Below are 54685 nucleotides of genomic sequence, written 5' to 3'. Positions count from 1 at the left end.
ACTTATTAAACAACGAGCAAGAACAGAGCTTTACTCAAGTTTTTTTAAACAAGATTTATCTTGAATCGGTGTATTTCACATTGATTGAGCTAGATGCGGGTGAGTCGCTTGTGTTGTTTAAAGGGCGAGTGACGCAGCCTAAATTTAGTGATCGTGACAACACCATGACGCTAGTTTGCTCAACTTCTGAAAGTTTTATGCGTCGCAAGATTTTGACTCGAAAATATCAGCGTACGTGCATGAATAACATTTACGACAAGTTTTGCGGATTGGATTTTAACGAATGGTCGTTTGAAGTGACTGTAACTGCAATTGATGGGCTGAATGTTTCTTACACAGTGAACCCGACTCAAGTTATTGATGAAAGCGGCAATCCTGTTTTTGAACAGGTGCCAGTGTTAGATGAATTTGGGCAGCCTGTTTTGGATGGACAAGGCAATCCGACTTATGTAGATGGCGATCCAGTGATGGAAGTAAAAACATATCCTGCGGGATGGCTTAATCGAGGTGTGCTGCAAAAAGATGGCGTCTACACATTCATCATTAACAGTGGAAGCAATAGCTCTCGATTGTATCGCCAACATATCGGCTTGAAAGTCGGTGATGTGGTACGAGTTGCGCCTGGTTGTGACCAATCGCACAAAACCTGTCACGAGAAATTTAATAATCATTTGCGTTATGGCGGGCATCCGAATATGCCGACTGAGAATCCATTAGAAACGCAAGTTATTAAGTGAGTCAGCAATGAATATAGAAGTTATTTTAGCGAATTATGATTTTTCGCAAGTTGAAACCACGAAATCAATCGTTTGGATGGCTGTCGCTGCGGTTGTTGCTCTTGTGTTTAGTGTTTACAGCTATATTCAAATGCGCAAAATGCAGAAGAAAAACCGCCCAAAGGCAAGCCAAATTGACGGCACAATAGCAGATGAAGGGGTGTCTTTTTGTGACATCGCAGGAAGCCCACACATCCACCCAAATATCACGGATTTGTGGAATAAAAAAAGCGAAGCAATTAAGCAAAAATCAGGTGGTTTTTTAGGGATTGGCAAGTCATCACAAGTCACTGGATACCGCTATTACACAAGCTTTGCAGCATTTATCGGGAATCGCATTGAGAAGTTTATTGCGATTAATTTTGATAATCGCGGTTGGATTATTCATGACCCAGAAAAACACCCTTCTAATATGCTGCCAGTAAACAAGCCGAGCTTATTTGGGCAAGATGCAGGCGGTGTGGTTGGGAATATTGACATTGAATTTGGCTATCCACAGCCACAGCAAAATTTAGCGTACAAACAGCATTTTGACTTGGTTTCTGCGTACCCGTATCAGTCTTATTTGGTATTTCGTGGCAATACGATTGATCAACCATTTTATTTCGGCAACTCAAATTACATGAAAGAGATGTTGCTATGGGTGAAGCGAACGCGCGTTAGAAATGATGGGCGTGAGCAGTGGTACGCATCAACAGAGGCGAGACCGTGGGTTTGTGAGATTGGCCGCACATATGTGGTAAATAGTCAAGATGTTAAAACTAAAGTTACAATAGGATCGACTGTGCTATTTAGGCACGGTGTTGCAACAAACGGATCTCAAATTTCAGAAAAAGATTCATCTGCAATAACATCTTCAGGAGAGGATTTTCTATCTAGCAGCCTTATAACTGGATTAACTGGAGCGCAAACAGGTGTTGGTACTGAGCGAGTCGCGGAGTTGTCATTATATAAGTCCAGTGTTATTAGCGGGTACTTTATAGTTGAAATGCTTTTTACTTACAATGGATTACAAACAAGTCAATTGTACGAACAACCAATACTGGTCTACTCAGACACAACATACAAGGATGGCGACGGTCGGCATTATAGAAAAATTGTAGGGTTGTTTAATGATGGAATGGATATATTTATGCGGCAGTCGTCGAAAAATCCAGAGCTAATAACTGGGCAAACATATTCGATTATTGCTGGGGTATCCGTAAAATTTACAAAATATAATAATAGTTGGGTATTCTCATCAACAGGGCATGATATAAATCCAATTCACAAAATCCGTGAAATTTTGACAGATGATACGGCAATGGCAAAACCTGAAGTTGATGTAAATGATATTAATTTCATGAAAGCGGCCAATAGAATTTGGGATGAGGGTCTGGGTATCTCATGGGCAATTGATGAGAAATCTTGCATTGATGCAATTGAGGAGCTTTGCTATCACATTGAAGCTGGAATCCGCGTAAATCGTCAAACTGGCTTGTATGAAATGGTTTTATTCCGTGATGACTGGTTTGGTGAGGATGATATTCATGCTATTGCTGAAAACAAGATCAAGGATTTGTCACTCGAAGTCATGAATAGTGATGACATTGTAAATCAACTCAACGTCACATATTACGACCGTCAGCGCATCAAAAATTCAACTTTCTCAGTTTATGAAAACGGCTCAATTTTAACAATGGGCAAGGCAAATGCTGAATCCATTGATTTTCCATATTTTATGAATATGCGAAATGCTGAAATTGTGGCGAATTGGAAGTTGAAGCAATACTCCACACCCGCGTGGAAAGGCACATTTACAACTGGATGGCGCGAAGCTCGAAAATGGAATCGCTATGACTTGGTAGAAATTACTTGGTCTAAAAAATGGCAAGGCACAATTTTAGCTCGAATCATGAAAATTGATTTAGGCAACGGCTTAAATAATGAGGTGATGATTGATTTTGAAGAAGTTGTGCCATATTCGGGAGAGATGAACACAAGTATTGTGGTTGATGATTCAACTGAAGAAAAAGCCGAACCTGCCAAGCCCGCAATTGGTGAAACTTTTGAAGCACCTTACTACATTGCAATCCAAAATATCGGGCAGCGCAAAATTGATGAGGAGCTTGCGCATAATCCAGATGTAGGTTTTACATTCTCAACATATCGCAGACCGCAGTGGAATGCTCTATATGCTGAAATCACAACCGCAAACGTGGATAAACCAGAAGATGGCTGGATTATTGATGGCAACGCTGAGTTTGTTACAAGCGGTCAATTTGATCAATTAGTATCAAGAACAGCAACACAGATTACTGTCAAAAATTTACAGATTGAAGATTACTTGAATCCGAATGACTTGATTGTTGTTGGTACTTGGTTATCAGGTGAATTTGGCTCTTATGAGTTCATGATTGTTGAATCGCTTGATATTGAAACAAGCATCTTAACCGTTAAACGCGGTGCATTGGATACCATTCCAAGGGGTTGGGATAATGGCATGTATTTTTTTCGATCCAATCCTGATGATGGATTATTCTCACTAACTGAATATTCGGCAGATCAGAATGTAAGGGAATCTGCATTAACGGTTACACCAAGCTCCAAACTAGAGCATCTTGGCAGTGCGCCTGTTTATATGCGCTCTCGTGCAATTCGACCTTACCCACCAGCAAATGTGAAGATTAATAATGTCTATTATCCTGAAACCATTATCACGACAAACAATATTGTATTAACTTGGCTTGGTCGAAATCGTTTAACCAATCAAGTTATTGATTTTTATGATGCTTCTGACGATGCTGAATTAAACACAACATATTCTTATGAATTAAGTTCTGAAAATGTTGTTTTAGATAGTGCAAGTGGAATAGTCGGCAATACAGCAACCATTCTGTCTAGCGTGTTAATTCCAAATAAGCCACATACATTGAAATTATGGTCTGTGCGAGATGGGTATGACTCATATCAAGTATTTGAACATTCATTCTTTGCTGAGTCAGCTAGCTTGATTTTGACTGCAACAACTGACGGCAGCAGCGTTACAGGTAACACAGTACCAGTTGCAGATATTACAGTTAATGTTGATGAAGCTTTACGTGCAAACATGCAGTTTGATGGTTCATCAATTAGTGGAAAGTCAGTTGCGGGCGCAACAATTACAATTGAAATTCAGGAGTAAGAATGGCTATTTATACAGGTGTAGCGGACGCAAATGGGGACTTTACAGTCCCTTTTTCATCTAATTATACTGGCGGACAAAAAGTTACAGTGACTGCTGAAAAAGATGCAGCAACAAAGACTATTGAGATTTTTGCGCCAAGCCAAGTGCAAAGTGCAATGATCGCATTCTCAGGGGATTCTCAAAACTTCCCTAGCAATATCGGAGATGTGACAATCAATATCAATGGAGCAATAGGTTCAGATGCTATGAGGTCACACTCAAGCAACAGCTCGATATGGAGGCGGGTCACAGGATTGACTATATCGGAAGGGGTTACATCAATCGGTAGTTACGCGTTTGTAGATTGGGCTCAGTCTAAATTCTTATTACTACCGCAATCGCTAACATCACTTGGAAATAATGCGTTTCAAGGCTGGGGCAATGCGTTAAGTTTAGTAATCCCAGAAGGTATTTCTAACATCCCCGCGGTGTGTTTCTCGGGTTGGTCATCAGCGTCATCTCTCGATTTGCCATCATCAATACAAACAATTGCTGGAAACGCATTCCAATTATGGTCATCTTGTTTAGAGATAATTGTTAGAGCAACAACTCCACCATCAATTGTTTCAACATCATTTCAATCATTAAATGCTGCATGTATTTTCAAAGTTCCCGCAGGGTCTGTCGCAGCATATCAATCCGCCCCAAACTGGTCCGCTTATGCTGCTAGAATTCAGGCGATTTAATGAGATGTAGTTCAGATCGAAGTGTGAAAATTTAAATTGAAGCAAGCGTTCACGAAATCAGGCATTGCTTTGAGGGAAATTAGCACAAAGGAAGAGAAACAACTCAAAACTGTTAAATAGGCACCCATTAAAGGTGCTTTTTTATTACCAAAATTTAGGGGGCGCAATGCCAAATGACTACTCGACAGACCCACCTGTAGCAACAGCAGGGCAGCTTCTTGCCATCTCAGACAAGATCAACGACATATCTAAAAATATGGACAAGCTCGCTGAGATGCCACAAAAACTTGATCGCATGAATATGCAGTTGGAGCAGCTCAATAAAGAGCATCAGCAGACCCGCAATGACTTAACTCAAACGCGTGACAATCTGCAAGATGACTTGGATCGAGCTAAGTCAAACTTTAAAAGTGAGATCAAGCAGCTAAAGAATGAAGTGGAGCCAAGATTTAAGGAGGTGGATTCACAGATCAGAGTGTTGCATGAAAGTAAAACCAAGATCGACAGCATTACTAATCTTGTGCGCTTTGGTGGCATTTTTTTGGCTGGTTTGTTTGTAGTCGCGTGGAATACTCAAACGAGTAAGACAGACACGGTAAACGCTCAGGCAATGACAAACAGCCAGTCCATCCAAGTTCTTGAAAAACAGTCTGATCAGCTTTTAAGAACGGTTGAAGAAATCCGCAACAAACTTTATGAACGAAATATGAGAGAGGAAAAATGAAATTGATTGACGACTGGAAGCAGTCATATAAATACTTAACTGTAAAAGTTGGCGCTATTTTAAGCGCTTTTTTTACGCTTCTAATTTTGTTTTCTGAGCAGCTTGTTGTTTTATGGAATCATATTCCACAACAGATTAAAGATCAAATTCCCGATACTTGGGGTGTTTGGATTGGGGGGATTGTTGCTATTGCAATGACGCTAGCGCGGCTAAAAAAAGAGCCAAAGTTGCATCCAGAAGGAAGTCTTGTACAGCCGCTGGTGTTTGTGAGTGCAAGCTCAGCAGATACAATCGCGCTCAGCAAAGCAGGCTTCGATCATGTGCGAGACAAATTGTTTAAGGGAAAACTTAAACAGACGCATGTGAATAATATCAATGCAATTCTGCTTGCCGTGAACAAGTACAAAGTAACGGACTTGCAGCAAGTCGCGTACATCCTTGCGACTGCATATCATGAAACAAACGCAACAATGGAGCCAGTACGTGAAGCGTATTGGCTGAGCGAGGCTTGGCGTAAAAAGAATTTGCGTTATTGGCCTTGGTATGGACGCGGGCACGTGCAGCTAACGTGGCAAGTCAATTATGAGCGTGCAGATCAAAAGCTTAGACTTGGTGGCAAGCTGATTAAGAATCCAGACTTAGCGATGCAATCAACCATTTCAGCCGAAATATTAGTGCTCGGCTCTAAAGAAGGTTGGTTCACAAACAAAAAACTGGATGACTTCATCAATCTGCAGAAAACAGACTACGAGGGTGCACGTCGTATCATTAACGGTACTGACAAAGCAAAACTTGTTGCTGGATATGCTGCAATTTTTGAAGATGCGCTCGAGAAGTGAATAAAACCCTGGTCTACGGATCAGGGTTCTTTTTTTTTGTTTAAAATGCGCTATAGTATTTTTATTCTGCGACAGAATTGCGTCTGTTAGAATTTAATATAATGATTTTAATGTTAATACTTTGGCTTTGACATCGTAGAGGTCTCCAGTTCGAGTCTGGATATGCCTACCAATACATTAAAATTATATGTTGTTACATAACTTCATATAAGTAATAAAGCTCTGAATTATAACGATTTAGGGCTTTTTTATTGCTTTTCTTAAAGATACATAAATTCGCTTATAGTTTAAAAATATGTACACAGTGGTGTACACATGTAAGTTTTCGGCTTATTTTGCACTAGAGCTTTGAAGCCTCTTTCCACATTTCATTTGTGCACTGATTCGTGAGCGAGAACATGGCACCATTAAGCATTTAACGGTTATGCTAGTCACGGTTTTTGAAATTATGCTGGCAAAGGTTTTATCGATGAGCCTTGTGGTGCTTTTAGCAGCTTTTTTAGGCTTAAAAGTAGTGGTGCAGGGGGCATTACAGGTACCCATAGAAGGAAGTTTGCTGTTATTTTTCTTTGGAGCCTTGTTGACCTTATTTGCAACAACCTCAATGGGTATATATATGGCAACCGTGTCTAAATCGATGCCGCAATTCGGTTTGCTGATGATGCTTATTCTGATTCCCTTGCAAATGTTGTCTGGGGCAAGTACACCACGAGAAAGCATGCCAGAAATTATTCAAAATATCATGTTGATTGCAACGACAATGCATTTTGTAACATTGGCGCAAGCAATTTTATACCGAAATGCAGGATTGGATGTGGTCTGGCCTTCCTTTCTATGGTTAATCGCAATTGCAACAACATTTTTCTATGTATCTTGGAAACGTTTTAAAAATACCATTCATACAATGGCTTAATGTAATAGATTGAGTTTGATCGCTGAAGCACAAATTTTGACTGGGGCGTATTAAGAGTTACACCGAGCATAATTTTTGCTAATATGTATGAAAATTGTTCAATAAAAGTAAATGACATGAAACACATTCTTGTGCCAGTTTTGGTGGTGTTGGTCGTTTTATTAGGTTATCTCGTTTACTTGGAAGAGGAAACGCGAAAGCAGGCAGAACTGAACCGAGTTTTGACTGAATCTGCAAATTTATCGCTAGAAAAAACAGAAGCGGCTACACCACAGATTTTGCAAGTCACAGAATAAGCGTAGAAATTTCTAACATAATGTGTGGTAATTGCTTTATTCATCACACTTTTGTGTGCTTCACTTTATCGTAAAATTTTATCTTTAATTCAAAAAACTAGAATTTTTAAAAAATCCCTATGGTATAATTTGCCAATTGAAACTGCTTCATCACAACTCAAAGGCATTACTTTTGAGAGTGACTGAAGTAAAAAAAAGATGAACAAAGCTGCATAAAATTTATGCGGCTTTTTTATTTAGCATTCCGAATTTTTGATTTTGATAAAATCAAATGCTTGATTGTGAATTAAGTTTATCTCTTTTGTGTAATTTCACATGCTTATTGGGCAAATCTATTGTTGCAACTAACACAGGCTTTTAAGTGCTGACTTAAAATTCAGTCATACTGCAAATTCAGTTTATTTACAGGGGCTAGGTCATGACGACTCCTAATCCATCCTCAGCGGGAATGCTTGAGCGCTTATTCAAATTAAGCGAAAACAAGACCACATTCCGTACCGAGATTTTGGCGGGTGTAACCACCTTCTTAACCATGTGTTACATCATTATTGTCAATCCAATGATTTTATCTGAAACAGGAATGGATCATGGAGCTGTCTTTGTCGCCACCTGCTTAGCCGCAGCAATTGGCTGCCTAGTGATGGGGATTGTTGCTAACTACCCAATCGCACTGGCACCGGGCATGGGGCTAAATGCTTATTTCACTTACTCGGTGTGTTTAGGCATGGGTGTGCCTTGGCAAACGGCTTTGGCTGCAGTTTTTGTATCAGGGATTATTTTCATTGCCATTAGCATGTTTAAAATCCGTGAAGCCATTGTTAATGCCATTCCCATGTCATTAAAACTAGCCATTGGCGGTGGTATTGGTTTATTCCTAGCTTTAATCGCCCTAAAAAATGCAGGTGTTATTGTTGATAATCCTGCGACTTTGGTGGGCTTGGGTGACTTAAAACAACCATCAGTACTGTTAGCGCTACTTGGCTTTTTAATGGTTGTAGTAATGCATCACTTTAAAGTACGTGGTGCAATTATCATCAGTATTTTGGTGCTGACTGCTATTTCAACAGCTTTAGGTTTAAGCGAATTTAAAGGTGTGGTTGGTGAAATTCCATCTATTGCACCTACTTTTATGCAAATGGACTTTGAAGGTCTATTTACAGCAAGTTTAATTGGCGTAATTTTCGTATTTTTCTTAGTCGATTTATTCGACTCTACAGGTACTTTAGTGGGTGTTTCACACCGTGCAGGCTTGTTGCAAGATGGTAAATTACCCCGTTTGAAAAAAGCACTTTTTGCCGATTCTTCTGCAATTGTTGCAGGTGCGGCATTGGGTACATCTTCAACAACGCCGTATATTGAATCATCTGCAGGTGTTGCAGCGGGTGGTCGTACAGGCTTAACCGCAGTGATTGTTGGCTTGTTGTTTATTGCCTGTTTGTTCTTGGCACCACTTGCGCAATCGGTACCAGGTTTTGCGACTGCACCTGCCTTGTTATTTGTGGGTGTGTTGATGATTCAAGGCATTGTGCATATTGATTGGGATGACATCACCGAAGCCGTGCCTGCATTCTTAACAGTCGTGTTCATGCCATTTACTTATTCTATTGCCGATGGCATCGCTATGGGCTTTATTAGCTATGCGCTGATTAAACTACTCACTGGCAAAGCCAAGTCTGTACCTTATATGGTGTGGATTATTGCTGCACTTTGGGCATTAAAATTTGCCATGTTTGGCGGTTAATATTCTTAAACTGAAAAGGGGTGTAAACTCAGTTTGCACCCTTTTTTATTTTGATCAATTTTTTAATATTCTCCCATAAAATAGCAAAAAGGACAGAACATGAATCAACTTGAGCTAATCTGTGCATTACCTAAAGCAGAATTGCATGTGCATATTGAAGGTACTTTTGAACCTGAATTGATGTTTGCCATTGCGCAGCGCAACCAAATAGACATCCCTTATCAGTCCGTAGAAGAAGTCAAACAAGCATATAACTTTCATAACTTGCAGTCTTTTTTAGATATTTATTATGCAGGCGCACAAGTGTTGGTGCATGAGCAAGATTTTTACGATTTGGCTTGGGCATATTTTGAAAAATGTGTTGAAGACCGTGTGGTACATACCGAAATGTTTTTTGATCCGCAAACCCATACCGAGCGTGGTGTGGCATTTGCAACCGTGATTAATGGCTTACAACGTGCTTGTGATGATGCGCAAACAAAATTAGGCATCAGTTCAAATTTAATTATGTGTTTCTTGCGTCATTTAAGCGAAGATGCAGCATTTGCCACACTTGAACAGGCTTTGCCTTATAAAGATCAAATTATCGCAGTGGGTTTGGACTCAAGCGAAGTTGGACATCCACCTTCAAAGTTTGAACGTGTCTTTGCCAAAGCACGTGAAGCAGGCTTTTTAGTCGTGGCACATGCAGGCGAAGAAGGGCCAGCCGAATATGTTTGGGAAGCATTAGATTTACTGAAAGTAAACCGTATTGATCATGGTGTGCGTTCTGAAGAAGATCCTGTATTAATGCAACGTCTAATTGCAGAGAAAATGCCGCTCACGGTCTGTCCATTGAGTAATTTAAAGCTATGCGTAGTGGATGATATGGCACAGCACAACATCCGCCGTTTATTGCAGCAGGGTGTTAAAGTGACAGTTAATTCAGATGATCCATCTTATTTTGGTGGTTATATGAATGATAACTTTGTTGCTATTAGCCAAGCTTTAGATTTAAGCAATGCTGAATTAAAACAATTGGCGGTTAATTCTTTTGAAGCTTCATTTATTTCGGCTGAAGAAAAGCAAAAATGGATTGAGCAAATTCAAGCATTGGGATGAGTTAAACTGAATTTAGATTAGCTTAGACTACAAAAAAGCAGCTTAATTTAAGCTGCTTTTTTGTGGGAGAACGATTTGAATCGCTTTAAACTCAAGCTTTAAAAATTATTTACCTTGTTGCGTCATACTACGCAATACATCGTCTTTATCTATAAAGTGATGTTTAAGTGCTGCAAGCATATGCCCAACCACCATTGCCCCTGCAAACCATGACAAATAAGTATGCACAGGTTTAACAATTGCTAATAGTTCGGGGTTCTTATCCACCAAGGCTGGAATTTCAAATAAATACAACACAGGCACAGGTTTACCCACGCTCCAGCTAAACAAACAGTCCGTGATTGGAATCGCAATCAGCATAAAATACAGACCTAGATGTCCTAAATGCGCTAGTGTTTTCATCAACGGTGACATGCTGTCAGGCAGTTGTGGCGCAGGGTGGGTGTAACGCCAAAATAAGCGAATCACCAATAAAAATAATCGCCATGAGCCAATGTAAAACTTGTGCGGTACGGGTGTAATATGAATGAGAACTGTTCATGTTGTGTTTCAGGCGAATAGTGTGCTTGCATGCTAAACAACAGCATGTAGCGAAAAAAGTATCCACCTGCAACGGAGTGTTGAAAATCTGCAACGCTGCAAAAAAAATAGCGTTCTTGAGGGGGCTGTTGATATTTCATAAATAGTTTGCGCTGTAGGCTAAAACTGAGCAGATCAGGCATGAAACGCAGGGAATAGCGAGACTATTGCCAAGTTTCATAACGCAATCTGAGAAAGTTTTAGCCACAGCCTTTCAGGACAAGCATATTTTTTGCTGCTATTGCGTTATGAGTCAGTCATTTAGAATGACTAAATTTCCTACCTCATGCCTTATATCAGCTAAAAAATATGCGTTGTCGCAAACATAGAAAAATTGTCAACAGCCCCTAGCCTTAAGCCTAAGCACATGAATGTAGAAATTGCAAAAAGCTATTCCTTCGTCAAACAAGTTTAGGCACAATAGCGGCATTGTTTCACTCAAATGACTTGAATATTAAATACAGGAAATATCCATGAAAAAACTACTCGCTGTATTGGCACCTATCGCTTTGGTTTTATCTGCATGTACCACCACTACAGGTACTACTACAGGAACGACAACTGCACCGACAGCAACTCAACAATTGGGTATGGCGGCGATTAAAATTGCAATTAATGCCAAGTGTGTGACTGAATTAAACAACATTCCTGCATGGCACACTGCGACACGTGTTATGACACCAACGCAAAAGCAAAATGTTCAAGCGGAAATTTGTGGTTGTGTTAGTGAAAAAGCACCACAAAATGTGACTGCAGTAGATTTAGCCACTGCAGCAATTGACCCTGCTGCACGTGCAACCATTGTGAGCAATGCAGTATCTCGAACCATTAATGCATGTGTGGCAGAAGCAGTAAGATAAGTTTTACCGATTCTGTAAAATTAAAAATGGTGCGTTGTGACTCGCATCGTAAGATAGGCTGAAGATTTCAGCCTATTTTTTCTGGAAAAAGATGATGAAAATTGCAGGTGTAGATGAAGCAGGGCGTGGGCCTTTAGTGGGTTCTGTTGTCGCTGCGGCAGTTATTTTAGATCCGAATAACCCGATTGAAGGTTTAAATGATTCTAAAAAACTGACAGAAAAAAAGCGTGAAAAGTTATTTGTTGAAATTCAGGAAAAGGCTTTGGCTTGGGCAATTGCAGAAGCATCTGCAGCCGAAATTGATGAACTGAATATTTTGCAAGCGTCGTTATTGGCGATGCGTCGTGCGGTGGAAGCCTTATCTATTCAACCTGAGCATGTCTTGGTCGATGGCAATAAAATTCCGCAGGGTTTAGCAATGTCTTGTGACGCAGTTGTTGGGGGAGATGCATTGCATGCAGAAATTTCAGCAGCTAGTATTTTAGCTAAAGTGGCGCGTGACCGTGAAATGGTATTGCTTGATCAAGCATTTCCACAATTTGGTTTTGCTCAACACAAAGGTTATCCAACCAAAGCACATTTTGAAGCCATTGCACAGCATGGTGTAATTGCGGCACATCGACGTAGTTTTGCACCTGTGCGTAAGGCTTTAGAGTTAATGGAAAACTCACAGTAATTTTCATGCAAAACTTGTGCTGAGTTGCCTGTAAAATAGTCTTTACATGCTTCGAATCAGCGAGCAACTCTGAAATGATGCGAGTTTTTAAAAAGCATTCAGCAGAAAAATTTAAAGCGGCAAATGAGCCGCTTTATATTCAATTACCTTAATCGTTTAACGATTAAAGTCATTTTGCGAGTAGTTATCTTCTTCAAATGAAGGTTGATAATCTTGATCTAAATGTTGCAAATGCTCATGCATGGCACGCTCGTGTTGAATACGTTGATAGATTTCTTCACGATGAACCGATACTTCTTTCGGGGCATTTACACCAATACGAACTTGGTTACCTTTGACACCAAGCACAGTCACGCTGACTTGGTCCCCAATCATTAATGTTTCTCCGACACGTCGGGTCAGAATCAGCATGTTTATCTCCTTGCAAAATGCTAAACCTGCATTGATTTTTAAAGCAATTTAAAAGTCACAACCAAATAAAAACCAGTAAATTTTAACGGAACGTATCATTATTTATTTTATAAGATACAGCGCTGCCAAAATTTATGAAAGCATGTTGCTCAATATAACAGAGCCACTATAAAAAAAACTATAGTGGCTCTATTTTTTTGTACTTTTTCGCAAAATTTGTCAGACAATTACATTTTCTGACAGGGGCGTATTAAGCGCGTGCGCTAGACTCACCGCTTTCACGATCTAGACCAAATACAGTGTGTAAAGTACGTACTGCAAGCTCTAAATAGTTTTCTTCAATAATGACTGAAATTTTAATTTCAGAAGTAGAAATCATTAGAATGTTAATGCCTTCATCTGCAAGTGCAGTAAACATTTTGCTTGCAACACCTGCGTGTGAACGCATACCTACACCTACGATAGATACTTTCACGATGTCACCACGTGTAGCGACTTCACGTGCACCAATTTCTTTGGCGGTTGCTTCAAGAATTGATTTTGCTTTGGCAAGTTCGCCACGGTTTACAGTAAAAGTAAAGTCGGTAGTACCATCTTCTTCTACGTTTTGGATGATCATGTCAACTTCAACATTGGCAGCGCCAATAGGTGACAAGATTTTAGATGCAATACCTGGCTCATCAGGCACACCTAAAATAGTTAATTTTGCTTCGTCACGGTTAAACGCGATACCTGAGATGATAGGTTGTTCCATGTTGTCTTCCAATTCAGTAGTAATGAGTGTGCCGACATTTTGTTTAAAATCTTCGTCGAATGCGCCATCATTGTCATTATCAAAACTTGATAATACACGTAAAGGTACTTGGTATTTACCTGCAAATTCAACCGCACGAATTTGCAATACTTTAGAACCTAAAGAAGCCATTTCTAGCATTTCTTCAAAAGAAATACGATCTACTTTTTTGGCTTTTGGTGCAACGCGTGGGTCTGTGGTGTAAACGCCATCTACGTCAGTGTAAATTTGACATTCATCGGCTTTCAATGCAGCAGCAAGTGCAACGCCAGAAGTATCAGAACCGCCACGACCTAAAGTCGTGGTGTTACCTTCAGCATCAAACCCTTGGAAACCAGCAACCACGATCACACGGCCCGCGTCTAGGTTTTCAGTTAACACGTCCGTATTAATCGCTTCAATACGTGCTTTGGTAAATGCGCTGTCAGTTTGAATACCAACTTGGCGACCAGTTAGTGATTTTGCCGCAACGCCAATAGAATTCAGCGCCATCGCTAACATCGAAATCGTCACCTGTTCGCCTGTAGACACCATTTGGTCTAATTCACGCGGATCAGGGGTTTCGGTAATGGCTTTCGCGAGAGCGAGTAGGCGATTGGTTTCGCCACTCATGGCAGAAACGACAACCACTACTTTGTGGCCATGATCATGCCAGCGCTTCACACGACGAGCAACATTTAAAATGCGCTCGGGAGTACCCATTGAGGTACCGCCATATTTTTGAACGATTAGTGCCATAGTTGTTCCATATAAGCCATGACCCCGAATTTACCTGCTCAGGGTCAGTTACACAAAAAGTGAGATTATTTTGCCGCAAGCCAAGCAGTTAAACCTGCCATCACCGTTGCAAAGTTCTCGTTAAGTGGCGCGCCACCTTGTGCCAAATCAGGTTTACCACCACCTTTACCACCTAGTTCTGTAGCCAAGTGTTTGATGATGTCTCCTGCTTTAATCGTAGCAGTAAAGTCTGGTGCAACAGAAGCGATTAAGCTGACTTTATCGCCTTCTACACCTGCAAGTACAATCACTGCTTGGTCGAGTTTGGATTTTACACCGTCGTGCAAATTACGCAGTGATTTTGCATCCATATTTTGTACAGTGGTAATGAGCGTGGTACGTCCAGCAAGTTCTTGTACTTGACTTAAAAGTTCAGCTGCTTGGAAGTGCGCTAATTTTTGATTGAGCTGTTCAATCTGCTTTTGAAGGCTAGATGCTGTATCGACCAATGTATTCACTTTTTCTAAAGTTTGGTCTTTTTGTGCTTTCAACAAAGCATTGATGCTGTTGATATCGCGTTCAGTTTTTTGAACGGCTTCAACGGCTTTGCTGCCTGTAATTGCTTCAATACGACGTACACCAGCTGCAACACCACCTTCAGAGATGATTTTGAACAGACCAATATCACCTGTACGTTTCACGTGAATACCGCCACAAAGTTCAATGGAGAAGTTTTTATCTTCAATGATTGAACCCATAGAAAGTACGCGAACTTCATCGCCATACTTTTCACCAAATAGCATCATTGCGCCTTTGGCTTTGGCTGCTTCAATATCCAGTAATTCAGTAGAAACTGCGGTATTGGCAATGACTTCTGCATTTACCAAACGCTCAATTTCTTGCAATTGTTCAAATGACACAGGTTGGTCATTGGCAAAGTCAAAACGTAAAATATCAGAAGCAACCAACGAACCTTTTTGCTGTACGTGTGCACCTAAAACTTGACGTAGGGCAGCGTGCAATAAGTGTGTTGCAGAGTGGTTGCGTGCAGTAGCTTCGCGGATGTCTGCTTTTACAATCGCTTCCACCGCTTGCGCAGCTTTTAAACTGCCCATGGTAACAATACCTTGATGAACAAAAGCACCGCCAGATTTTTTGGTGTCTTGAACTTCAAAAATACCTGTTTCGTTTTTGAATAGACCTGTATCACCAATCTGACCACCGCTTTCTGCATAGAACGGGGTTTGATTGAGTACGATTAAAGCTTCATCGCCTTCAACTACTTCATCGACTTGTTCGCCATCTTTATAAATAGCCACAATTTGACCCTGACCAGTCGTTGCGTCATAGCCATCAAATTGAGTTTCACCTTCAACTTTTACAATTGAGTTGTAGTCAACTGCAAATTTACCTGCATCGCGTGCACGTTGACGTTGCGCTGCCATTTCAACTTCAAAGCCTGCTTCGTCAATGGTCAAGTCGCGTTCACGTGCAATATCTGCCGTTAAATCTGTTGGGAAGCCGTAAGTGTCATATAGTTTAAATACCACTTCACCAGGAATGACCGAGCCTTTAAGCTGTGCCAATTCACCCTCAAGCAATTTCAAACCTTGCTCAAGCGTTTTGGCAAATTGTTCTTCTTCTTTTAGAAGTTGCGCTTCAATACGCGCTTGATTTGCTGCAAGTTCAGGATAAGCTTGACCCATTACTTCAATTAAAGGCTGAAGCATTTTGTGGAAGAATGAACCTGTTGCGCCAAGCTTGTTGCCGTGACGTACTGCACGACGAATAATACGACGCAATACATAACCACGACCTTCATTCGATGGATTCACGCCATCGGCAATTAGGAAGCAGCAAGAACGAGCGTGGTCAGCAACTACTTTGAGTGAAGCAGGGTAGTCTACAGGCTTGCCAGTTTGCTGTGCAGTTACTTCAAGAGCAGTCGTGTCTAAACCAATAATCTGTGCTGCATTTTTGAGTAAGTGCTGGAACAGATCAATTTCGTAGTTAGAGTTGACGTGTTGCAATACTGCAGAAATACGCTCCAAGCCCATGCCTGTATCTACAGACGGTGCTGGAAGTGGGTGCAATACGCCATCTGCAGTACGGTTAAACTGCATGAATACGTTGTTCCAGATTTCAATGAAACGGTCGCCATCTTCTTCTAGTGTGCCTGGTAAACCGCCCCAAATATGATCGCCATGATCATAGAAAATTTCAGAACACGGACCGCAAGGACCTGTATCACCCATTGCCCAGAAGTTGTCTGAAGCATATTGGCCGCCTTTGTTATCGCCAATACGGATAATACGAGAAGCATCTAAACCAATTTCTTTGTTCCAGATGTCAAATGCTTCATTATCGGTGTGGTAAACCGTGGCATATAAACGGTCTTTTGGTAGCGCTAACCATTGTTCACTGGTTAAAAATTCCCAAGCAAATTTAATTGCATCACGTTTGAAATAATCACCAAACGAGAAGTTACCTAACATTTCAAAGAAAGTATGGTGACGTGCGGTATAACCCACATTGTCTAAATCGTTATGTTTACCGCCTGCACGCACACATTTTTGTGACGATACAGCACGTACATAATCACGTTTTTCTAACCCAAGGAAACAGTCTTTAAACTGGTTCATACCTGCATTGGTAAATAACAGGGTTGGGTCATTGGCGGGTACTAGAGAACTCGATGCGACACGTGTATGCCCTTGCGATTCAAAGTAACGCAAAAATGCTTCACGAATTTCAGCTGATGTCATAAAACGAGTACTCACAACCAAGTCACTCCATAATTTCCGATTGGGCTAAACGCAAGACAGTCTGACAAAAATAATTCTTTTGCTGTCATGCAGGCTTAAAATTTTAAAAACGCCAAATTATAACGGAAAAAGCCATTATCACCAATCATTTTAGCGTGAATTGATGACAATTCTGAATCAATCTCTGTTGCTGTGCGCAGAATAAATCTTTTGAATAGAGGATGATGGAAAATTGCTGACGAAAGTGGGGCATGATGAGCTGTTGTTGAATGTTTGTGCGTAGGCGAGAGTGTCAAACTAATCAACCACAAGCTGAAATTGTTAGATGGGTATTTTGAGTTTGCCGAATTAATCAGCAAATTAAGTGAAAAATCCCAGAATTGATCTGATTTTTTTCAGTAAGGCCTCAAAATCTATTAACATAGTCTGTGCTTAAATTTTGATTTCATTATGAAAGGATCAGTCATGCAACGAGTGGCAATCAATGGCTTTGGTAGAATCGGGCGCAATGTGCTGCGGGCTTGGTTTGAAAATCCCAAAGACTTTCATTTTGAAATCGTCGCCATAAATGACATTGCCGATGTAGAAACCTTGGTTCATTTATTTAAATATGACAGTACCCATGGTCGTTTTAAAGGACAGGTGGAAATTAGCCTCGAAAATGAACAGATTTTTTTGAATATTTCTGCAGGTTTGGCGCAATTAAAAGTTCAGGTGTTGAATCAGGCTCAACCTGCGCAATTACCGTGGCAAGCCTTAAATGTTGATGTGGTATTGGAATGTACAGGGTTGTTCCGTTCCCGCGAGGCGGCAACGCAGCATATTACTGCGGGCGCCAAACGTGTAATTATTGGTGCTGCACCATTCGATACTGTAGATGCTGCGATTGTTTATGGTGTGAATCATCATGAAGTCAAAAGTACCGACCAAATTATTTCCAGCGTATCTTGTACCACGCAGGCTTTAGTACCATTAGTTAAAATCATTGATGATGCTTTCGGAATTGATACCGCATTAATGACTGAAATTCATGCAGTCACAGCCGATCAAACTGTATTGGATCAAGCACACCGTGATTTACGTCGTGCGCGTGCATCAGGGCAAAATATTATTCCTACAACTTCATCTGCCTTGGGTGCATTAAAACAAGTCATGCCAAAAATGGCAGATCGGATTGATGGTTACTCGATTCGTGTACCGACCATTAATGTTGCAGCTATTGATTTAACTTTTATTTCTCAGTCACCAATTACGGTGCACAAATTGAATCAGGTGTTGTGTGCTTCGGCAGCGCATGATTATGCCGAAATTATGCAAGTGACCGATGAGCCTTTGGTATCGAGCGACTTTAACCATTCACCTTATTCTTTAATTGTCGATTTAAGTCAAACCATGGTCGTGGGTCATCAAGCCAAAGTTTTTGCGTGGTATGACAACGAGTGGGGTTATGCCAACCGTTTACTAGATTTGTGTGAATCTTTTAGTCAGCGGGCGGTGTAAGCGGCTACTTTTTAAGACATATACAAAGTGTGAAAAGCGTGTAATAGTGATGACAGATTTTACACTTCGTATTCACGGTTAATTCACTGATTGATATAACAAAGTTTGCATAGAAAATTTGAATAGAGTAGTGACATGATGATTATTTTATTGTGGGGATTTATTTTTTTGCTGGCACTTGCTGTCATTTTTCTGATTTGGTTGCAATTTAAAAATCAGGCAGACAGCAGCAGTGATGTGCAGCATCAACAGCAAGTCGAGCAAAAAGTATTACATTTAGAAGAGCATCTAAAAAAGACGTTGGAGATTATGCAAGATTTGGCCAAAAAGATGCAGGTTCAGCAAGATGCACTCGATAAAACCGTGCAAAAAACCGCACAGCTTGAAATGCAAAATGCTGAGTTGGTCAGTTTATTGGCAAAGGCGGTGAAATCAAATCAGGACTTTTAAATGATGGCTTTGAAAGATGTGGTGTATTCATATTTTTTTACCGCATATTTCAGAAAAAGTCAGGTGCATGAGCAAAAGTATCATGCTAAACTAGGAGAAATCGGGTGTGCTCCCGATTTTTTTATGCGGATTCGTTCCGCGCAAACAAGAATTTAGGTTTACAACATGCCCATTTCAGAGACATGGTTATTACCTGATGGTGTAGCTGATGTATTACCAGAACAAGCGCAAGTGATTGAAAGCTTGCGTCGTAAGTCACTGGATTTCCTCGCATCTCGAGGTTATCAGTTGGTGTACACGCCATTCATAGAATACATTGAATCTCTATCTTCTCTTTCAGAATCGAATCAAGATTTAGACCTTGCCACATTTAAAGTGATCGACCAACTTTCAGGTCGTTTGCTGGGTGTTCGTGCCGATATGACACCACAAGTGGCGCGTATTGATGCGCATGTACATCCTGTAGATGGCATTGCACGTTACTGCTATGCAGGTACGGTTTTACATACCAAACCACAAGGTTTTAATACCACACGTGCACCATTGCAATTGGGTGCAGAGTTATTTGGTTCAGACAGCATTGATGCCGATGTAGAAATGGTTGATCTGATGCTCAGCTTGCTAAAAGAAGCAGGTTTGGCAGAAGGTGTGCATTTAGACTTGGGTCATGTCGGCTTGTTCCGTAGCTTGGTTAAACAAGCAGAATTAAGCAAAGCCACTGAACGTCAATTGTCAGATTTATATCAGCGTAAAGCATTGCCTGAATTGGCAGAATTTACCCAAGATTTAAATTTCGGTTCAGATTTTTATGCTTTAGGTCGCTATGCCAGTGATTTAACTGCTTTGCAGGCTCATTTAAGTGCTGATGTGTTGGAAAATACCGAATTTAAGCAAGCGTTTGAAGCCGTGAAAGCAACACAAGCTGAAATTCAGGCACGTTGGCCAAACTTGCATATTGGTATTGATGTGGTTGAGCTGCGTTCTTATCACTATCACACAGGTTTAATGTATGCAGTGTATGCGCCAAATCGTGCTGCACCATTGGCACAAGGCGGTCGTTATGATGGCATTGGTCAGCATTTCGGACGTGCGCGCCCTGCAACAGGTTTCTCTTGTGACTTGTTTGTATTAAGTGCAGGTCGTTTTGAATCATCGTCTGTTGTTGTTGCGCCTAAAGGCTCACAACCTGATTTAATTGCTGCTATTCAAAACACACGTGCGCAAGGCTTTAGTGTAATTCAATTGTTGGGTAATGATGATTTAAACTCGGTTCCATACGCAACGCACCAATTGGTTCTTGCAAATGGTGAGTGGACAGTCGAAAAAATTTAATCGCCAAGGCATGTTTCATGTTACAGGTCTTGGTTTTCAATTTTAACAGCATGATGTAATGAGGCTATTATGGGCAAGAATGTTGTGGTACTTGGTACCCAATGGGGCGACGAAGGTAAAGGTAAGATCGTCGACCTGCTCACAGATCAGGCGGCGGCAGTCGTTCGTTATCAAGGCGGACACAACGCAGGCCATACTCTCGTGGTTGGTGGTAAGAAAACTGTATTACACCTCATTCCATCAGGTATTTTACGTGAAAACGTACTGTGCTTAATTGGTAATGGTGTAGTACTTTCTCCTGAAGCACTCATTAAAGAAATGGGTATTTTGGAACAAGAAGGCGTGCCAGTGAAAGAGCGTTTACGTATTTCACCAAACTGTCCGCTTATTTTGCCGAACCACATTGCACTTGACCAAGCACGTGAGAAAAAACGTGGTAATGCCAAAATTGGTACAACAGGTCGTGGTATTGGCCCAGCTTATGAAGACAAGGTTGCACGTCGTGCGATTCGTGTTGCTGACTTGGTTCGTGGCGGTGAAGCACTACGCGCTCAATTGACTGAATTATTGGACTATCACAACTTCCAATTGACACAATACTACGGTGTTGAAGCAGTTCAGTTAGATGAAGTTTTAGCGCTATGTGACCAATGGCGTGAAGTGATTGCACCATTAGTGGTTGATGTAACGACTGAAATTCATAATTACCGTAAAAACGGTGACAACATTATGTTTGAAGGTGCGCAAGGTTCATTACTTGATGTTGACCACGGTACTTATCCGTATGTGACTTCATCGAATACAACTGCGGGCGGTGTAAGCTCTGGTTCAGGCTTAGGTCCATTACATTTAGACTACGTTTTAGGGATTACCAAAGCTTATACCACACGTGTAGGTGCAGGCCCATTCCCAACTGAGTTGGTGTATGACGCAGCAAATGACGTAGGTGATGCGATTGGTAAACACTTAGGTACTGTGGGTCACGAGTTCGGTGCTTCTACAGGTCGTCAACGTCGTTGTGGTTGGTTTGATGCCGAAATTTTACGTCGTTCAGTCGATGTAAACTCACTGTCTGGTATCTGCTTGACCAAGTTAGACGTATTGGACGGTTTAGAAGAAATCAAAATCTGCGTAGGTTATGAAAATACCGATTCAGGTTGTGTAGGTTCTTCTGATGCGCTTGCATACGAAAACTTAAAGCCAATTTATGAAACAATGCCAGGTTGGTCTGAATCAACTGTGGGCGCGACCAGTGTAGAACAATTGCCTGAAAATGCAGTGAACTACATCAAACGTCTTGAGCAGTTAATTGAATGTCCAATCGACATTATTTCTACAGGTCCAGACCGCGCAGAAACTATCGTATTACGTCATCCATTTGATGCTTAAGTCGTTGTGCTTTAGCATAGCATTTAAGCTCTGATGATGTATTCAGCCCTGTCTAAATGATGGGGCTTTTTATTGCTGTTGTTTCAGTTTCAATAGCGACTCATTTTTGGAAACATTATAGATGATGCTGAGTGAGTTGTTTTTTCAAGACTAAAGTTGCAGATGACTGGCGCTGTGCAGAGCAGGGTGGCTTGTTACAATGGCTTTAGAAAATTAAATTTAATTAAGGTTATGCAGGATGCATAAAAATATTACCAGTACGATTTTTTATTCTTTATTGTTTGCGATGGGCGGTGCACCGACCATTGCCATGATGCTGATTTTATCGCAAAAGCATGATCCGAATATTATGTATCAGGCATTTATTGGTTTAAGCGTTATTTTTGCCTGTATTTTGGTGCCACTGATTCTGATTCAAAATGCTTACCTACTCTACAAACGCAAAAATCCAGAAATGGAAGAAAAAGTAGAAGTAGTGTCTAAAATTTACTTGGGTTTAAATGTTTTCTGTTTAGTATTTTGGTTGTGTTATCAATTTCTTTACTAGGGTAGTGATTGATCGCTCAGACATACAATCTGTACACAGCTTAGGCGTTGTTTACATAAATGATATGTTTATGAAGTGATTATAGATTTAAAGCCTTGAATTGATTTCATATAATTGATTGGTATGAAGATAGCTCGCAAGGCGGAGATTATTATAATGAACAAAAAACTGATGTTAAGTTTATGTGCCGCAGGCGCAATCACAGTTTCAGGGTGTACGACTGTTGCAGACATGGCGGGTGCAGATACTGCGACCTTAAATGCAACTGCTACCAAAAGCTATAATGAAATGGTGCAAGACGCACGCAATAAAAATCAGTTAGACACAAGCTCCACCACGTATAAACGTATCAATACTGTGTTTCAGCGTTTGATTCCACATGCCAATCAAATGAACCAAACAGGTCAGCCTTTCCAGTGGCAATTGGCGGTACTTAAGTCTGATCAAGTCAATGCTTTTGTCGCACCTGGTGGTAAAGTGGTGTTCTACACTGGTATTGTGAATAAACTGAATTTAACTGATGCTGAAATTGCCGCAATTATGGGGCATGAAATGGTGCATGCTTTAGAAGAACACGCGAAAAGTAAAATTGGTGCACAGGCTTTAACCAATATTGCCTTGAACGTAGGTTTAAGTGCGGCAGGCAATAACGTTGGTCAATTGGGTGCAGCAGCAGCGCAATTGGGTACCCAAATTGGGATTGGCTTGCCATATTCACGTAATTTGGAAAGTCGTGCCGATCAGGGTGGTTTAATGCTGATGGCGCGTGCAGGTTATAACCCACAAGCTGCAATTACCCTTTGGGAAAAAATGAACAAGCTTGAAGGTGGCGGCGGTGCGTCCTTCTTATCGACTCACCCATCGAACAGTCAGCGTATTGAAGCAATGCGTAAAAACTTGCCAGCAGCACAAGCGCTATATAACCAAAGTCGTCGTTAAGATGACCTCAGCCAGTTCAACTGGTTAAGATAAAACACAAAAAAGATGCGCATGGTTTTATGCGCATCTTTTTTTATGAAGACTTTTTGACTTTAAACAGCATAAAAATGATGAATTATTGCTGAGTTCATATTTTTAATTTCATTTTAAAGCAGTGCTTAAAATAAAATTAGGGCGCTGGATTGGGTTGTTGACGATGAATGGCTTCAATGCCTTGTAAAATTTCATCTGATAAGGTGATGTCAAAGGCATCAATATTTTCTTTGAGTTGCGCCATATTCGTCGCGCCAATAATGGTACTTGTCACAAAAAATTGCTGCTTGATAAATGCCAGCGCCAGTTGCGTCAAACTCAAGCCGTGTTGTTCTGCAAGTTGGGCGTATTGCTCGGTTGCCCATTCGCTTTGTGGATTACTGTAACGGCTAAAACGTGAATATAGCGTGACACGTGCATTGGCAGGGCGTGCGCCATGACGGAATTTACCAGTTAAATAACCAAAAGCCAAAGGTGAGTAGGCGAGTAGTCCAACACCTTCATAATGGGCGATTTCAGACATGCCAATTTCATAAGTACGATTCAGCAGGTTATATGGATTTTGTACGCTGACAAATTTACTTAATCCTAATTGTTCTGCCAAGTGTAAAAACTTCATGGTGCCCCAAGGGGTTTCATTCGACAGACCTATATAGCGAATCCGTCCTTTTTGAATTTCTTGTTGCAACGCGGTTAAGGTTTCAGCAAGGTCGGTTACTTCTTGCGTATTTTGTGCTTCTTGGTTGCCATAACCAAGTTTGCCAAAAAAGTTGGTTGGGCGTTGTGGCCAGTGCAGTTGGTATAAGTCGATATAGTCGGTTTGTAGGCGTTTTAAATTGCCATCCAGTGCAGAATGAATATCCTCTGCGTTAAAGCGGGTTTTGCCGTCTCGAATATGACTGCCGCCTTGCGAAGGGCCTGCAATTTTAGAGGCTAAAAATAATTTGTCACGTCCGCCACGTTGCTGTAACCAATTGCCAATGATGGTTTCGGTTGCACCTTGAGTTTCTACTTTTGGTGGTACGGGATACATTTCTGCGGTATCCCAAAAATATAAGCCTCGTTCTAGCGCATAATCGAGTTGTTGAAAGGCTTCTTGCTGGGTATTTTGTTCACCAAATGTCATGGTGCCTAAACAGATTTCTGGAACTAGAATGCCTGTTTTTGCCAATGGTTTAAATTGCATATTGTCTCTCGCTCAAGATTATATGTATATATTGATGTTACAAGAGCTGAAACCATTTTGCGCCACTTGTGGCTGCGAAAATTGCTACTTCATTGTAGTGACAGCAATAATGGTATTTTGATAATTGAAAATGGTAAAAAGTTAACAGCTGGTAATAAAAAAGCAAATCCGAAGATTTGCTTTTTTAATGAGCATATAGATGGTTTACTCGTCATCAAAGTTGCCATCAGTGGATTCATTTTGCTCCAAAGAAGCATCAAAAATCAGAATGGCTTTACCATCAGTTTCAATCATGCCTTGTTCTTCAAGTGTTTTTAGAACACGCCCGACCATTTCACGTGAACAGCCGACAATACGACCAATTTCTTGGCGTGTAATACGAATTTGACGACCGTTTGGCAAAATCATGGCTTCTGGTTGCGCAGAAAGATCAATCAAGCAACGTGCAATACGACCAGACACATCTATAAAGGCAAGGTCAGTTACCTTACGTGTAGTATTTTTTAAACGACGTACCAGCTGTGCAAAAACGGCATAGCTTAAGTCAGGATATTGTTTGCTGAGTTCGTGGAAGTTTTCATAAGTAATTTCTGCAATTTCACAGACATCACGAGTACGAACTTCTGCAGTACGTTGTGGATTCGATTCAAACAGACCCATTTCCCCAAAAAAGTCGCCTGGATTCAAATATGCCACAACAATTTCGCGATCATCATCTTCGCGAAGAATAATTGATACTGAACCTTTTAAAATCAAATATAACGATTTAGATTCAGTCCCCGCATCAACAATAGTTGTCCGTTTTGGATAACGGTTGATGTATGCACGTTTTAATAATGCTTTGACTGAGTCAGGCAGTTGTCCAGGGGACAATGCATCAGTGCTCAGCTGTGAAAAGTTTGAAGTCATGCTAACGGTTCCGAAAATGGATAAATAATAGATCGCACAAGACCTAGTCTGAACTTGTCACACAGTAGAGATGAAATTCCTTATCAACTCAAGTTATGTTAGTGTACAAATACCCGTGTCAATTTATAGTTTTTTTTAGGTAGTTGCAATGCAAACAAGTGTTCAGTGGTTAGAGAACGTTGCTTTTGAAGCCAAATCAGAAAGTGGTCATTCTGTAGTGATGGATGGATCCGCAGAATATGGTGGTGAAAACCGTGGTCCACGTCCTATGGAGTTAATCTTAATGGGACTTGGTGGTTGTGCTTCATTCGATATTGTGACTATTTTAAAAAAATCACGCCAAGAAGTGACGCATGTTGAATGTCAGTTAACAGCAGAACGTGCCGATAGCATCCCTGCAGTGTTCACCAAAATTCATTTGCATTTTGTGGTCAAAGGCAAGGCTGTTAAGGAAAAGCAGGTCGCGAAGGCGGTTGAACTTTCAGCAGAAAAATACTGTTCTGCCAGTAAAATGCTATCTGATGGTGGTGTTGGAATTAGCCATGATTTTGAAATTATTGAACAAGATTAAGCGTTGACTGATAGGTCATACAATGGTTGGTATATTTGCCAATCATTGTAACTAAATATTTCTATTTGCATGAATAATAATCAGAAGCCTTTAATTTGTTGATATACAAGTGTATGTCAATAATTCAACTCACTATAAAAAAATTACCAGATTAAACTTGAAATTTACTTTAATCAGTCCAATATTATAATTGAAATCTAACCGTTAATTTTAATTAAGATTTTGAAAAATATATAAAAATTTAATTGAAATTTACGCCTGCGTTCCCATATATCCATCAAGTACACAATTTGTTGTGAGGAATAACAAGAATGCGTTTTGAAAAGTTTACCAACCGCCTACAGCAAGCTTTATCCGATGCCCAATCTCTCGCGATAGGGAAAGATCATACTGCCATTGAAGGCATTCACTTATTGGCGACTTTGCTCGAAGAAGCCTCCAATGTCAGTTTATTACAACAAGCAGGCGCAAACCTACGTGATTTGCAAAGCAAATTACAGCAAGCGATTGCTGATGCACCGACTTTGACCAATCCAACAGGCGATATCAACTTAAGTCCAGATGCGGTTAAAGCCTTGAATTTGGCTGACAGTTTTGCCCAAAAAGCAGGTGATGAGTTCTTGTCAACCGATTGGTTGATGCTGGGTTTGACCGAAGTGGGCGCGACCAAAACACTACTGAACAGTGTAGGCGTGACCTCAGATAGTTTGCGTAGCGTGATTGACAAAATTAGAGGGGATGAAAAAGTCATGAGCAATAATCACGAAGATCAACGTGACTCACTCAATAAATATACCATCGATTTAACCGAACGTGCGTTGGCGGGCAAGCTAGACCCTGTAATTGGTCGTGATGATGAAATTCGCCGTACCGTTCAGGTGTTGTCACGCCGTACCAAAAACAACCCAGTACTCATTGGTGAACCTGGTGTGGGTAAAACTGCGATTGTTGAAGGTTTGGCTCAGCGTATTGTGAATGGTGAAGTGCCAGAAAGCTTAAAAGGTAAACGTGTTTTATCTTTAGATTTGGGCTCATTGTTGGCAGGTGCGAAATATCGCGGTGAGTTTGAAGAACGCCTAAAAGCGGTCTTAAAAGACTTGGCGAAACAAGAAGGTGAAGTCATCTTATTTATTGATGAATTACACACACTTGTGGGTGCAGGTAAAGGCGATGGTGCCATGGATGCAGGCAATATGTTGAAACCTGCATTGGCGCGTGGCGAATTGCGCTGCGTCGGTGCCACTACTTTAGATGAGTATCGTCAATATATTGAAAAAGATGCGGCTTTAGAGCGTCGTTTCCAAAAAGTATTGGTCGATGAGCCAAGTGTAGAAGACACCATTGCAATTTTACGAGGTCTGAAAGAGCGCTACGAAGTGCACCACGGGGTTAAAATTTTAGATTCGGCGATTATTGCCGCCGCTAAAATGTCGCACCGTTATATCACTGACCGTCAACTTCCCGACAAGGCAATTGATTTGGTGGATGAGGCAGCGTCACGGATTAAAATGGAGCTAGATTCTAAGCCTGAAGCCTTAGATAAATTAGAGCGCCGTTTAATTCAATTAAAACTGCAACTTGAAGCCGTGAAGAAAGATGAAGATGCAGGCAGCCGTGCTGAAGTTGCACATCTGGAAAAACAAATTATTGAAGTTCAAAATGAATACAATGATTTGGAAGAAGTTTGGAAAGCGGAAAAAACCTTGGTTGAAGGCACTAAGCAAATTCAGACTCAGCTTGATCAGGCACGTATGGCATTGCAAAAAGCGCAGCGTGAAAATGACTTGGCGGAAATGTCACGTTTACAATACGGTGTGATTCCTGAGTTGGAAAAACAACTGGCACAAGATGAGTTGGTTGAAGAGAAAGAAGAACCAAAATTATTGCGTAACAAAGTTACGGACAATGAAATTGCTGAAGTCGTGAGTGCTGCAACGGGCATTCCTGTATCGAAAATGCTGCAGGGTGAACGTGAAAAATTGCTACACATGGAAGATTTCTTGCATAACCGTGTGGTGGGGCAAGATGAAGCTGTGGTGGCGGTGTCGAATGCGGTACGTCGTTCACGCGCAGGTTTGTCTGATCCTAACCGTCCAAGTGGTTCGTTCCTGTTCCTTGGCCCAACAGGGGTAGGTAAAACAGAATTGACCAAAGCGTTAGCGAACTTCTTGTTTGACAGCGATGACGCCATGATTCGGATTGATATGTCTGAATTTATGGAAAAACACTCGGTCAGCCGTTTGGTCGGTGCGCCTCCAGGCTATGTCGGTTATGAAGAAGGTGGTGTATTAACCGAAGCAGTACGTCGTAAACCGTACAGTGTGGTGCTGTTTGATGAGGTGGAAAAAGCCCATCCAGACGTATTTAACATCTTGTTGCAGGTGTTGGATGATGGACGCCTAACCGACTCGCAAGGTCGCGTGGTGGACTTTAAGAACACTGTAATTGTGATGACTTCTAACTTGGGTTCACACGAAGTACGTGAATTGGGTGACAATCCAACACGTGAAGAAGTGCGTACCGTGGTCATGGCCGCAGTTTCACAACATTTCCGCCCTGAGTTTATTAACCGTATTGATGAGTTGGTGGTGTTCCATTCACTGGAAAAAGCACAAATTCGTGGCATTGCCGATATTCAATTGGATCGTTTACGTGCGCGTTTAAGCGAACGCGACTTGAGCTTGTCGATAGACGATACTGCATTTGATCAATTGATTGAAGCAGGTTTTGACCCAGTCTACGGTGCGCGTCCATTGAAACGTGCAATTCAGCAACAAGTGGAAAACACATTGGCGCAAAAAATCCTCGCAGGTGACTTTGTTGCAGGTGATACGATTTTAATTAAAGCTGAAAATGGTCATTTGCTGTTTGAAAAAATGAAACTCAGCTAATTGGCTATGTGTAAGCAACTTTTAAGAAACCCAGCTTCGGCTGGGTTTTTTATGACTGACAATTTAGGTCACATAAGTAAAATTTTTGGTAAAAAATGACAGCTATTTTTAATATTTTGTGATGAATATTGTATTTAAGTGATTTATTTGCAAAACAATTATCTTTTTTAAAGAAGATTAATTATAATTTATTGTTCAATAAGAATAGATAAATTCTGAGCAGAATCTATGTCAAAAATAGTATGGGGTGGAATGGGGGTTGCAGTGTTGGCAGGAGCTGTCACTGCAGGAAATTTATATGCAGATAAGAGCCTGCGTGAGTATTATCAACAAAATTTAAATCCTGTACCCAATGTGAGCGTCCAATATACGGACTACGACATGGGGACTTTAACAGGTACTGCCAAATGGAAAATGACCATTATTGCAGACCCATGTAATGCTAAAGAAAAACTGGTGTTTCACGGACAAGATCAAATTCAGCGGACATGGAAAGGTTACCAAATTGATTCTAAAATGAATCTGGAACAAGGGCAGGGACAATTTTCCGAGTTCTTTCAGCAGCCTCTAAATGTGACAACGCAAGTGAATTGGTTGGGTGTATCGACCACGAAATTGAGCATACCTGCTATAGAGAAAAAAGAAGCAGGACTTGAAGCTAAATTTTCTCCTATGCAGATTGAGTTTCAGGCGAAACAAAGTCAGGGGCAGCAGAAAATTGTAAATATGAGTTTTGATGTGCCTCAATTGACGGTGCTGGATCAATTTGGACATCTTCAAGTAAAAGGCATGCAGTTTAAAACCAATCAGGCTTTGAATGTGCAGTCTTTAGAGCCAGGCTATTTCCAATTCAGTATTGCAGAAATGCAGCGTCAAGACCCAAAAGCAGTGGGTTCAGGCAAAATGAAAGACTTCAGTTGGCGTATGGATACTCAACTGCATGAGCGCACGGTAGATATTCAATCGAAATTTAAAATTGCCGAGTTAGGTTTAAATAATGTGCCTGCCATGCAAGACCTGCAAGTGAATTGGGATGTTAAAAACTTGCAGCGCAGTAAAATGCAGACGTTTCTTGATATTGTGCAAAAACAAAACAACTCATGCCTAGAAGCGGAAAACTTTGAGAAAGAAGTTCAACAAGCCTTGTTGGCTGTGATTAATGAGGGCTTTCAGTTCGAATCCAAGAAGAATCAGTTGAAATTAGGCACAGGCAGTATTCGGGCAGATTTGGTTGGTAAAGTGATGCCAGGGCATCAAACCACTGTAGAAGGCTTAGCGAAAATGTTCCCAAGTTTATTGGAAATGCAAACCGATGTGAGTTTTAACAAGCAAGTGGTCAAAACCATTATGAATAATTATATGAATGCTGCAGGTAAAAGCATGTCTGATCAAGAGTTGGAACAGATACTCAGTGCGATGCAAAGCAATCAGCAAATTCAACGTGATGGTGATGAATTTAAACTGTCGATGCATTATCAATATGGTGAAAAGAAGTTTTTAACTGGTCAATAATCTAGATACTGATCTACGATAAAACAAAGCCTGTTCAAATGAACAGGCTTTGTTGTATTGCCATATCGTTTATTTAAACAGGCGGGTGCTGAATTTTCCAAGCACGGTGGATTTTGGTGTTGCGTTTGAAATCTTGCCCAATGGTTTCATGGCTAATTTCCTGCACATCAAACATGGCTTCAATTTCTTCATCCATTTCAAAACCACGGTAGTTGTTGGAGAAGTACAGCGTTCCGCCTGTGGTTAAGCGGTTCATGGCACGCTTAATTAAAGAAACGTGGTCGCGTTGTACGTCAAATGTTCCGTAGAACTTTTTAGAGTTTGAGAAAGTTGGTGGGTCAATAAAGATCAGATCATATTGTTCATGACCTTCTTTGAGCCATTCAAAACAATCACTGGCAAAGAATTGATGTTGTTCATCGGCATGGTCTACCGTTAAACCATTCAATACAAAGTTTTCTTTAGACCAATTCAAATAAGTATTGGATAAATCGACGCTGGTGGTACTTGCTGCACCGCCAAGCGCGGCATGTAAACTTGCAGTTGAGGTATAACTGTATAAATTCAGGAAGTGCTTGCCACGTGCTTCTTTGGCAATACGTAAACGCATTTGACGATGGTCAAGGAACAAGCCTGTATCTAGGTAGTCGGTGAGGTTGACCAAAATTTTAGCCTGACCTTCTTGCACAATAAAACGCTTCGAGGCGGTACTTTGTTTGGTGTACTGGTTTTTACCTTCCTGACGGGCACGGGTTTTAATAAATACCGCATCGCGCCCTAAACCTGTGACAGCGCGAATGGCTTGTAAGGCAAGGTTAAAACGCTTTTTGGCTTTTTCAGGATCAATTTTTTTCGGCGGCGCATATTCCTGCACGTGCAAACGGTCGCCGTATAAATCGACTGCGACATTAAAGTCAGGTAAGTCTGCATCGTATAAACGCAGGCAATGCACATTTTCTTTCACCGCCCATTTTTTCAGGCTCTGCATGTTTTTTTGCAAACGGTTGGTGAAATCTTCTGCGCCTTCAATGGGTTCAAACTGTTGCGGTTGCCAATCTGCTAAGAATGGGCGTGCGAATGTTGCAGGTTTGATCGTACCAAAACGGACATAAATTGGCAGTTTACCGTTCATCAAACGTAAAATTTGTGGGTCATTGAAAGCCAACACATCGGCTTGTTCAACTTGGGCTGCAATGACGGCTGCTTTTTGATTTGGGAAATGCTTTTGCAAGAGGGCAGACAGACCCAAATATAAGGCACGGTTCGAGGCTTTATCGCCCAAACGCTCACCATAAGGTGGGTTGGTTACAATAAAGGCCTTTTTACCTTCGGCTTGAAAGTCGGGCCAGTCAGCCAAAGTACGTTCTTCAATTTGAATCTGATCGAGCAGACTTTCAAAACCTGCTGCAATAATATTTTGCTTGGTGGCTTTGACTGCTTCCCAGTCGGCATCGAAAGCATAAAATTTTGGCAATGGTTGTTGTAATGCAGTTTGATGGCGTTCAGCCGCTTCTGCTTTAATGCTCATCCATAATTCATGGTCGTGACCTTGCCAACCGTTAAAACCGAAACGACGTACCAAACCCGGTGCACGGTCAGTCAGCATCATCAATGCTTCAATAATAAACGTACCCGAACCACACATTGGGTCTAAAATAATGTCGGGTTGAATTTGTTGTAATTGACCTTTTTGCAGAATCGCTGCGGCAAGGTTTTCTTTAATTGGGGCATCGGTCATAAAACGACGATAGCCGCGTTTATGCAGTGAATCGCCAGATAAATCTAGGCAGTATGTATGTTCTTTTTTACCTGCCAACACGTATAAGGTAATTTCAGGCTGTTTGATGTCAATGCTTGGACGTTTGCCCACTGCATCCATAAATGAATCGACCACACCATCTTTAACGCGCAAGGTCGCAAATTGGCTGTTCACTTTAATGTCACGCTCTATATGCAAACGCACTGCAAAAGTACTTTGTGGTGCAAAAATCAGTGACCAGTCAAAGCTCAGCGCACCTTCATAAAGCTCTTCGGCTACATCGCGCGCGTCGTGACTAAATTCAATTTCGTGTGTGTGAATTGGTGTAAGGACACGTGAGGCTAAACGTGACCACATGCAGACACGATAGGCATTTTCGAGTGTGCCTTTGAAAATTAAACGACCCGGTAAACGTTCGATATTTTGAATACCTAAACCTTGCATTTCTTCTTGCAATAAGGTTTCAAGTCCATCTGCACAGGTGACCCAATATGTAGAAAGACGGGGTTTCGAATTCATGAAAATTTCCAAAAGCAATTCAGCAATCGGCTATTTTACCGTATTTTGTGCTAGAAAACTTAGTGATTTAGCGTGAATCGTGCAGAATTTTAAAGGTCTAGGTTTGAAGAGCTTCAGGGCATTTTTTACTGTTTTTTTCTAAAAAGGCAATGAGGATGTAATGACATCTCTAAAAAATTTTGAGTGATTGTATTGCGGAAAAATAAAAACCTGAATATTCACATGATTGGTATGTATTTTGCTCATACATTGTTGTGATGGTGAACATTTTGCAGATGAGCATCAAACACTGCAAAACAACAATGAAGCGATAAGGGGAATATTTAAATGACCACGGCTACTTTAAACACGGCACAGGCTTTAACAGCAAATAACGAGATTTTTTCAGTTGCCACTTTAATTTATACGCGATTAAGACGGGTCAGTGGACGTGTGATTGATGTCATGTATCTGGTTGAAAATTCAGACTATGCACGTGCTGTGCTGCAATTGGCGCTCGCTACACACGATGAGGAATTGTGCCGTTATGCGCTGCGCTTAAACAGTATATTGGCTAACTTAATGGATGCTGATGCAGAAATAACGTCGCCACAGACTGAAGCGCAGCAATTAGATGCAGTAGAAAATATAGAAAATATAGATGACTTGACTGAACCTACAGCTGAAGAAATTTATCGGGCGCAGGTGTCCCATCATTATATAGGGGCATTGCGTTAAACGGTGAATTGTACAGACTATGCCTACATAGCCTGAAGGTTGCGTAGGCAGTTGTAGGCGAAGATTGACCCACCAGATGTTCATCAAGCTCATATCAAGATGATTGGCTAGCAGAGCAGTTAAATATAAATGCCATCCTTTCACATCGCTTTGTAGAGTATTAAGCATGAAAGAAAGTGTAGATGAGTCTGCATGACTTAATTTTTAAAATCATAAGTTTCTTTTGACTAAATCATGCCAAGTTACACTGCTTTGCCAAATCAATTTCTGTATAATGCGTTAACTTAACGTATAAGGAATCTCTCATGCATTTGGCGGCATTGCATACTCCGAGCCAGATTCAATTGAATAAAGATGGGCATTTAAAACACTTTTTAACCATCGAAGGTCTTTCCAAAGAAACCCTCACCCAAATTCTGGACACAGCACAGTCCTTTTTCAATGAACAAAACCAACTGATCACCAATAATTTGCTCGAAGGGCGCACGGTGATGAATTTGTTCTTCGAAAACTCTACTCGTACCCGCACCACATTTGAAGCCGCAGCCAAGCGTCTTTCTGCCAATGTACTCAATATTGATATTGCCCGTTCAAGTACCTCTAAAGGTGAAACTTTGCGTGACACTTTGTGGAACTTAGAGGCGATGGCTGCTGACATTTTTGTGGTGCGTCATTCATCTTCAGGTGCAGCACATTTTATTGCTAAAACGGTTTGCCCAAAGGTTGCCATTATTAATGCGGGTGATGGCCGTCATGCACATCCAACGCAAGCGATGTTGGATATGCTGACCATTCGCCGTGAAACCCAACGACCTTATGAAGAATTAAGTGTTGCGATTATTGGTGATATCAAACATTCACGCGTGGCGCGTTCCGATGTGGCTGCCTTGCAAACACTGGGCTGTAAAGACATTCGCGTGATTGCACCGAACACCTTGTTGCCCTACGGTTTTGATGAATATGGCGCAGGCGTGCGTTTATTTAACAAAATGGAAGAAGGCATTAAAGATTGCGACGTGATTATCACCCTGCGTATTCAAAATGAACGTATTGATTCGCCAGCACTTGCCTCACAAGCCGAATTCTACAAAATGTACGGTTTAAACAAAGAGCGTTTGGCGCTTGCAAAACCAAACTGTATTGTGATGCATCCTGGTCCAATGAACCGTGGTGTCGAAATTGATTCAAGCATTGCCGATGGGCCTCAATCGGTGATTTTAAATCAAGTAACCAACGGTATTGCGGTACGTATGGCGGTATTGGCCTTGGCGATGCAAGGTCAATTGCAAGAACAAGGTTTGATTGACGCGATTGCGGTATAAGGAAAAAGTCATGGCGATTGTAAAAATTGAAAATGTACGTGTGCTTGACCCAATCCAGCAAATTGACCGCGTACAAACGGTATATCTTGAAAATGGCAAGTTGGTTGCAGAAAGTGCAGATATTAGCGAAAGCATAGATGCCCAAGGTCAATGGCTCATGCCAACTATGGTCGATTTATGCGCACGTTTACGTGAACCTGGTCAGCAACAACATGGCACGCTCAAATCTGAAGGCAAGGCCGCACGTGAAAACGGAATTCTGCACTTATTTACGCCACCCGATTCTAAACCAATCGTGCAAGACAACGGTGCACTCATTCATGGTTTGGTCGAAAAAGCCATGTTGGATGGTGGCATTTATTTAGAAGTGATTGGTGCACAAACTCAAGGTTTAAACGGCAAGCAGCCTGCCAATATGGCGGGACTGAAAAAAGGCGGCTGTAGTGCAGTGTCCAATGCCAATGCACCTTTTGAAGATGATGATGTCGTGATTCGCACACTGGAATATGCTGCAGGTTTGGACATGACCGTGGTGTTCTATGCCGAAGAACCGCAAATTGCTAAAGATGGCTGTGTGCATGAAGGTTTTATTGCATCGCGTCAGGGCTTGCCTATGATTCCAACTTTGGCAGAAACCGTAGCGATTGCCAAATATTTGCTGATGATTGAAGCCACAGGTGTACGTGCGCATTTTGGCTTATTGTCTTGTGGTGCATCAGTTGAATTGATTCAACAAGCTAAAGCCAAAGGTTTACCTGTCACTTGTGATGTGGCGATGCATCAACTGCATTTAACCGATCAAATTATTGATGGTTTTAACTCGTTAGCGCATGTACGTCCGCCACTGCGCTCAGAGCAAGACAAAGCATTACTGCGTCAAGGTGTAAAAGATGGTGTGATTGATGCGATTTGTACTCATCATGAGCCGTTAAATAGCTCTGCAAAAATGGCACCATTTGCAGATACTTTGTCAGGTTTTACTGCATTTGATACTTATATTCCATTTGGGATTCAACTGATTCAGGAAGGTCTGTTCAGTCCATTGGAATGGGTAGAAAAAGTGACACTTGCACCTGCGCGTGTGGCAAAAATGCAAAGTCGTTGGGAACAGGAAGCGGGTTGGGTCTTGGTTGATCCAGAAGTGGAATGGACACTGAACAAAGAAACGATTGTGTCACAAGGCAAAAATACGCCTTTGATTAATCAAGTTGTAAAAGGCAAAGCAGTACGCGTCTTTACTGCTTAATATGCTCTGATTGATATTTTATTTTCAAGTTTAAATAAGAGTCAGCTTCGGCTGGCTTTTTTATTGAATTTTAACAATCCCCAAATAGAAAATCGAAGAAGAGACCCTACATTCCGTTGACTCAAATTTCACAACAAAATCAAAACACCACAATTTATTACATTTGTTTAAATTTTAAGCATATACACTAAAAAACAACTTGAAAACAAAGACAAAAAAGAGGGCATATATATGCAAACAGATTTTATAGACTTGCTCAAACAAAGTGTGTCATCCATTGTATTGGAAGGGGAAACCCAGCATTTGCTTGAAAAAAATCAGGCATTAAATAGTTTTTATCCCATTTTATTGTCTATTTTAAATTCACGACCTGAACTGATTGACAATCTGCTGCGACAACTGAATCCACGTGTGGGCGATGTATTTGGTTCAAATCTATCTTTAAAACAGCAGTTTTTAGATTTGGTCAGCGGCACAGCACCGCAAACCGAAATTGAAAACACCCTGAATCGTTCAATTGCACCAAGTTTAAACTTTTTGGAAAATCAGGCAGGTTCATCTGACCCAGTTGCCATTCAGCATTTACTGCAAAACAATTTAGATTCAATTCAGGCGGCTTTACCGCAGTGGGCAACAGCATTATTGGCTGCTTTGGGGGTAAATAATGCTGCGGGCCAAACCGTACATCAAGCACCTGAAGTCATTGTGACTGAGCCCGTAGAAGAACGCCGTTCGTGGTTATTGCCAATTTTAGCTTTAATTATTTTAATTGGTTTATTGGCATTTTTATTCCGTGCATGTAGTGACCGCAACCAAGCGCCTGCAACCACACAGACCCAAGTGGCAGCGAATCAGGCTGCAATGTTGCAAGTCAGTACAGGCAGTGATGGTAATTTGGTGACCTGTCAAATTTTGCTGAATAATCCAAGCTATATGGAAATTCTGCAGAATGAAGTGAAGCAAATTTTCAATCATCCAACAGGTTGTGGTGCAGAAAATTTTGCCAACTATCATTTGGAATTTATTGATCAGGACGTGATTCCAAGCGTTTTAAAAATGCTGAAAGGTGTACCGAATGTCAATTTAAACTGGGTGGGTAATCAACTGTCTATTCAAGCCGCGAACCCTGCCGATGCAGAGCGTTTAGCCAGTCAAATTCGTCCATTGGCTAAAAACATGACTGTAGTGACTCAGCAACCTGCAGAAACTACAGTAACCGATGTGAATCAGGCTGTAACCAGCAGTATTAGCAATGCCGAGCAGGCTTTGGCTGCAATTAATCCTGACAATATTCAAGCTTTGGATATTGCGACGGCACTCAATATGCAAATCATTAATTTTGATTCTGCATCGACTGAAATTCCAGCAGCCAATAAGTCTATTTTAGATCAGGCTGCGGTATTGATGCAGCGCGCGCCACAAGTGCAATTAACCGTGAAAGGGCATACCGATGCCGTAGGTGATGCCAATGCCAACAAAACTTTGTCACAACAACGTGCGCAAGCAGTGGTCGATTATTTAGTATCACGTGGTGTAAATCCGGGTCAATTGCAAGCCATTGGTTTTGGTTCAGAGCAGCCGATTGCGGCAAATGCAACGCCAGAAGGTCAATTTAAAAACCGCCGTATTGAGTTTGAAGTCTTGAATGTAGATACAGGCACGGTGCGTAGTGTGGAAGATGCTGGCGTGGTAGAGCAAAAGGCGCCTCAATCTTAAAATAGGTCTATTTTCTTGTAAGCCTTCACTTTGCAAAGTGAAGGCTTTTTTATTGTGGATCAATCCCGAAGTATTGTGCAAATATCGAAATTGAAAGTAATTTTTGGATGCTCTTTGGTTTGAGGAATAGTTTTATAAATTAGTGATTTGTTGAGTAGATTGAATAAGTTGAGTGGGAAAGTATGAAAGTCAAAACAAACCCTCTCCCTTGTATTAAGTTTTAAAGCAGTGCATCAAAACTTGCAAAGGAGAGGGTTATTCACTCGAGATAAATTCATCAAGCTGCGACTTTTTGTAAGGCAACACCTGTGACTTTTTGAATTTCATCAAAACTGACATCGGGTGCAAGTTCAATCAACTTTACGCCTTGTGGAGTAATATCAAGCACGCCTAAGTCGGTAATGATACGATGCACCACCGCTTTACCTGTGAGTGGCAAACTGCACTGCGATACAATTTTAGGCGTACCATCTTTGGCACAATGTTCCATCAGCACTACAACTTTTTGTACGCCTGCAACCAAATCCATTGCACCGCCCATACCTTTAACTTTCTTGCCGGGAATCATCCAGTTGGCAAGATCGCCTTGTTCAGAAACTTCCATTGCCCCTAAAATAGCGATATTGACATGCCCGCCACGAATCATGGCAAAGGAATCTGCGCTAGAGAAAAAAGCCGCACCTTTACGCGCTGTCACAGTTTGTTTACCTGCATTGATCAGGTCGGCATCTACAGTTTCGGCAGTTGGGAACTCACCAATGCCAAGCAAGCCATTTTCGGACTGTAACCAGACATTGATATGTTCAGGAATATAATTGGCGACCAGTGTGGGTAAGCCAATGCCTAAATTGACATAAAAACCATCTTCTAATTCTTGTGCAGCGCGCTGCGCCATTTGATTACGCGTCCAAGCCATGTCTTAAGCCTCCGCCTTTAAAGTCATTTGTTCAATCCGTTTTTCTGGGCTTGCATTGAGGACAATGCGGTTCACATAAATACCAGCTAAGTGGATTTCGTCGGGGTCTAAATCGCCAATTTCAACGATTTGTTCAACTTCGGCAATGGTGATTTTGCCTGCCATAGCACAAACAGGATTAAAGTTTTGTGCTGTTTTACGGAAAATAAGATTACCCGCTTTATCTGCTTTGTAGGCTTTGACCAAAGCGACATCTGCAGTCAAAGATTCTTCTAAAATATAATCTTTGCCGTTAAATTCACGGACTTCTTTGCCTTCTGCAATGACAGTGCCTACACCTGTTGGGGTGAAAAATGCAGGAATACCCGCACCGCCTGCGCGTAATTTTTCTGCCAGTGTGCCTTGCGGGGTAAGTTCAACTTCCAGTTCACCGCTTAAAAACTGGCGTTCAAATTCTTTATTTTCGCCGACATAAGATGAAATCATTTTTTTAATTTGTTTGGTTTCAAGCAATAAGCCTAAACCAAAACCATCGACCCCTGCGTTGTTGGAAATACAAGTCAGCTGTTTCACACCTGTATCTTTTAACGCAGCAATCAAGGCTTCAGGAATACCGCATAAACCAAAACCACCCACCGCCAAGGTATGCCCATCTTGAACCACGCCATTTAATGCAGCTTGTGCGCTGTCATATACTTTATTGGACATTTGTCACCTCTTTATTCTCTGCACGGCATTCACTTGCCATGTTGTGTTGTTGCCATCCTTATTGCTTATGTTCCAATGCTATTGAGGATGAAATGGGTTTTAAGCACAAACCTTTTGCCAGTAGGCATTGGCATAGTGAGATGGATTATCACGCTGTAAGATATTGCTGATGTTGCGACTGGCTTGCATCAGCGGCTCTAACCGCACACCTGTTTCAAAACCCATCTTGGACAGTAAATAGTACAAGTCTTCGGTAGACACATTGCCCGATGCACCTTTGGCATACGGACAGCCACCCAAACCAGCAATGGATGAATCAAATACACGAATGCCTTGTAAGAGCGATTGATAAATATTGGCAATCGCCATGCCGTAAGTATTGTGAAAATGACCTGCTAAAACTTTGGCATCGACCTCTGCCAAACATGCATCCCAGACTTTTTGCACACGGTCAGGGGTTGCTGTACCAATGGTTTCACCCAAAGACACTTCATAGCAGCCCATGTCCAATAATTGCTGTGTGACTTTTGCGACTTGTTTCGGGTCAATTGCGCCTTCATAAGGACAGTCCACCATACAAGATACATAACCACGCACGCGAATGTTGTGCGCTTTGGCTTGACGCATGACATCGCTAAATTTTTCCAAACTTTCTTCAATTGAACAGTTGATATTTTTTCGGGTAAAGCTTTCAGAAGCGGCGGTAAACACGGCAACTTCTTTGCAACCCACCGCCAAAGCCGACTCAAAACCTTTTGAGTTTGGGGTCAGTAAACTGAATTGAATGTTTGGGTTTTGTGGCAGGCTGGCAAACAGCACATCGCTGTCTGCCATTTGCGGTACCCATTTGGCCGATACGCAAGAACCGACCTCAATGCTGCTTAAACCTGTTTGCATTAAATCCAAAATCAGGTTTTTACGGTCTGCCAAAGTGAGTGGCGTTTTCTCATTTTGCAGACCATCTCGTGGGCCAACCTCTACAATTTTGACAAATTCAGTCATGCAACTTCCTCCGTCAAGGCTTCAAATTCAACCAGTTCATCGCCTGCTTTGACCTGATCGCCCGCTTGAAAGTACGAACTTGCCACAATGCCATCGAAAGGCGCACGAATTGAATATTCAATTTTCATGGCTTCCAGTGTCATCAGTACATCATCTTTTTTCACACGGGCATTGGCTGCCACCAAAACTTGGGTGATTACACCCGGCATTGGTGCAGTCAGATTGTTGGCATTGTCTTGTTGATCATCGCTGTTAATGTTTGCTTGTACATAGCTAAACACATGACGCTGACCGTTTTGGAACAGGGTGATGCCTTGCGCATGTTGGTTAAATGCCAGTTTTTGCTGCTGACCATTGATACAAACCTGTAGACGATGTGCATCCAAAAGCTCGCCTTGAACGCTCAGCGTTTGCCCATTGTAGTGAGCCTCAAAACCAGAAGTGCATGGTTTTAACTGGATTTTGAGTGTTTGGTCATTGCACTGTAATTGCACTATGTGGGCGCTTTGCTGATTTAAGCGCCAGAAGTGGTCTTTTTGCCAAACCGCGTTGTTTGCCGCTTTGTTGTTTTGAATACGAGAAAGTACATCAATTAACGCAGCTGCAACGACAGTTTCTGTAGCGACTTCAGGTTTTGCGTTAAGTAAAAATGCTTCCTCACGTTGAATAAGCCCTGTATCCAAATTGGCATGTTTAAAGGAATCACACAGCACCAAACGATCCAAGAATGCAATGTTGTTGCCTAAACCATCGACGTGGAACTGACCTAAAGCATGGTGCATTTGCGTTAATGCTGCTTCACGGTTTTTACCCCAAACAATCAGTTTGGCAATCATTGGGTCGTAGTAGGTGCTGATTTCATCACCTTCGACAATCCCGCTATCGACACGTACGGCATCATTTTGCTCTGGATAATGCAGATAGCTGATTTGACCAATGGCAGGAATAAAGCCTTTTTCTGGTTCTTCGGCATACACACGCGCTTCAAGGGCATGACCATGAATTTGCAATTCATGTTGCTGTTTTGGCAATGGCTCACCAAAAGCAACTCGCAATTGCCACTCAACCAAGTCTTGCCCTGTAATCATTTCTGTGACGGGGTGTTCGACCTGCAAGCGGGTATTCATTTCCATGAAATAAGCAGTACCGTCTTGCTCGACAATAAACTCTACCGTACCTGCGCCCACGTAATTTACAGCACGTGCGGCATCAATTGCGGCTTGGCGCATAGTTTCGAGTTTATCTTCTGGCATTTTTGGTGCAGGTGCTTCTTCAAGCACTTTTTGGTGGCGACGTTGTACCGAGCAATCACGTTCAAACAAATGCACGTAGTTGCCGTGAGTATCGCCAAAAACCTGTACTTCAATATGACGTGGTTGAATCACATAGCGTTCAATCAGCACATCTTCATTACCAAAGCTAGAACGTGCTTCACTTTTACATGAAGCGAGTGAGCTGAGAAAGTCTTCACTGCGTTCTACTAAACGCATGCCTTTACCGCCACCGCCTGCACTGGCTTTAATGAGCACAGGATAACCAATGCTGTCGGCTTGTTGCTTTAAAAATGCCGCATCTTGATTGCTGCCGTGGTAGCCCGGAGTTAGTGGCACACCTGCTTTTTCCATCAAGGCTTTAGAGGTTGCTTTTAGACCCATCGCCAAAATGGCTTCAACTGGCGGGCCAATAAAAACAATATTGTTGTCTTTACAGGCAAGTGCGAATTGGTCATTTTCAGATAAGAAACCATAACCCGGGTGAATCGCTTGTGCACCTGTGCTTTTGGCTGCCTGAATAATACGTTCAACTTGCAAATAACTTTGTGCCGCAGGCGATTCACCAATATAAATGGCTTCGTCTGCCAGTTTAACGTGTTGTGATTGCGCATCGGCATCTGAATACACCGCGACAGTCGCAATCCCAAGTTTTTTTGCGGTACGAATTACACGGCAGGCAATTTCACCACGGTTGGCAATTAAAATCTTTTCAAACATCGTGCGATCCTTCTTTTATTCTGCCGTGGTCTTGATCCAAGCCGGGCTTTGTTTATTTAAAAAAGCATTTAAGCCATTTTTCGCCTCAGTTCCTTGGCGAACATGTGCAATATGCTGTGCAGTTTGTTGGAGTAAATCTTCGGTCAAAACTTGATGATTAACCATCTGAATCAGTTGTTTAGAAGCATGTTGCGCTTCTGGGCCACCAAGCAATAAGGCTTGCACAATTTCATCAATTTTGCTGTCTAAGTCTTCGGCTGAAGTGACTTCATGCGCTAAACCAATTTGCTGTGCCTGTTCTGCAGAAATACGCTCTGCCGTTAAAAAGTAACGTGATGCCTGACGTGCGCCAATCGCACGAATGACGTAAGGGCTAATGGTAGATGGTGCTAAACCTAAACGTACTTCAGAGGTCGCAAACTTGGCATCGGTGCTGGCAACGCAAATATCACAGGCAGCTGCCAAACCCATACCACCACCAAAGGCAATACCATGCACACGGGCAATAGTCGGTTGTTTTAACGTCGCTAAACTTTGCAGCATTTTTGCCAGTTTTAGGGCATCGGCTTGATTTTCTGCTGTAGAAGCTTGACCTGCCTGTTTCATCCAGTTCAAATCTGCACCTGCAGAAAAGCTTTTGCCGCGTCCTGCCAAAATCACCACTCGAATATCATCACGGCTATTCAGTGTCTGAAAGCAGGCGTGTAATTCTTCAATCACCTCTGTATTGAAAGCGTTATGCAATTCCGCACGATTAATCCAAACCGTAGCCACTTGGTTGTTCTGTTCGAGCTGTAAAAACTGATAATCCATTTTGTCACCTCTTACATGCGGAACACGCCAAATTTGGTCGGTTGGATGGGTGCATTGAGGGCAGCGGCTAAACTTAATGCCAAAACTTCACGCGACTGTGCTGGATCAATCACACCATCATCCCATAAGCGTGCAGACGCATAATATGGATGACCCTGACGCTCGTATTGCTCACGAATTGGCTGTTTGAACTGATCTTCTTCTTCTGCAGACCAGCTACCACCTTTGGCTTCAATCTGATCACGCTTTAAGGTAGACAATACGCTCGATGCTTGTTCGCCACCCATCACTGAAATACGTGAGTTTGGCCATGTCCACATAAAACGTGGTGAATAAGCACGACCACACATCCCGTAGTTACCTGCACCAAAAGAACCGCCAATCACCAAAGTCAGTTTAGGCACATTGGCTGTGGCAACCGCCATCACCAGTTTGGCACCATTTTTGGCAATGCCTTCATTTTCATATTGGCGTCCAACCATGAAGCCTGTGATATTTTGAATAAATAACAGGGGAATGTTGCGTTGGGTGCATAGTTCAATAAAGTGTGCGCCTTTTTGTGCCGACTCGGAAAATAAAATACCGTTGTTGGCAATAATCCCGACAGGCATACCATATAGTTTGGCAAAACCTGTAATTAATGTGGTGCCAAAGCGCGCTTTAAATTCATCAAAACGTGAACCATCGACAATACGGGCAATCACTTCACGTACATCAAACGGTTTACGCGCGTCAGTCGGAACAATGCCATACAGTTCAGAGGCATCGAATAATGGTGCTTCTATATGCTCAGGCTGCGGGTTTGGCTTTTTATTTAAATTGGCAACGATGTTGCGGGCAATTGCCAAGGCATGTTCATCATTTTCTGCCAAATGATCGGCTACACCTGAAAGGCGAGTGTGTACATCGCCACCACCCAAGTCTTCGCTGCTAACCACTTCACCTGTTGCGGCTTTAACCAGCGGTGGGCCGCCCAAGAAAATTGTCCCCTGATTACGCACAATGATGGTTTCATCTGACATGGCAGGGACATACGCACCGCCTGCGGTACAACTTCCCATCACAACGGCAATTTGGGCAATGCCCATGCTCGACATACGCGCTTGGTTATAGAAAATGCGTCCGAAATGATCACGGTCTGGAAAGACTTCATCTTGTAGCGGCAAATATGCACCGCCAGAATCGACCAAATAAATACAAGTCAGGTGATTCTGTTCGGCAATTTCCTGTGCGCGTAAATGCTTTTTCACAGTCAGTGGATAGTACGTTCCACCTTTTACTGTGGCATCGTTGGCAATGATCATGCAGGTCACGCCATTCACTTGACCGACACCCGCCACTACACCCGCAGCAGGGACATCATCCTGATAGACCTGATAAGCGGCCAACTGACCAATTTCAATAAATGCAGTACCCGGATCGATCAGGTGGTCAATCCGTTCACGTGGCAGTAATTTGCCACGGTCTAAATGTTTTTGGCGTGCAGTTTCGCCACCACCCAAAGCAATTTTTTGGACTTTTTCTCTGAGGTCATCGACTAGGCTTTGCATCGCAGCTTGGTTGTTTTTAAACTCGTCGCTGCGAATATTAATTTTGCTCTGTAATTGATTCATGCCAACATCCTTGTCTATTCTTGTGATTTATTTTTAGGCAGTTTCGTTAAACAATTCACGGCCAATCAACATACGGCGAATTTCTGAAGTACCCGCACCAATTTCATAGAGTTTGGCATCACGCCATAAACGTCCTGCAGAGAACTCATTGATATAGCCATTACCGCCCAAGGTTTGAATGGTTTCACCTGCCATCCATGTGGCTTTTTCGGCAGCGTATAAAATGGCACTGGCTGCATCTTTACGTAAACTACGGCTGTGTTCAGCTTTGTCACATTCTGCGCCAACGGCATAGACCAGTGCTTTACATGCCAACCAAGTCGAATACATATCGGCAATTTTGCCTTGCATAAGCTGGAATTCACCCAATGCCTGACCAAACTGTTTACGCTCATGAATATAAGGAATCACGGTATCCATGCAGGCATCCATAATGCCTAGCGGCCCTGCACTTAAAACTGCACGTTCATAGTCCAGTCCACTCATTAGTACTTTTGTACCATTGCCCACACCGCCCAAGACGTTTTCTTTTGGTACTTCAACATTGTCAAAGAACAATGGATAGGTATTTGAGCCGCGCATCCCGAGTTTGTCTAAATGGCTGCCGTGGCTAAAACCTGACATGGTTTTTTCAATTAAGAAAGCAGTCATACCTTTGGCGCCTGCCTGTAAGTCAGTTTTGGCATACACCACCAAAACATCGGCATCACCGCCATTGGTAATCCACATTTTTGAGCCGTTGAGCAAGTAATGATCGCCTTTATCTTCAGCTTTCAGTTTCATGCTAACCACGTCTGAGCCTGCATTTGGTTCAGACATTGCCAAAGCGCCGACGTAATCGCCTGAAATCAGTTTTGGTAAATAGCGTTGCTTCTGTTCTTCTGTCCCATTTCGCTTAATTTGGTTCACACATAGGTTAGAATGAGCACCGTAAGACAAACCAATGGATGCTGATGCACGAGAAATTTCTTGCATGGCAATGATGTGAGCTAAATAGCCTAAGTTAGTGCCGCCGTATTCTTCACTCACGGTTAAGCCAAGTAAGCCCATATCGCCAAATTTTTTCCAAAGCTGGGCAGGGAATTCGTTATCACGATCAACCTGTTGAGCAATGGGTGCAATTTCCTTTGCACAAAAAGCAGCGATTGAATCGCGCAGGGCGATTAAGGTTTCATCTAAGCCGAAGTCTAAGCTTTGTAAAATCATGTGTTCATCCATCCTGTGGTTATATTTGTTGTTCCTAAAACAAGCATTGTTGTTGTGCTTAGGTTCTAACATACATCGAAAATTTAAAAAAGTGAACTAAAATTCACAAAATGATTTACAATTCATTTTATCTGGTTGAGAATAAGATATGAGTTATAAAAGATCATCATTGATGCAGGAACGTATGGAACAAAATCGCATGGCGATTTTAGATTCTGCTCGTGAACTTATTGCTCATGGGGGCTTTAAAGAAGCGTCTATCCAAGCCATTGCAGAACGCGCAGGCGTATCTACAGGTTTGGTGTATCGCTACTTTGAAAATAAAAGTCAGATTTTGATTGAAGTTTTATCGGATGCGATTCGTCGTGAGGTCGAAATTTTGGACCACATTGCGAAGTCAGATTTAAGTGCAAAACAAAAATTGCAAAAATCTGTCACCACTTTTGTGAAGCGTGCGATGAACAGCCCTCAATTGGCGTATTCGTTAATGTTCGAGCCTGTAGACCCAGAAATGGAACATGAGCGTTTTCGCAGTAAACAACTGATCAAACAGAGCATCAAGGAAATTTTGGCTGAAGGAAAAGTCAATGGTGAGTTTGATTTTGAAGATTTGAACACTGCTGCTTTAGGTGTGGTTGGCTCCATGACCTTTGTAGTGATTGAACCTTTAAACCCGTCTCGCAATGTGATGTTTGATCAAAATTATAAAGATTACTTTGTCAAACAAATTGCCGACTTTTGTGTAAATGCAGTGCGAAAACAGCAGGGAGGGTAGTAAAAACAACGCACAAAACAGGCAAAAAGTAATCGTCGTCATAATGGAAAACAGAATTACAAAGAATCAAGGAGATCGATTCAATGACACAAGTACGGTTAAGTTATGCCTATGGCACCAGTAATCAGCCTTTGTTAGGCATGACCATTGGTGAAAAGTTTGATCAGGCTTGCCAGCAATATGCAGATCAGGATGCTTTGGTAAGCGTGCATCAAAATGTGCGTCTGACCTATAAGCAACTACAGCAACAGGTCAATGCCTTTGCCTGTAGTTTGTTAAAACTCGGTTTTAAAAAAGGTGACCGCCTTGCCATTTGGTCTCCGAATTGTGTGGAATGGACGATCACTCAATTCGCAGCCTTTAAGGCAGGGGTGATTTTGGTGAATTTAAACCCAGCCTATAAAAGCAATGAACTGGAATTTGTGCTCAACAAAGTTTCCTGTAAAGGTTTGGTAATTGCATCGCAGTTTAAAAGTACCAACTATCAGGACATCTTAACGAAAATTGCCCCAGAGCTGTGTCAGGCAGACAATAAAGTCCTCAACGCCAAGCGTTTACCGCATTTAAAGCATGTGATTAAAATTGATGATCAAGCACATACAGGAATGCATCGTTTTCAGGATTTATTGACAGCTCCAACCACACACATGCTGAAAAAACTGCAACACATTGCTAGTGAGTTGCAGTTCGATGAAACCATTAATATTCAATTTACCTCAGGCACGACGGGCAATCCGAAAGGCACTATGCTGACCCACAACAACATTTTAAATAATGGTTACTTTGTAGGAGAAGCAATTCATTTAAGTCCACAAGACCGTGTTTGTATTTCCGTGCCGCTGTTTCACTGCTTTGGTATGGTGATGGGCAATTTAGCTTGTATCACACATGGTTCAACCATGGTCTATCCATCGGCAGTGTTTAACCCGCTCGATACCTTAAAAGCCATTCAGCAAGAAAAATGTACAGCTGCTTACGGCGTACCGACCATGTTTATTGCCATTTTAGAGCATGAACAGTTTGATGAATTTGATTTATCTAGCTTGCGTACAGGCATCATGGCAGGCAGTCCGTGTCCGCAAGAAATTATGCAACGCGTCATCGACCGTATGCACATGGCGCAAATCACCATTTGTTATGGCATGACCGAAACAGCGCCTGTGAGCGCACAAAGTTCGACTGAAGATTCGGTGGAACGTCGAGTCAGTACGGTGGGGCGTGTACATCCACATCTGGAAGTAAAAATTGTCGATGAAGAAGGCAAAGTCGTGCCGCGCGGACAGTTAGGAGAATTGTGTGTGCGTGGTTATTCAGTCATGCTGGGTTACTGGGATGAACATGACAAAACCCAAGAAGTCATTGATGTTGCACGTTGGATGCACACAGGCGACATTGCAGAAATGGATGATGAAGGCTTTGTAAAAATCAAAGGTCGCATTAAAGATGTGGTGATTCGTGGCGGTGAAAACCTGTTCCCGAAAGAAATTGAAGATTTCTTATATACTCACGATGCGGTCTGCGATGTGCAAGTAATTGGCGTGCCAGATCATCGTTATGGTGAAGAACTATGTGCCTGTATTATTTTGCATGAACACCATGAATGTACCGAAGAGGCAATTCGCCAATACTGTGCAGAACACATTTCACACAATAAAGTCCCACGTTATGTGCGCTTCTTTAGTGAATTTCCAATGACCGCTTCAGGCAAGGCACAGAAATTTAAATTACGTGAATTTATGCGTGAAGAATTAAATTTAAAGGAAATTGCTTAAGGCATTATTTCAGCTATTTACTGCCGCAAGATCGACCTTTTAATTTTGTCAGCACACACCCTTTATTTCTCACGCAGAGATAAAGGGATACTCTATACAGGAATAATCACACTAAAAATATATCGCATGCTCGGCTTAATAAAAGATGGCACAAGTTTAAGCATGATGCGTGATAATCAAGGATGAAAATAATGACCGTACGCAATGATTGGACTCGAGAAGAAATTCAGCAGTTATATGAACAACCTTTTCTGGATTTAGTCTTTGAAGCACAGCGTGTGCATCGCCAACATTTTGCTGCCAATACCGTACAAGTCAGTACCTTATTGTCTATTAAAACAGGCAAATGCCCTGAGGACTGCAAATATTGCTCGCAATCTGCGCATTATGATTCACAGCTTGAAGCTGAAAAACGTATTGCAGTTGATAAAGTCATTCAGGAAGCCAAAGAAGCTTTAGCATCAGGTTCTTCACGTTTTTGTATGGGCGCTGCTTGGCGTAATCCGCATGAACGCGATATGCCCTATGTTCTGGAAATGGTGCGTGAAGTCAAAGCTCTGGGCTTAGAAACTTGCATGACTTTAGGGATGTTAAACCAATCGCAGGCAGAACGCTTAAAAGATGCAGGCTTAGATTATTACAACCATAACCTAGACACATCGCGTGAGTATTATCCTAATGTGATTAGTACCCGCTGTTTTGATGATCGCTTAAACACTTTGGATATTGTGCGTCAAACAGGTATGAAAGTATGTAGTGGCGGTATTGTCGGTTTAGGTGAAGATACCCAAGACCGTATTGGTTTATTACATGAATTAGCGACTTTACCGTTACATCCTGAATCTGTGCCGATCAATATGTTAGTACCGATTAAAGGCACACCACTGGCTGAAGTAGAAAAACTGGATGTGATTGAGTGGATTCGTACCATTGCAGTTGCACGTATTATCATGCCAAACAGCTATATTCGTTTATCTGCAGGGCGTGAATCGTTATCCGATTCAGATCAGGCGTTGGCATTTATGGCAGGTGCGAACTCGTTATTCTCAGGTGAAAAGCTTTTGACCACACCAAACGCAGGCGAAGGCAAAGACAAACAATTGTTCCAAAAATTAGGCTTAGTGCCTGAACGTGCCAAGCCAACCGTTTCGGAATTGTCGGTAGATGCAATGGCTGTGGCTTAAGCAGATCTTGAAAAAGACTCAGATATTTAATGTCAGTAAATTAAAGAAGAATCATGTGATATGGCAAAAGATTTTCACAGTGCAACTGTGGTTGCAGGCTATGACAGTCATATTCGGAAACTCATTCCCGGATATGAATTGGTACATCAACACATCAATGCAATTTTAAGTAGTCATTTGCCCGAAACAGCACAAGTTTTAGTGGTGGGGTGTGGCACAGGCTATGAGTTGCAGTATTTACTGCAGCAACATCCACAGTGGCAATTTACGGCCATCGACCCATCTTTAAGCATGTTACAGCAGGCAGAAAAAAACATTCAGTCTGTGGCAGGGCATGAGCGAGTACGTTTTATACAGGCAGATACCCACCAATTTGCCCAACAAGCGCAGGTTGAAAATTTGCAGTTTGATGCGGCATTGGCGATTTTGGTGGCGCATTTTGTGCCAGTCGCAGAAAAAACATTATTTTTTCAAGATATTTACCAAACATTAAAACCTACAGCGATTTTATTAAGCTATGATCTGATGCAGCAGACTGAAAATATAGAACTGCGCTGGATGCAGAATTTGGCTTTGGATTGTGGTTTAACTACGACTCAAGCGGAAAAAATGCTTGCACGACTGGCCGATGATTTTCATTTAATTACGGCAGATGCGCAGGCAGCATTGCTTACTCAAGTGGGTTTTCGTCAGTGTAAAACATATTGTCAACTTATGAATTATTATGGTTTTTTTGCAGAGAAATAGTTGATCAATAACATTATTTAGTCAGTAATCTTTGTAGTAAAAGTATCCGCACAAGAAAAGTTAGATCAGGGAAAGAGACAAAATGTCAGCATATTACACTTTACTCAAACGTGAACAACATGCCGATGGTGGCTGTACTGCGCACTATCGTTGCAACATTCATGCACAAGGCGCGTGGAATCCGCATGAACAACACATGGCACCTGCAACGGGTATTTTGTGTGCAGAACTTGAGCAATTTATGCCGCGTGATGATATGCGAATTGGTCGGGTCGGTTTAGATATTTTTGGCTTAATTGCCTTTGGTGAATTTAGTATCACCACCCGTATGATTCGACCGGGTAAAACCATTGAGCTGATTGAAGCGGAAATGTGTGCTGAAGGAAAAACCTGTATTGTGGCGCGTGCATGGAAAATGAAAACCTCAGATACACGCGCAATTGCAGGATTGGAAGATTTACCGATAGAAAACCCTGAATATTTGCCCGATTGGGATGGCATGCGTTGTTGGCCGGGCGGCTATATTCAAAGCATTGAAACCCGTGCGCATTTAGATCGTCGTGCAGGTAAGGGCATCGTTTGGTTAAGAAACCAATTGGATATGGTTGAAAATCAAAACACATCCAGTTTTGTGCGTTTATTGGGGATGGTGGATACCGCCAATGGCGTAGTGCCACGCTTAGACCCGAATGCGGGCTGGGGTTTTCCAAATTTAGATTTGCAAATGCATTTACACCGTTTACCGCAAGGCGAATGGCTAGGCTTGGAAGTAACACAACAATATGGTGAAGATGGAATTGGCTTAACGAGTGCAGTTTTGCATGATACTCAAGGGCCATTTGGACGTAGTGAGCAGATTTTAACTTTGCGTCAATTCTAAATCTATTCAATATCAAACAAAAAACATCAGGACGAATTGCTTCGTCCTTTTTTTATTGGCATGCTGTGTGCAGATTATTTCATCTTATTTTATCTGAAAATATTATGCGAATTAGTTTGATTGGTGCAGGGCGCGTTGCACATCATTTGGCTCATGTTTTAAACGCACAGCATCAAATTGTGCAAATTTATAGCCGCAGTCTGGACAAGGCACAGCAGTTGGCTGCACAGGTTGGCGCAGAAGCAATTGCAGAAGTAGAACAATTTCATTCAGACCTGGATTTAGTAATTATCGCAGTGAGTGATCAGGCCATTGGACAGGTGATTCAGGAAGTTCATCGTGACTTAAATCATGTGTTGATTGTGCATACCTCTGGCAGTACTAAACTAGATATATTGCAACAGCATCATGCGCGTTCAGGGGTATTTTATCCCTTACAAACCCTTAGTTTAGAGCGTGAAATTGATTGGTCAGAAACGCCTTTATTTATAGAAGCTGCATTTGCTGAAGATCAACAGCTTTTAATGACTTTGGCAAATAGCCTAAGCAAAAGGGTTTATGCCTATACTTCAGCACAGCGTTTGAGTTTGCATTTGGCTGCGGTATTTGCCTGTAATTTTAGTAATTATTGTTATGACATGGCTAAGCAAGTGGTCGATGCTCAGCAAGTAGATTTTAGTTTGCTGTATCCTCTTATTTTGGAAACTGCGCATAAAGCAACCCAAAATGATCCGCGTCAAATGCAAACAGGGCCTGCCATGCGGGGCGATCACAATATTTTAAAAATGCATCAGGACTTATTGGCAGTAGGGCAGCAACATGAACTTGCCAAAGTTTATGCGATGATGAGCCAACAGATTTTAAAGCGGCATCAATCTTAGCCATTTGATGAGATAAAACGAGTTCACATAAAAAATGCTTCCCAGCGGAAGCATTCTTTTCTAGCAGAAATTAGTTAATTTTCTTGAAGATAAAATCATTAATCTTATGACCTGCTTCAATTCCGCGACGTTCAAACTTAGTTTGTGGACGCCATTCAGGACGAGGGTAGCTATTGCCTTTGCCCGCCAAGTTTTCTAAACGTGGACGGTTGTCTAATACATCTAGCATCCATTCTGCATATGGTTCCCAGTCGGTTGCTGCATGGAACGTACCGCCTAACACTAATTTTTGCTCTACCAACTCCATGCGTTCATGAGCAACAAAACGGCGTTTGAAGTGACGTTTTTTCTGCCATGGGTCTGGGAAATATAACTGTACCGTATCAATGCTATTGTCTGGCATTTCACGTAGCACTTGAATTGCATCGGCATCTAAGACACGTAAGTTGCTTAAACCTGCTGTACCTGCTTCATAAACGCACTGTGCAATCCCTGGAATATGGACTTCAATCCCGACAAAGTTACGTTCAGGGTTAGCTTGCGCCATAAGTACCAAAGAACGACCCATCCCGAAACCAATTTCTACAGTGAGCGGGCGTTCAGGGTGTTCAAAATGCTGACGTAAATCACCAACAGGATATTCCAAAATTAAGTCGCCGTATTGTTCCAAGGCGCTACGTTGTGACGTATTCAATGGTGAAGAACGGCGCATGAACGTTACAATTTCACGATGCTCGTTGAGGTTGTCCAGCTCGACAACGTGCTGGTCTAATTGATCGTTCGACATAATTTTGGCAAATCTAATAAATTCGAATGCGGTATTTTAAGTCCTGAGCCATTGAAGTCAAATTTTTTCGCTCTTTTTCGCAGCGCCGTGCAAGATTGCGATACATCTGCATCTTTTGAGCATAAAAAATGCCGAATCATTAAGATTCAGCATTTAACATCATCAACGGTATTTTAATACAATAATTACGAATGGGTACTGTATTGATCAATTAAGGTATGACTGGCCTCATTCAATCCAATAATATGCACTTTAATTTGTTGGGCTTTAAATTTGTTCACCACGCTATTCAGCATATTTACAGAGGTAATATCCCAAATATGCGCATGCGTTAAGTCGATGGTGACATTGCTAATATCTTCTGAAAAATCAAAAAACTGATAAAACTTTTCTGAACTGCTAAAGAAAATTTGCCCTGAAATCACATATTGGCGGGTATGTTCGCCTAATAAAAATGAGCTGACTTTAACTTCACTTTCCAGTTTATTCACCAAAAATAAAGCAGAAAGCAGTACGCCAACAAAAACACCCAAAGCAAGGTTATGGGTAGCTAACACCACAATCACCACAGCTAACATGACTATATTGCTTTGTTTCGGATGCTTTTTAAAATTACGGATGGAATCCCAGTTAAAAGTCGTGAATGACACCATAATCATAATCGCAACCAAGGCTGCTATAGGAATATATGCCAACCAATCTTTGAGAAAAACCACCAAGCACAGCAAAAATACGCCTGCTGTAAGTGTAGATAGCCGTGTACGCGCCCCAGAACTGACGTTGATAATAGATTGCCCAATCATGGCACAGCCTGCCATACCGCCCATAAAGCCACTCACAATATTGGCATAACCCTGACCACGACATTCCTGATGCCGATCTGCTTCTGTGCCTGTGGCTTCATTGACAATCGTAGTGGTCATCATGGTTTCGAGTAAACCGACTGTGGCTAAGGTCATGGCATAAGGAAAAATAATAAATAAAGTTTCAAAATTCAGTGGAATGTCAGGCACTAGAAAAATAGGCAGCGTGTCGGGAAATTGTCCCAAATCGCTTACGGTACGCATATCTGCACCAAGTAATAAAGCAACCACACTCAGCACAATAATGCAGACCAAAGGCGAGGGAATGCTTTTACCAATTTTAGGAATGTATGGAAACAGATAGACTACCGCTAAACCTAATCCTACAAATAAATAGCCTAAGCCATCCATTTTCGATAATTCAGGCAGTTGCGCCACAAAAATTAAAATCGCCAAGGCATTTACAAAGCCATAAACTACCGATTGCGAAACAAAACGCATCAGTTTGGCAACTTTAAAATAGCCTGCTATAACCTGAATCAGCCCTGTGAGTACTGTTGCAGCCAATAAATATTGCAAACCATGTTCTTTGACGAGGGTAATCATCAGTAATGCCATAGCGCCTGTCGCGGCAGAAATCATGGCAGTACGCCCACCAAAAAAAGCAATCGTGACCGCAATACAGAACGATGCATATAAGCCGACTTGCGGATCGACGCCTGCTATAGCCGAAAAGGCAATTGATTCAGGAATTAATGCCAAACCTACCACTAAACCTGCCAAAACATCGGTGCGGATATTGGAAAACCATTCTTCTTTTTTCAGGCTAATCACAATCTCAATTTCATGAAACTTTAAAGGGCTGTATGTTAAAACATCTAGAGATAAAAAAGCAGGCAAAACAGACTTGAAAAAGCCTGTCTTTTGCAGGATAGTCAAAGCGTAAGGGCTTTTTAAGACATTTACGCTTTTTTGCAATTTATAGGT

Annotated in this window: 44 protein-coding genes and 2 pseudogenes; 30 read left to right on the top strand and 16 right to left on the bottom strand. The window is 41.7% G+C overall.

What is annotated here, in order from left to right:
* From E0H79_RS08355 to E0H79_RS08310, 9 genes and pseudogenes are all read left to right on the top strand, one after another.
* A partial coding sequence (locus tag E0H79_RS08355) for a phage BR0599 family protein (RefSeq protein ID WP_131261359.1) occupies window positions 1–737 on the top strand: 737 nt, incomplete at its 5' end.
* A gap of 7 nt (window positions 738–744) precedes the next feature.
* Entirely contained in the window at window positions 745–3939 is a 3195-nt protein-coding gene (locus E0H79_RS08350) for a phage tail protein (RefSeq protein WP_131261358.1), read from the top strand.
* Between the two features lie 2 nt (window positions 3940–3941).
* Entirely contained in the window at window positions 3942–4667 is a 726-nt protein-coding gene (locus E0H79_RS08345; RefSeq protein ID WP_131261357.1) for a leucine-rich repeat protein, read from the top strand.
* Window positions 4668–4833: 166 nt separating this feature from the next.
* Window positions 4834–5391, top strand: a complete 558-nt coding sequence (locus E0H79_RS08340; protein ID WP_131261356.1) for a coiled-coil domain-containing protein — start codon at window positions 4834–4836, stop codon at window positions 5389–5391.
* Entirely contained in the window at window positions 5388–6230 is an 843-nt protein-coding gene (locus tag E0H79_RS08330; protein ID WP_228258779.1) for a glycoside hydrolase family 19 protein, read from the top strand. The genes E0H79_RS08340 and E0H79_RS08330 overlap by 4 nt, the downstream gene beginning before the upstream one ends.
* 376 nt (window positions 6231–6606) lie before the next feature.
* A pseudogene (locus E0H79_RS08325) lies at window positions 6607–7143 on the top strand (ABC transporter permease); the annotation flags it as partial.
* Window positions 7144–7259: 116 nt separating this feature from the next.
* Complete coding sequence (locus E0H79_RS08320; RefSeq protein WP_004971601.1) at window positions 7260–7439, top strand: hypothetical protein; 180 nt, start codon at window positions 7260–7262, stop codon at window positions 7437–7439.
* A gap of 418 nt (window positions 7440–7857) precedes the next feature.
* Window positions 7858–9180 (top strand): NCS2 family permease, encoded by a 1323-nt coding sequence (locus tag E0H79_RS08315; RefSeq protein ID WP_096901065.1) that lies wholly within the window; start codon window positions 7858–7860, stop codon window positions 9178–9180.
* A gap of 99 nt (window positions 9181–9279) precedes the next feature.
* Window positions 9280–10281 (top strand): adenosine deaminase, encoded by a 1002-nt coding sequence (locus E0H79_RS08310; protein ID WP_096901064.1) that lies wholly within the window; start codon window positions 9280–9282, stop codon window positions 10279–10281.
* Between the two features lie 105 nt (window positions 10282–10386).
* On the opposite strand, the pseudogene E0H79_RS08305 reads toward E0H79_RS08310, so the two are convergent.
* Window positions 10387–10822 (bottom strand): annotated as a pseudogene (locus E0H79_RS08305) (cytochrome b).
* A gap of 511 nt (window positions 10823–11333) precedes the next feature.
* Here E0H79_RS08305 and E0H79_RS08300 point away from each other — a divergent pair.
* Both E0H79_RS08300 and rnhB read left to right on the top strand, forming a co-directional pair.
* Entirely contained in the window at window positions 11334–11720 is a 387-nt protein-coding gene (locus E0H79_RS08300) for a hypothetical protein (protein WP_004971594.1), read from the top strand.
* A 94-nt stretch (window positions 11721–11814) separates the two neighbouring features.
* The gene (gene rnhB, locus E0H79_RS08295) at window positions 11815–12396 is read left to right on the top strand and encodes a ribonuclease HII (protein ID WP_131261363.1); all 582 of its coding nucleotides are present in this window, start codon (window positions 11815–11817) and stop codon (window positions 12394–12396) included.
* Window positions 12397–12552: 156 nt separating this feature from the next.
* Here rnhB and csrA read toward each other — a convergent pair whose 3' ends face one another.
* The 3 genes from csrA to alaS all read right to left on the bottom strand — a co-directional run bounded on the left by csrA (window position 12553) and on the right by alaS (window position 17097).
* Entirely contained in the window at window positions 12553–12807 is a 255-nt protein-coding gene (csrA, locus tag E0H79_RS08290; RefSeq protein ID WP_004971589.1) for a carbon storage regulator CsrA, read from the bottom strand.
* Window positions 12808–13057: 250 nt separating this feature from the next.
* Window positions 13058–14338, bottom strand: coding sequence for an aspartate kinase (locus E0H79_RS08285; protein WP_004971586.1), 1281 nt, complete (start codon window positions 14336–14338; stop codon window positions 13058–13060).
* A 65-nt stretch (window positions 14339–14403) separates the two neighbouring features.
* Window positions 14404–17097 carry an alanine--tRNA ligase gene (gene alaS, locus E0H79_RS08280; protein ID WP_171458220.1) on the bottom strand — a complete coding sequence of 898 codons (2694 nt, stop codon included), beginning with the start codon at window positions 17095–17097 and terminating at the stop codon, window positions 14404–14406.
* Window positions 17098–17547: 450 nt separating this feature from the next.
* On the opposite strand from alaS, the gene E0H79_RS08275 reads away from it, so the two are divergent.
* The 6 genes from E0H79_RS08275 to E0H79_RS08250 all read left to right on the top strand — a co-directional run bounded on the left by E0H79_RS08275 (window position 17548) and on the right by E0H79_RS08250 (window position 23239).
* Window positions 17548–18582: a type I glyceraldehyde-3-phosphate dehydrogenase gene (locus tag E0H79_RS08275; protein WP_096901062.1), complete on the top strand. Its 1035-nt coding sequence runs from the start codon at window positions 17548–17550 to the stop codon at window positions 18580–18582.
* A 135-nt stretch (window positions 18583–18717) separates the two neighbouring features.
* On the top strand, window positions 18718–19032 hold the full coding sequence (locus E0H79_RS08270) for a hypothetical protein (RefSeq protein ID WP_004971580.1): 315 nt from the start codon (window positions 18718–18720) through the stop codon (window positions 19030–19032).
* Window positions 19033–19197: 165 nt separating this feature from the next.
* Window positions 19198–20364, top strand: coding sequence for an ATP phosphoribosyltransferase regulatory subunit (locus E0H79_RS08265; RefSeq protein WP_096901061.1), 1167 nt, complete (start codon window positions 19198–19200; stop codon window positions 20362–20364).
* Window positions 20365–20433: 69 nt separating this feature from the next.
* Window positions 20434–21753 (top strand): adenylosuccinate synthase, encoded by a 1320-nt coding sequence (locus E0H79_RS08260; RefSeq protein ID WP_004971574.1) that lies wholly within the window; start codon window positions 20434–20436, stop codon window positions 21751–21753.
* Between the two features lie 238 nt (window positions 21754–21991).
* The gene (locus E0H79_RS08255; RefSeq protein WP_004971573.1) at window positions 21992–22300 is read left to right on the top strand and encodes a hypothetical protein; all 309 of its coding nucleotides are present in this window, start codon (window positions 21992–21994) and stop codon (window positions 22298–22300) included.
* Between the two features lie 156 nt (window positions 22301–22456).
* Window positions 22457–23239 carry a M48 family metallopeptidase gene (locus E0H79_RS08250; protein ID WP_004971571.1) on the top strand — a complete coding sequence of 261 codons (783 nt, stop codon included), beginning with the start codon at window positions 22457–22459 and terminating at the stop codon, window positions 23237–23239.
* A gap of 169 nt (window positions 23240–23408) precedes the next feature.
* Here the strand turns inward: E0H79_RS08250 and E0H79_RS08245 are convergent, their stop codons facing one another.
* Both E0H79_RS08245 and crp read right to left on the bottom strand, forming a co-directional pair.
* Entirely contained in the window at window positions 23409–24458 is a 1050-nt protein-coding gene (locus tag E0H79_RS08245; RefSeq protein WP_131261355.1) for an NADP(H)-dependent aldo-keto reductase, read from the bottom strand.
* Between the two features lie 204 nt (window positions 24459–24662).
* Window positions 24663–25367 (bottom strand): cAMP-activated global transcriptional regulator CRP, encoded by a 705-nt coding sequence (gene crp / locus E0H79_RS08240; RefSeq protein ID WP_004971566.1) that lies wholly within the window; start codon window positions 25365–25367, stop codon window positions 24663–24665.
* Window positions 25368–25515: 148 nt separating this feature from the next.
* Between crp and E0H79_RS08235 the strand changes: the two genes are divergently transcribed.
* From E0H79_RS08235 to E0H79_RS08225, 3 genes are all read left to right on the top strand, one after another.
* On the top strand, window positions 25516–25938 hold the full coding sequence (locus tag E0H79_RS08235) for an OsmC family protein (protein ID WP_131261354.1): 423 nt from the start codon (window positions 25516–25518) through the stop codon (window positions 25936–25938).
* Between the two features lie 311 nt (window positions 25939–26249).
* Complete coding sequence (gene clpB / locus E0H79_RS08230) at window positions 26250–28829, top strand: ATP-dependent chaperone ClpB (protein WP_131261353.1); 2580 nt, start codon at window positions 26250–26252, stop codon at window positions 28827–28829.
* Window positions 28830–29057: 228 nt separating this feature from the next.
* The gene (locus tag E0H79_RS08225) at window positions 29058–30341 is read left to right on the top strand and encodes a DUF945 family protein (protein ID WP_131261352.1); all 1284 of its coding nucleotides are present in this window, start codon (window positions 29058–29060) and stop codon (window positions 30339–30341) included.
* A gap of 73 nt (window positions 30342–30414) precedes the next feature.
* Here the strand turns inward: E0H79_RS08225 and rlmKL are convergent, their stop codons facing one another.
* The gene (gene rlmKL, locus E0H79_RS08220; protein WP_004971555.1) at window positions 30415–32619 is read right to left on the bottom strand and encodes a bifunctional 23S rRNA (guanine(2069)-N(7))-methyltransferase RlmK/23S rRNA (guanine(2445)-N(2))-methyltransferase RlmL; all 2205 of its coding nucleotides are present in this window, start codon (window positions 32617–32619) and stop codon (window positions 30415–30417) included.
* 327 nt (window positions 32620–32946) lie between these two features.
* Here rlmKL and E0H79_RS08215 point away from each other — a divergent pair, with 327 nt between their 5' ends.
* The 4 genes from E0H79_RS08215 (at window position 32947) to E0H79_RS08200 (ending at window position 37620) form a co-directional block, all read left to right on the top strand.
* On the top strand, window positions 32947–33336 hold the full coding sequence (locus E0H79_RS08215; protein ID WP_104851793.1) for a hypothetical protein: 390 nt from the start codon (window positions 32947–32949) through the stop codon (window positions 33334–33336).
* A gap of 305 nt (window positions 33337–33641) precedes the next feature.
* Window positions 33642–34658, top strand: coding sequence for an aspartate carbamoyltransferase catalytic subunit (locus tag E0H79_RS08210; RefSeq protein WP_004971550.1), 1017 nt, complete (start codon window positions 33642–33644; stop codon window positions 34656–34658).
* 10 nt (window positions 34659–34668) lie between these two features.
* Complete coding sequence (locus E0H79_RS08205; RefSeq protein ID WP_004971548.1) at window positions 34669–35904, top strand: dihydroorotase; 1236 nt, start codon at window positions 34669–34671, stop codon at window positions 35902–35904.
* Between the two features lie 231 nt (window positions 35905–36135).
* Window positions 36136–37620, top strand: a complete 1485-nt coding sequence (locus E0H79_RS08200; RefSeq protein WP_131261351.1) for an OmpA family protein — start codon at window positions 36136–36138, stop codon at window positions 37618–37620.
* A 277-nt stretch (window positions 37621–37897) separates the two neighbouring features.
* Here E0H79_RS08200 and E0H79_RS08195 read toward each other — a convergent pair whose 3' ends face one another.
* The 7 genes from E0H79_RS08195 to E0H79_RS08165 all read right to left on the bottom strand — a co-directional run bounded on the left by E0H79_RS08195 (window position 37898) and on the right by E0H79_RS08165 (window position 45869).
* Entirely contained in the window at window positions 37898–38536 is a 639-nt protein-coding gene (locus tag E0H79_RS08195; protein WP_004971544.1) for a CoA transferase subunit B, read from the bottom strand.
* A 3-nt stretch (window positions 38537–38539) separates the two neighbouring features.
* Window positions 38540–39244, bottom strand: a complete 705-nt coding sequence (locus tag E0H79_RS08190) for a CoA transferase subunit A (RefSeq protein ID WP_004971542.1) — start codon at window positions 39242–39244, stop codon at window positions 38540–38542.
* A 99-nt stretch (window positions 39245–39343) separates the two neighbouring features.
* Window positions 39344–40246 carry a hydroxymethylglutaryl-CoA lyase gene (locus E0H79_RS08185; RefSeq protein WP_096901054.1) on the bottom strand — a complete coding sequence of 301 codons (903 nt, stop codon included), beginning with the start codon at window positions 40244–40246 and terminating at the stop codon, window positions 39344–39346.
* Window positions 40243–42237 (bottom strand): acetyl/propionyl/methylcrotonyl-CoA carboxylase subunit alpha, encoded by a 1995-nt coding sequence (locus E0H79_RS08180; protein ID WP_131261350.1) that lies wholly within the window; start codon window positions 42235–42237, stop codon window positions 40243–40245. The genes E0H79_RS08185 and E0H79_RS08180 overlap by 4 nt, the downstream gene beginning before the upstream one ends.
* Before the next feature lie 15 nt (window positions 42238–42252).
* Window positions 42253–43050, bottom strand: coding sequence for an enoyl-CoA hydratase/isomerase family protein (locus tag E0H79_RS08175; protein ID WP_131261349.1), 798 nt, complete (start codon window positions 43048–43050; stop codon window positions 42253–42255).
* 11 nt (window positions 43051–43061) lie between these two features.
* Window positions 43062–44663, bottom strand: a complete 1602-nt coding sequence (locus tag E0H79_RS08170) for a carboxyl transferase domain-containing protein (RefSeq protein ID WP_131261348.1) — start codon at window positions 44661–44663, stop codon at window positions 43062–43064.
* Between the two features lie 33 nt (window positions 44664–44696).
* Complete coding sequence (locus E0H79_RS08165) at window positions 44697–45869, bottom strand: isovaleryl-CoA dehydrogenase (protein WP_004971528.1); 1173 nt, start codon at window positions 45867–45869, stop codon at window positions 44697–44699.
* Between the two features lie 148 nt (window positions 45870–46017).
* Here E0H79_RS08165 and E0H79_RS08160 point away from each other — a divergent pair, with 148 nt between their 5' ends.
* The 6 genes from E0H79_RS08160 to E0H79_RS08135 all read left to right on the top strand — a co-directional run bounded on the left by E0H79_RS08160 (window position 46018) and on the right by E0H79_RS08135 (window position 52108).
* Window positions 46018–46644 carry a TetR/AcrR family transcriptional regulator gene (locus E0H79_RS08160; RefSeq protein WP_004971526.1) on the top strand — a complete coding sequence of 209 codons (627 nt, stop codon included), beginning with the start codon at window positions 46018–46020 and terminating at the stop codon, window positions 46642–46644.
* An 83-nt stretch (window positions 46645–46727) separates the two neighbouring features.
* A complete protein-coding gene (locus E0H79_RS08155; RefSeq protein ID WP_096901051.1) occupies window positions 46728–48416 on the top strand; it encodes an AMP-binding protein in 1689 nt (562 codons plus the stop codon).
* Between the two features lie 191 nt (window positions 48417–48607).
* The gene (gene bioB / locus E0H79_RS08150) at window positions 48608–49600 is read left to right on the top strand and encodes a biotin synthase BioB (RefSeq protein ID WP_131261347.1); all 993 of its coding nucleotides are present in this window, start codon (window positions 48608–48610) and stop codon (window positions 49598–49600) included.
* A 60-nt stretch (window positions 49601–49660) separates the two neighbouring features.
* A complete protein-coding gene (locus tag E0H79_RS08145) occupies window positions 49661–50347 on the top strand; it encodes a class I SAM-dependent methyltransferase (protein ID WP_131261346.1) in 687 nt (228 codons plus the stop codon).
* Between the two features lie 82 nt (window positions 50348–50429).
* The gene (locus E0H79_RS08140; protein ID WP_004971519.1) at window positions 50430–51227 is read left to right on the top strand and encodes a thioesterase family protein; all 798 of its coding nucleotides are present in this window, start codon (window positions 50430–50432) and stop codon (window positions 51225–51227) included.
* Window positions 51228–51331: 104 nt separating this feature from the next.
* Window positions 51332–52108 carry a Rossmann-like and DUF2520 domain-containing protein gene (locus E0H79_RS08135; RefSeq protein WP_131261345.1) on the top strand — a complete coding sequence of 259 codons (777 nt, stop codon included), beginning with the start codon at window positions 51332–51334 and terminating at the stop codon, window positions 52106–52108.
* Window positions 52109–52178: 70 nt separating this feature from the next.
* Here E0H79_RS08135 and trmB read toward each other — a convergent pair whose 3' ends face one another.
* A complete protein-coding gene (gene trmB, locus E0H79_RS08130) occupies window positions 52179–52895 on the bottom strand; it encodes a tRNA (guanosine(46)-N7)-methyltransferase TrmB (protein WP_004971514.1) in 717 nt (238 codons plus the stop codon).
* 185 nt (window positions 52896–53080) lie between these two features.
* Window positions 53081–54532, bottom strand: coding sequence for a SulP family inorganic anion transporter (locus E0H79_RS08125; protein WP_131261344.1), 1452 nt, complete (start codon window positions 54530–54532; stop codon window positions 53081–53083).
* Window positions 54533–54685: the final 153 nt, after the last annotated feature.

This window comes from Acinetobacter sp. ANC 5045 (assembly GCF_004331005.1).
Classification (GTDB): domain Bacteria; phylum Pseudomonadota; class Gammaproteobacteria; order Pseudomonadales; family Moraxellaceae; genus Acinetobacter; species Acinetobacter towneri.
Note: the sequence above shows the minus strand (reverse complement) of the source record. Positions and strands in the feature narration are given on the sequence as shown.

Coding starts and splice junctions, on each gene's coding strand:
- E0H79_RS08350 (WP_131261358.1), top strand. CDS start 745: ATGAATATAGAAGTTATTTTAGCGAATTATGATTTTTCGCAAGTTGAA.
- E0H79_RS08345 (WP_131261357.1), top strand. CDS start 3,942: ATGGCTATTTATACAGGTGTAGCGGACGCAAATGGGGACTTTACAGTC.
- E0H79_RS08340 (WP_131261356.1), top strand. CDS start 4,834: ATGCCAAATGACTACTCGACAGACCCACCTGTAGCAACAGCAGGGCAG.
- E0H79_RS08330 (WP_228258779.1), top strand. CDS start 5,388: ATGAAATTGATTGACGACTGGAAGCAGTCATATAAATACTTAACTGTA.
- E0H79_RS08320 (WP_004971601.1), top strand. CDS start 7,260: ATGAAACACATTCTTGTGCCAGTTTTGGTGGTGTTGGTCGTTTTATTA.
- E0H79_RS08315 (WP_096901065.1), top strand. CDS start 7,858: ATGACGACTCCTAATCCATCCTCAGCGGGAATGCTTGAGCGCTTATTC.
- E0H79_RS08310 (WP_096901064.1), top strand. CDS start 9,280: ATGAATCAACTTGAGCTAATCTGTGCATTACCTAAAGCAGAATTGCAT.
- E0H79_RS08300 (WP_004971594.1), top strand. CDS start 11,334: ATGAAAAAACTACTCGCTGTATTGGCACCTATCGCTTTGGTTTTATCT.
- rnhB (WP_131261363.1), top strand. CDS start 11,815: ATGAAAATTGCAGGTGTAGATGAAGCAGGGCGTGGGCCTTTAGTGGGT.
- csrA (WP_004971589.1), bottom strand. CDS start 12,807: ATGCTGATTCTGACCCGACGTGTCGGAGAAACATTAATGATTGGGGAC.
- E0H79_RS08285 (WP_004971586.1), bottom strand. CDS start 14,338: ATGGCACTAATCGTTCAAAAATATGGCGGTACCTCAATGGGTACTCCC.
- E0H79_RS08275 (WP_096901062.1), top strand. CDS start 17,548: ATGCAACGAGTGGCAATCAATGGCTTTGGTAGAATCGGGCGCAATGTG.
- E0H79_RS08270 (WP_004971580.1), top strand. CDS start 18,718: ATGATGATTATTTTATTGTGGGGATTTATTTTTTTGCTGGCACTTGCT.
- E0H79_RS08265 (WP_096901061.1), top strand. CDS start 19,198: ATGCCCATTTCAGAGACATGGTTATTACCTGATGGTGTAGCTGATGTA.
- E0H79_RS08260 (WP_004971574.1), top strand. CDS start 20,434: ATGGGCAAGAATGTTGTGGTACTTGGTACCCAATGGGGCGACGAAGGT.
- E0H79_RS08255 (WP_004971573.1), top strand. CDS start 21,992: ATGCATAAAAATATTACCAGTACGATTTTTTATTCTTTATTGTTTGCG.
- E0H79_RS08250 (WP_004971571.1), top strand. CDS start 22,457: ATGAACAAAAAACTGATGTTAAGTTTATGTGCCGCAGGCGCAATCACA.
- E0H79_RS08245 (WP_131261355.1), bottom strand. CDS start 24,458: ATGCAATTTAAACCATTGGCAAAAACAGGCATTCTAGTTCCAGAAATC.
- crp (WP_004971566.1), bottom strand. CDS start 25,367: ATGACTTCAAACTTTTCACAGCTGAGCACTGATGCATTGTCCCCTGGA.
- E0H79_RS08235 (WP_131261354.1), top strand. CDS start 25,516: ATGCAAACAAGTGTTCAGTGGTTAGAGAACGTTGCTTTTGAAGCCAAA.
- clpB (WP_131261353.1), top strand. CDS start 26,250: ATGCGTTTTGAAAAGTTTACCAACCGCCTACAGCAAGCTTTATCCGAT.
- E0H79_RS08225 (WP_131261352.1), top strand. CDS start 29,058: ATGTCAAAAATAGTATGGGGTGGAATGGGGGTTGCAGTGTTGGCAGGA.
- rlmKL (WP_004971555.1), bottom strand. CDS start 32,619: ATGAATTCGAAACCCCGTCTTTCTACATATTGGGTCACCTGTGCAGAT.
- E0H79_RS08215 (WP_104851793.1), top strand. CDS start 32,947: ATGACCACGGCTACTTTAAACACGGCACAGGCTTTAACAGCAAATAAC.
- E0H79_RS08210 (WP_004971550.1), top strand. CDS start 33,642: ATGCATTTGGCGGCATTGCATACTCCGAGCCAGATTCAATTGAATAAA.
- E0H79_RS08205 (WP_004971548.1), top strand. CDS start 34,669: ATGGCGATTGTAAAAATTGAAAATGTACGTGTGCTTGACCCAATCCAG.
- E0H79_RS08200 (WP_131261351.1), top strand. CDS start 36,136: ATGCAAACAGATTTTATAGACTTGCTCAAACAAAGTGTGTCATCCATT.
- E0H79_RS08195 (WP_004971544.1), bottom strand. CDS start 38,536: ATGGCTTGGACGCGTAATCAAATGGCGCAGCGCGCTGCACAAGAATTA.
- E0H79_RS08190 (WP_004971542.1), bottom strand. CDS start 39,244: ATGTCCAATAAAGTATATGACAGCGCACAAGCTGCATTAAATGGCGTG.
- E0H79_RS08185 (WP_096901054.1), bottom strand. CDS start 40,246: ATGACTGAATTTGTCAAAATTGTAGAGGTTGGCCCACGAGATGGTCTG.
- E0H79_RS08180 (WP_131261350.1), bottom strand. CDS start 42,237: ATGTTTGAAAAGATTTTAATTGCCAACCGTGGTGAAATTGCCTGCCGT.
- E0H79_RS08175 (WP_131261349.1), bottom strand. CDS start 43,050: ATGGATTATCAGTTTTTACAGCTCGAACAGAACAACCAAGTGGCTACG.
- E0H79_RS08170 (WP_131261348.1), bottom strand. CDS start 44,663: ATGAATCAATTACAGAGCAAAATTAATATTCGCAGCGACGAGTTTAAA.
- E0H79_RS08165 (WP_004971528.1), bottom strand. CDS start 45,869: ATGATTTTACAAAGCTTAGACTTCGGCTTAGATGAAACCTTAATCGCC.
- E0H79_RS08160 (WP_004971526.1), top strand. CDS start 46,018: ATGAGTTATAAAAGATCATCATTGATGCAGGAACGTATGGAACAAAAT.
- E0H79_RS08155 (WP_096901051.1), top strand. CDS start 46,728: ATGACACAAGTACGGTTAAGTTATGCCTATGGCACCAGTAATCAGCCT.
- bioB (WP_131261347.1), top strand. CDS start 48,608: ATGACCGTACGCAATGATTGGACTCGAGAAGAAATTCAGCAGTTATAT.
- E0H79_RS08145 (WP_131261346.1), top strand. CDS start 49,661: ATGGCAAAAGATTTTCACAGTGCAACTGTGGTTGCAGGCTATGACAGT.
- E0H79_RS08140 (WP_004971519.1), top strand. CDS start 50,430: ATGTCAGCATATTACACTTTACTCAAACGTGAACAACATGCCGATGGT.
- E0H79_RS08135 (WP_131261345.1), top strand. CDS start 51,332: ATGCGAATTAGTTTGATTGGTGCAGGGCGCGTTGCACATCATTTGGCT.
- trmB (WP_004971514.1), bottom strand. CDS start 52,895: ATGTCGAACGATCAATTAGACCAGCACGTTGTCGAGCTGGACAACCTC.